This window comes from Oceanobacter antarcticus (genome assembly GCF_044962685.1).
In the GTDB taxonomy this organism is placed as follows: Bacteria; Pseudomonadota; Gammaproteobacteria; order Pseudomonadales; family Oceanobacteraceae; genus Oceanobacter; species Oceanobacter antarcticus.
Genome location: NZ_JBBKTX010000003.1, coordinates 1 through 57671, shown reverse-complemented (window position 1 = coordinate 57671; position 57671 = coordinate 1). Strand labels below are relative to the sequence as shown.

Genomic DNA, 57671 nt, shown 5'->3' with positions numbered 1-57671 from the left:
CTTCATCAAGGAACAGGGTGCCGCCTTCTGCCGCTTTGAAAAAACCATCCTTGTCAGCACTGGCACCGGTAAAGGAGCCACGTTTGTGGCCAAAAAATTCGCTTTCCATCAGGTCTTTTGGAATGGCGCCACAGTTAACCGGAATAAAAGGGTCATCGGCACGAGAGCTCTGATGGTGGATCAGTCGTGCGACCAGTTCTTTGCCGGTGCCGGATTCGCCGTGGATAAATACCGGTGCCTGGGTTCGGGCGACTTTCTGGATCTTGTCCTTGAGCGCCATCATGGCGCCAGAACGCCCTAGCAGGGCATCGCTGGAAGGCAGGGATTCCAGATGTACCGGTACACGGGTCAATTGTAATGCCGCTGCAACCAGCTCACGCAAACGGGCAATATCCAGCGGTTTGGCAACCACGTCAAAAGCACCGGCTTTTAACGCCTCAACCGCCATATCCATGCTGCCATAGGCGGTGATCATGGCGACTGGCATATCAGCGTAGCGAGCATGGCACAGCTGGATAATCTCCAGGCCGTTGCCATCCGGCAGTTTCATATCGGTGACGCAAAAGTGGTAAGGCCGTTCGGCGAGCAAGGCTAATGCCTCACTGACGTTGGCGGCCTGGTAACACTCCATGTCCATGCGACTCAGGGTCAGAGCGATCAGCTGGCGTATATCCGGCTCGTCGTCGATGATCAGGGCGGAGTATTTTTTCATAGGATAATGTCCGTTCTTAATGTCAAGCGGAAACAGGAACCCGACCGGGTGCGATGATACTGGATGTTGGCCTGGTTGGCTTCGCACAACTCGCGACAGAGGTAGAGTCCCAGACCGGTGCCATTGTGTTCTGTGGTAAAAAAGGGTTCGAACAGCTGTTCGATTTGTTCATCAGCAATCCCCGTGCCGTTATCCAGCACATCAAGTAGAAGCCGGTTATGTTCCTGGGCTTGTGCCGAGAGAACCAGGCGGGCGTTGTCAGGTTGTTGCCTGATCGCATAACGCAGGCCATTGGCGCACAAATTGTGCAATATTTGCTGCAAGTGATCCGGGTCAAACGCCACTTGCTGGTGTTCATGACAGCGAATCACCAGCTGAAACGATTGGCCTTTTTGCATGGCCATAAACTGTTCACGAAAGTGCTCGAGCCAGGGCTTTAGCCGTAATACTTCTATGGCTGGTTGGCGCTTGCGGCTGAGTTGCAGGATGTCTTCCACCGTACGGTTGATACGCATGCAGTGCTGCTCGATGACCTGGCTGAGATACAGTTCTTCTTCCTTGAGATACGGGGTTTCTGCCAACAACTGGCTGGCCTGGCGCAAGGCACTGAGTGGATTACGTATTTCGTGGGCGATACTGGCGGTCAGACGTCCGAGTGAGGCCAGCTTGAGTTGTTGCGCTGTCGCGGCAATGCGAGACTGGTCTTCCATAAACACCAGATAGTCGCCTGGCATGGAATCCGGCAGTGGCATCCTGCTGACCAGCAGGGATTCACCGTATATCTTGAGTGCGTGCTTGCGGCCTGGCTCCGTCAGGGCAATGAGCAGGGGTTGGGGCAGGGTTGCTTCATCACTGATACCAAGCCAGCGTTGCGCCTGCTGGTTAAAAAACAGAATACGGTTATCGCGGTCGCAGGCAATAATGCCATTGGGCAAGTCCGCCAGTGCCTGCCAGCTGATCTTGCTGAGACGGCGTAATCGTAATGACTGGTCTCTGGCCAGTTCCAGTGCGCTGTTCAGGCGACGGGACAGCGCCTGGGTCAGGGCCGCGAGTAAAAAACATAAAAAACCGTAAACACCGGAATTAACCAGTTCGCCTGCCTGATAGTGTTCTGGCCAGAAATGCTGGATTACCAAAATGGCCAGGGTGGTCCAGGCGGCGACTGCAAACCCGAGCACTCCGGGTGCCAGCAGGTTGGCGATCACTACACAGATAAGAATCAGACTGGAAAAACCAGTATCAAGCCCGCCGGAGGCAAACATCAGTACCGAGAGGATCGCCGTTTCGAGAAAGAAATAACTGGTTGCTAGTTGAACATGGGGGCCGAGGCTGGCAATGGCAACAAAGCTGGCCGCGACCATGACATAAAGTACCGTCGCAAGCAGACTGGCATGAGGCGCGTCGTGGCCAATCAGAGCGGTACCACCGGTGGCGTGTACCGCCATGATCAGCAAGGCAAGGAGCAGAGAGTAATAGCTGTAAATTTTTAGCAGGCGCTTGCCGTTGACAACCAGATCGCTCACGTTAGACGACATGTTAAATATCCTTTCGGCTACTGGCGTTCACCTGGCCAGGCGCTAATGTGTTTGCCTAACCGGCGGAATTTCCAGACAATACTGCGGAAAAATAGCAGAAGGTAACGCGACAGCATGACAGAGTCACTTCTCATCGCCATGGCGCAATGCAATTTTCTGGTTGGCGATATTGCCGGCAACTGTGATTTGATGCTCAGCGAAGTGGACGCAGCACGTAACCGTGGCGTCGATCTTATCCTGTTTTCCGAGCTGGCGCTGACCGGTTACCCACCAGAAGACCTGTTGTTGCGACCAAGTTTGCAACTTCGTGTTGAAACCGCCATAAAACGGCTGGCGGCTGCCAGTCACGACATTGCTATTGTGGCCGGCTTTCCCTGGCGTGAGGACGAGCGTCTCTATAACTGTGCTGGTGTCTGGTATCAGGGCGAATCACTGGGGCGTTACGCCAAACAATGTTTGCCAAACTATCAGGTGTTCGATGAAAAGCGTTATTTCAGCGTTGGCGACCAGCCCCTCGTTGTTAATATCGCTGGCGTGCATCTGGGTTTAACCATTTGTGAAGATATCTGGTACACAGGGCCGGCAGAACAGTCCGTGGCCGCTGGTGCCGAGCTGATTCTTAACCTGAACGCCTCGCCCTTTCATCTTGGCAAGCAAACCGAGCGCCTGACCGTCTTGCGTGAGCATATTGGTCGCCTGGGAGTGCCGATTGTGTACGTCAATCAGGTGGGTGGGCAGGATGAATTGGTCTTCGATGGTGCCTCGTTTGCTCTGGATGCCACTGGCCTCTGCGTTGCCCAACTACCGGAATACCAGGCAGCAACGGCTGACGTCCGGTTTTCAGCCAGTGTTTTGCAGGCTGCGAATGCGGCACCGGTGGTGGAAGCCCACGAACATGAACTGGCCAGTCTCTACAACGCGCTGGTGTTGGGAGTGCGTGACTACGTCAATAAAAACCATTTCAAGGGCGTTATTCTGGGGCTGTCAGGCGGTATCGATTCAGCGCTGACACTGGCCATTGCCGTGGATGCTCTGGGGGCTGATCGGGTTCAGGCTGTGATGATGCCATTTGCCTATACCTCGGATATGAGCAAAGAAGACGCCGCGCAGCAGGCGCAGGTTATGGGAGTACGTTATCAGTCGATTTCGATTGCTCCGATGTACGAGCAATTTATGGGTGCTCTGGCGCAGGAGTTTGCCGGTTTACCCGTTGATGCCACGGAAGAAAACCTGCAGTCCCGCTGTCGAGGTGTGTTGTTGATGGCGATCTCGAACAAGACGGGCTATATGGTACTGACCACCGGCAACAAAAGCGAAATGGCGGTGGGTTATGCAACCCTGTATGGCGATATGGCGGGTGGTTACGGGGCGCTGAAGGATGTCTACAAAACACGGGTATTCGCACTGGCACAATATCGTAATTCGATCGGTGAGGGTGAGGTAATACCGCAGCGAGTGATTGATCGTCCGCCATCGGCGGAACTGGCGCCCGATCAGGTGGACGAAGACAGCTTGCCGCCTTACCCGGTGTTGGACACCATACTGGAAAATTATATTGAGCAGGACATGAGTGCCGAGGCGATTATTGCCAGTGGCTTCGACCGCGATGATGTGATGCGGGTGCTGCGTCTGGTTGACGTAAACGAATACAAACGCCGTCAGGCACCGGTTGGCGTCCGAGTAACTCGGCGTGGTTTTGGTCGTGATCGGCGCTATCCGATCACCAGTGGTTGGCGGGCTGGTATCTGAAATCTGTCAGATGAAGTGAATAACCCGGCCCCGGATGTTGGTTGGACGTGTATTCCGGGGCCGGTTGTGTTCAGTTGCTTGTATTTCGGCCATCGTTACAAAAGTGGCCTGAAAATGTGGTCTGGTATCGAGTTATTTACTCAAGCCAAAGGAGAGGATTTCCAGCCAGCTGCGCCGATCTGTTTGTGCCAGACCGCTGTTCTTGAACTCACCATTCCGTAGTTGTGGGTGCTGTGGGAAGTTATATTTCAGCAGTGCCAAAGCGTCATTAGCTTCTGCTGTCATCGATAGCTCCTGATAGGCTTCCGTCATCATCACCAGGCCATCGGCAACCGCAGCGGTACCTGGATACTCAGATACCACCTTGTTGGCCCGGTTGGCAGCTGCCATAAAGGCGTGACGTTTCATATAGTAGCGCGCCACGCCAATCTCGTAACTGGCCAGGCGTTCACGCAGATAGAGCATACGTGCGCGGGAGTCGGCGGTATAAGGGCTGTCCGGGAAGCGGGTCAATAATTCTGAAAAATACTGGAAGGCATCGCGCAGCGGTGTTGGGTCACGCTTGGCAACATCATCGGAAAAACGCCGTTCCACCATGGAAAATCCCATTTCGTAGGTGGTCAGCGCGCGAATGTAGTAGGCGTAGTCGATTTGTTCATGCAGCGGATGCAGGCGGATAAAGCGTTCGCTGGCTTCCAGGGCGGTTTCCAGATCGCTGGTTTTGAAATAGGCGTAAATCAGCTCCAGTTGAGCCTGTTCGGCGTATTCCCCAAAAGGGTACTGGGACTCCAGCGCCTTGAGCTTTTCAATGGCAATAACGTTGCTGTTTTTATCCAGCGCGGTTCTGGCTTCTTTATATAATTGTTGCTCGGTTTGTTCTTTGGGTTTGTCCGGATTTCCGGAGCAGGCGACCATCAAGACAGACAATAAAATCAACAGCCAGCGGCACGTCATGGAGCGGATTCCTAATTGTGGATATACTTCGCTAAAGCGCGGTATTAAAACACAGTCACAGCACAGTCCCAACCGATTGGCGGTTCTGACGTCTGGTATCGCATCGACCCTCCCCGATTTGGCAGACTATGACCAATCAGATCTCTAGCAGTATTCAGGTTCCCTTTGATCAGGGCAACAAACGACTCGACCAGGTAGCAGCGCAACTGTTCCCTGACTATTCACGCTCACGGTTGCAACAATGGATCAAAGAGGGACAGCTTACGGTTGATGGCAAGGCCTGGCGCGGGCGTGACAAACTCACCGGCGGTGAGACGTTGGTACTGGAAGCGGAGCTGGCCCCCGAAGGTGACTGGCAGCCAGAGGCCATCGACCTCGATATCGTCTACGAAGACGATCATATTCTGGTGCTCAACAAGCAGGCTGATCTGGTGGTGCATCCGGCGGCTGGCAATCGTGAAGGCACCTTGCTAAATGGCTTGCTGCATCATTGTCCGGCGCTGGCCAATATTCCCCGTGCCGGTATCGTACATCGGCTCGACAAGGACACCACCGGACTGATGGTGGTGGCCAAAACCCTGCAAGCCCAGGCGCATCTGGTCGCACAACTGCAGGATCGCACCATGGGACGTGAGTACGAAGCGGTGGTTCAGGGGCACATGACCGGCGGCGGCAAAGTAGATGAACCGATCGGTCGTCATGGTACCCAGCGCACCCGTATGGCGGTCAATCCTATGGGTAAAGACGCGGTGACCCATTACCGGGTATTACACAAGTTTCCTACCCATACCCATATTCGCTGCAAACTGGAAACTGGCCGTACTCACCAGATCCGCGTGCATATGACGCACATTGGCCATCCGCTGGTGGGTGATGCCACCTACGCTGCCCGTACTCGCCTGACCAAGGGTATTGGCCCTTCCTTGCGTACCATGCTGCAAAACTTTCCACGTCAAGCGCTGCATGCCAAGGCGTTGGGATTATTGCACCCGGTTGAGCAGGAATGGATGGAGTGGGAAGTGGACTTGCCAACCGACATGATCGAACTGCTTGAGATGCTGGAGGCTGACCGGCGTGGTGCGCACGACATTTGAACTGATCCGGCCAGACTGGCCCTTGCCTGCCGGGGTACAGGTGGCATTCAGTACGCGCCGGTTACTGAGTGGGCCGGTTTCTGCGGTGCCCTGGGATGGTGCCAATCTCGGGCTGCATGTCGGTGATAATGCACAGCAAGTACGGCAGCACCGTATCCGCTTGCAACAGCAGTTACCCGCTGTGCGTGCCATTCAATGGCTTGATCAGGTGCACGGCACTGAATGTCGGCACGCTTGTGGGAACGAGATTGTGTTGCCAGCAGATGCCTGCTGGACAGCAGAGCCAGGCCTGGCCTGTGCCGTCATGACGGCAGATTGTTTGCCGGTGTTGCTGGTCAGTGCAAATGGCCAACAGCTTGCAGCGATACACGCCGGATGGCGTGGTCTGGCTGCCGGTGTGCTGGAACAGGCCCTGACCTGTTTTAGTGGTAGCGTCATGGCCATGCTGGGTCCCGCCATTGGCCCGGCAGCGTTTGAAGTCGGGCCAGAGGTCAGGGCAAGCTTCGCCGGGGCGCCGGCAAGTTGCTTTTATCGCGGTCACGGCGATCGTTATCATGCCAACCTGCATGCGCTGGCGCGCTGGCGGTTGGAACAGGCGGGCGTCGAGCGGATATTCGGGGAGGAATGGTGTACTTATCGGGAAGCGACGCGGTTTTATTCCTTTCGTCGGGATGGCCAAACCGGTCGGCAGGCCAGCCTGATTTGGCGCGAGTAGCTCAGGCGGTTATTGTTTTTTGCAATAGGTGTCCATTATCTTGCGGGCTTTCTGTTGTTCGCGCTCCCGTTCAGCGTCCGTCAACGGACGGTATTCACCGGTCTCCTGGTCTTTGAAGCGACGGCTGTAATTACTGCTGAGCTTGCCCATATAGGTCTGGCCCTGCTGGCAATACTTGTCGGCTTCTTCGCTGGACACTGCGGGTTCGTCGGAGTCTGGCTGTTTTTCCTCAGCCTTTTTCGGATTGGCAATGTCCACCAGGGATCTGCCTGTGGCGGGCGGTGTGGCAGGGCGCGAAACCTGCACATCATAGGTTTCTGCTGTCGCCTGTTGCTCATGGGGAGGCTGTGAACCAAAGTGAATCTGGCCACTTTCATCTGTCCAGCGGTATACCTGTGCTTGCACCGGGCTGGTTACCAAGGCTGGCCATAGCAGTAGCGCCACTGCTGTCGAGAGCAAACATTTCATAATCACCTGTGATATCAACAGAACCGGGATGTTGCGAACACTATGGCAACGAGCTGATAAGTCAAGGAAATAGCCGTTATTCTGGCATCCCGCAGGCCGCGTGTTCTCTGGACAAACAGCGCTATGGTGCTAAAATTGCACAGCTTTTGCCGGATTGAGCAGCCAACACCCCCGTGCTGATCTCTGGCAGCCATGGCCTCTGGACCAGGGTTATCCTCCGATCCAGTTCCAACCCGCAGTTTATGACCAGACTCCGGGACTCTGATGAGCAACTACAAGTTATTCATCCTCACCGGGATCCATCCGCTTTCAGGGCGTGATGACGCTGATCCCGCAATTTTTATTTCACTCATGCTCTGACAAGAGCTTGTGCAAGAGGATAAGTACGGTGGAATTACTTTCCGGCGGAGAAATGTTGGTTCGTGCTTTGCACGAGTCAGGCGTTGAATACATCTATGGCTACCCGGGCGGCTCATTGCTGCACATTTACGATGCCGTCTATAGACAAAGTGCCGTCAAACACGTTCTGGTCCGTCACGAGCAGGCCGCAGCCCATATGGCTGATGGCTATGCCCGCGCGACCGGTAAAGCCGGTGTTGTGATGGTGACTTCCGGCCCTGGAGCGACCAATACCATTACCGGTATTGCTACTGCGTTTACGGATTCTATTCCAATGGTTGTCATTTCTGGTCAGGTGATGAGCCATTTGGTCGGCGATGATGCCTTCCAGGAAACGGACATGCTGGGGGTTTCTCGCCCAGTGGTGAAACACAGTTTCAGCGTTCGCCGCCCGGAAGAAATTCCAGAGCTGGTGGCGAAAGCGTTTTATATCGCCAGCACCGGTCGTCCCGGCCCGGTACTGATTGATATACCGAAAGATATGACCATGCCGAATGAGCGTTTTGAATACGTTTATCCGAAAAAGGTCAAACTGCGCTCTTACACACCGCCTCAGCGTGGCCACTCCGGCCAAATCAAGAAGGCGGTTGAATTGCTGTTGAGCGCCAAGCGTCCGGTTATCTACAGCGGCGGTGGTGTGATCATCGACGGCAGTTCAGATAAGCTGCGGGCATTGGTGGATCGCCTGAACTTCCCATGCACCAGCACATTGATGGGGCTGGGGGCTTATCCCGGCACGGCGGATCGTTTCCTTGGTATGTTAGGGATGCACGGCACCTACGAAGCGAACGTGGTGATGCACCACGCCGATGTGGTGCTGGCGGTAGGCGCTCGCTTTGATGACCGTGTGACCAATGCCACGACCAAGTTTTGCCCGGACGCCAAGATCATTCATATCGATATTGATCCATCGTCTATTTCCAAAACCATCACCGCCGATGTGCCCATTGTCGGGCCAGTGGGTACGGTGCTGGACGAAATGATGGCATTGCTGGATGAAGCTGGTGAAACACCGGATGCCGATGCGATAACCTCCTGGTGGAAACAGATCAACGAGTGGCGTCCGCGTCATGGTATGCGTTACGAAAAAAATGAAAACGGCCTGATGAAACCACAGGAAGTTATCGAAGCGCTGTGGACTGCTACTCAGGGAGATGCCTACGTCACCTCCGATGTTGGCCAGCATCAGATGTTTGCCGCTCAGTACTACAAGTTTGACAAGCCCAACCGCTGGATCAACTCCGGTGGCCTGGGCACCATGGGTTTTGGTTTTCCGGCCGCGATGGGGGTGAAGATGAACTTCCCCGATCACGAAGTGGTGTGTGTCACGGGTGAAGGTTCGATCCAGATGAACATTCAGGAAATGTCGACCTGCTTGCAGTACGGTATTCCGGTAAAAATCGTCTGTCTGAACAATGGTTCGCTGGGTATGGTACGTCAGTGGCAGGACATGAACTACGAAGGGCGACATTCCCATTCCTATATGGAATCACTGCCCGACTTCGTTAAGTTGGCCGAGGCCTATGGCCATGTGGGTATTCAGGTGAAAAGCCGCGATGAATTGCCGCAAGCGCTGGACGATGCCTTGAATAAATACAAGGATCGCCTGGTATTCCTCGATGTAGCCGTTGACCCGGAAGAACACGTTTATCCAATGCAGGTGCCTTTGGGCTCCATGCGCGACATGTGGCTGAGCAAGACGGAGCGTACCTGATATGATGCGACATATTATTTCTATCCTGCTGGAAAACGAACCGGGTGCCTTGTCGCGTGTAGTCGGACTGTTTGCCCAGCGTGGCTATAACATTGAAACCCTGACGGTTGCGCCTACCGAAGACCCGACCTTGTCGCGTCTGACCATGACCACCCATTGCGATGATCGCAAGATCGAACAGATCACCAAACAGCTCAATAAGCTGATCGAGGTGGTCAAGCTGGTGGATCTGTCTGAGGGTCAACATATCGAGCGCGAACTGATGCTGATCAAGGTGAAAGCCGTGGGAGCCCAGCGTGCTGAAATCAAACGGACGGCAGATATCTTCCGTGGCCAGATCGTCGATGTGTCACCCAGTGTGTACACCATCCAATTGACTGGCGCGACCGATAAACTGGAAGCCTTTATTGAGGCGATTGGTTCGACTGCAGTGCTGGAAACCGTGCGCAGTGGTGTGTCGGGTATTTCTCGTGGTGAGAAAGTCCTGAGCCTGTAGCCTTCGCTCTTTGCCCTTCGCGTCAGTCTGGCCATAAAAAAACCCCGTTGAATGACTTGCGCTTCAACGGGGTTTTTTTATGGGGTTAACCAGTGATTGGGCTTAAACCCGATACGTTGCACTGGTCATGACCTTGGAAATAGCAGTCATGGCCATTTTTACCGGCAATGGAAATTTCTGGCCACCAGCATCCAGTGCGGTAGTGGCGTGTTTGGCCTCGTCTTCCAGCATTTGCAACAGCACCGCCTTGCTGCGTTCATCCTGAACGGGCAATGCACTGATATGGGAGGTCAGATGCTTGCACACCTGTTGTTCTGTTGCGGCAACAAATCCCAGGCTGACCTTGTCACCAATTTTACCCGCTGCGGCACCGATACCCAGAGATAATCCATAAAACAGCGGATTCAGCAGGCTGGTACGGCCGTCCAGCTCCTTGATGCGAGCTTCACACCAGGCCAGGTGATCAATTTCTTCTGCGGCGGCTTCTTCCATGGCACCACGCACATCCGGCAATCTGGCTGTTAACGCCTGCCCCTGATACAAGGCCTGGGCACAGACCTCACCGGTATGATTAATGCGCATCAGAGCGGCGGCATGTTGGCGCTCGGCGTCGCTCATCTCATGTTGCTCGCGCTGGAGGGCTGGGGAGGGGCGAGCTGCTGAGGCAACGCCGGGAACGAGGGTGCGAAGGGCTTGGTCGGCGCTGCCAATCAGGCGATCTAACAGGGAAAACTGGCGGGTATCTTGCTGGCTCATAACGGGTCTCTCCGCAACGCGGGCATGGCAGGCCATACCCGGAAAACTGAATCGGCTGACAGTTTACGTTTTTCTGCGTTCTGATGCATGATCCGTATCATCGCTATTCAGCCATAACCATAACACTCCTGGCGTCAGCCAGTCTGACAGAGAGAGCCAATAGAATGCAGGATGTACACGACCTGGCACTGATGCTGGAGCGCCATACGCCGATTCTGGTGATTGAAACTCACGAAGAACCCCGAGCGCTGGACTTGCTGACTCGTCTGGCCATCAAACGCGGGGCAGCATTGCAACAATGGACTCTGACCGACGGCTTGCGGCGGCTGGGTTTTGGTGAAGAACCGGGACTGGAGCAAAGTGAGGTGCCCGAACGGGCGTTACTGCATATCAAGCAGCAACAACAGGGCGGTATTTTTGTCTTTTGCGATTTGCATCCGTTTATCGCAGAACCACAGATAGTACGGCTGCTCAAGGATATTGCCTTGCAACATATGCATGCCGGAAAAACCCTCGTGTTACTCAGCCACCGCCTTGAGGTACCTGATGAACTGATGCGCCTGAGTGCCCGTTTTCAGCTGCAACTGCCGAATGAACAACAATTGATGACCCTGGTACAGGAAGAGGCACGTCGTTACGCTGCCCATAGCGGTACACGGGTAAAAACCGATGAACCAACACTCAAGCGCCTGGTGGCCAACCTTCGTGGTTTGACGTATTCCGATGCCCGCCGACTGATTCGTGGTGCGATAGTCGATGATGGTGCGATCACGGCAGAAGATGTACCGGAAGTCAGTCGGGCCAAACTCCAGTTGATGGATATGGACGGCGTGATGGGATTTGAGTACGACACCGCCCGTTTTGGCGATGTGGCTGGTCTGGATAGCATGAAGCAGTGGCTGCAACAGCGCCAGCAGGCGTTCCTCGAAGCCGATACCGATCTGCGACCCAAGGGCATGTTGCTGTTTGGTGTGCAAGGCAGTGGTAAAAGCCTGGCGGCAAAGGCGGTGGCTGGCAGTTGGGGAGTACCCTTGTTGCGTCTGGATATGGGTGCCTTGTACAACAAGTTTTTTGGTGAGACAGAACGTAACTTGCGGGAAGCGTTGCAGCTTGCCGAACTGATGTCACCCTGTGTCGTGTGGATCGATGAAATCGAAAAGGCGCTGGCTGGAGACAGCCAGGACAGTGGCGTCAGCCAGCGTTTGTTGGGTACCTTGCTGACCTGGTTGGCCGAGCGCAAACAGCCGGTGTTTGTGGTGGCGACCGCCAACAATATTCATGCCTTGCCACCGGAACTGATGCGCAAGGGTCGTCTGGACGAAATCTTTTTTGTTGATTTACCCGATGCCAGTGTACGGGAAGCAATTTTCCGCATCCACCTGGGCAAGCGCGGTCATGATGCCGACGCAGTCGATCTGGGGGTACTGGCAGCCGCGACGGAGGGATTTTCCGGCGCAGAAATAGAACAAGTGGTGGTTGCTGCCTGGTATGCCAGTGCCGAAGCCGGCAAGACAATGACCACTGAGCCGTTACTGACGACCCAACAACTGGTCGCGGCAGCCAATGCAACGCAGCCGCTGTCGGTCACTATGGCTGAGCAGTTACAGCGCCTTCGGCTATGGGCCGCCGGGCGTGCGGTGTCCGCGAATTAGCAGGTTACGTCAGTGGGTACTGGACGGTCGTTGCGGACGATACTTGAGTTCCAGCAGTGCTCGCTTCAGGCGTTCGCCACTGGCAGGTTTGGCTAACAGGTGATAGATACCAACCGCATGGGCCTGTTCTCTGACCGAGCTGATGCTGAGACCCGTGAGCATTAATACGTTGGGCTTGGGGCTGATCGAGGCGTCATCCTGAATGCGTTGCATCAGTTCAAGCCCGTTCATGACCGGCATATCCTGGTCAATGATGGCACCATCAAACGCGTGTCCGGTAGCGGCCTGATTACGCAGCATGGCCAGGGCTTCCTTGCCGCTGTAGGTGCTTTCAACACGCACTCCCCAACGTCGGATCTGCTTTTCAATCACTTTCCTGAGCGAGGCGTTATCGTCAACGATCAGGATGTGCATACCAATCAGACTATCATCGTGACCCGGTTGTATTGATGTTTCTGCGCTTTCAGGCTCCAGTGGCAGGTACAGGGTAAGAGAACCCGCCTGGGTCGTCAGGCTTTCCATTTCCAGCGATGCCTTCATAAAGCGGATCAGATGACGGCTGACGGTCAGATTCCAGGGCGTTTCGCCGTTTGATTGATGGGTGCTGCAGAGCAGATCCAGCATGATTCTCAAATCGTCGCGATTGGTGATGGTGCCATGTAACTGAATCTGGATCGACACACCATGAACTTGGCCCCGGTTGCTACGCAGAGGACTTAAATGCGTGCTGATTTCACCTTGCTCGGTGTAGGCCAGTAGTCGGGCGTAGAGGTTATGCAACAGGGTTTGCAGCCGATTACGGTCACCCACCAGCCGTGCGGGCAGGTCTTCTTCCTGGTCAACCATCAGTTCAACCTGTTTACGGTTGGCTTCCAGTTGAAAGTGCACCAGTACCTGGTTGGTCAGGGAAACCAGATCAAAGGCACGGGTGTCCAGCTCCAGATGATCATCCTGAATCTTGGCCAGCACCGAAATTTCGTTGGCGACGTGCAGCATTTCCCGCCCGGCCTGAGCAATGGTTTCGGTGAAATCACGCTGGCCATCGGTCAGTGGAGTATCCGACAATAATTCATTCATGCCCAATACGCCGTTAATGGGAGTGCGCAGTTCGTGGCTGATTTGTGACAGAATCGCCGGGTTGATCGCAACGCCCCGGTTGGGTGATTCCAGAAACTGGTCACTCTTGCGGGTCAGGCGCAAAACGGCCATGACCATACAGGCGGTCATAACGGACGGTAACAACAATGCCATCCAGCTATTGATGGAATCAAACTCCAACAGGTTATTACTGATGAACAGGATCAGTAATACACCGCCAAGATTTGCCATGGTGCCAGTCAGGAACCAACGCTGCGCTGATGGGTGGCGACTGCTGCCAATACCGAGCAAGATCGACAGGACTAATTGCATCAGCATCACCAAAACAGGTGCCAGAGTTTCGCTATAGCTGCCGGGCAAGGACGTTAGCAGTATGGTGCCGAGGATTGATAAGCCGGTACAGCCCAGTAATATCTGACGGAACAACCGGGCGTGCTGGCCTTTCCAGCCAAGGAAGTAGACCGCCAGAGATTGACAAGCCATGGTCAGGCCGGTGGCCAGCTCGGTAACAATTTCCGAATGCTCGAGGTCAAGATTCAGTAACAAACCCAACTGGCCCAGCCAGCTAACCATAAATACCGTTGATGCCAGACAGTAGCCCGATGCACACCAGGCTAGCCAGGAGCGGCGCGTTAAGGCCAGATTGATAAAGTAGGCTGCGGTTGCCATTAGCCAGCCAGCGACCAAGCCAATCAAAATGGATTGACACTGTTCGTTTTGCAGAAAACGTTGTGGTGTCATCAGCCGCACATCGGTATTGATCAGGCCGCCGCTCGACAACGACAGCAGATAACTTTGTGTTGTCATTGCCGGTAATGTTAACAAGAACGGATGGGCCTGCTGATAACTGCCTGAAGGTGCAGTAAAGCCGTTGACAACTGCGATGGCATCACCGTGACTGATATCAAACATCGACACAGACGGGATATGGTTATTGGACAGCGCCAGTATGACCTGCTTATCTATCGGAAACGGATTATAAAGACTGATGCGTAGCCAGAAGGTGGAATGGCTGACCCCAAAATGGAGGTTCTCGGAATGGCTTGGAGTAAAGCGCAATTGGACTTGCTGGGTCAGTATATCGTCAATGGATAACGACGATTCCGGGTCTTCCAGGATCGAGACGTAGCTACTGATCGAATGATTAAAATCACTTTCCGGAATCAGCACCGGACTGCTGGCCCAGCTACTGTTGCTTAGGCATAGTAGCCAGAGCAGCCAGAGCAGTCCCGCTAACCATGATGAATCAAATAGCCTTTTTGCCTGATCTGCCATGGGAATCCCTTGCGAGTCTGACAGGGCAGCAATAAAAATCTGCCCTGCCACGCGTTGTGGTACAGAATTGTGGTACCGGATGGGTTGTATTGGATTATAGTACCGTGTTGTTACTGTTTTCCCGTGTAATGGCACGATAGCCAATGTCGGTACGATAAAACATATCTTGCCAGCTAACCCGCTGCGCCAGCTCATAAGCGGCCTGTTGGGCCTCACCGACGGTGTTACCCAGTGCGGTGGCACAGAGTACACGTCCGCCTGCGGTCAATACATCGCCATTGTCCGCAGTTTGGGTTCCGGCATGGAATATCTTGCGATTGGTGCCGTCGTCGTCGGGCAGTGAGATAACATCGCCCTTGCGGTAGTCGGCCGGATAACCACCGGCAGCCAGTACTACGCCCAGTGCCGGGCGGTCATCCCAATCGGCTGTTTCGCTATCCAGCTGGCCTTCCAGCGCAGCCAGGCAATGAGCCACCAGGTCGGATTTCATCCGCAGCATGATTGGCTGGGTTTCCGGATCACCAAACCGGCAGTTATATTCAATCACCTTGGGCGTGCCGGTGGCATCAATCATCAGGCCAGCATAGAGGAAGCCGGTGTAATCGTTGCCTTCTGCGGCCATGCCCTGAACGGTCGGGTAGATGACTTCTTGCATAATGCGATCGTGAATGGCTGTCGTCACAACCGGGGCCGGGGAATAGGCACCCATACCGCCAGTGTTGGGGCCAGTATCGCCATTGCCAACCCGTTTGTGATCCTGGCTGGTGGCCATGGTCAGTACATTCTTGCCATCAACCATGACAATAAATGAAGCCTCTTCACCACTGAGGAATTCTTCAATCACCACCCGGCAACCGGCATCACCAAAGGCATTGCCGGACAGCATGTCCTGTACGGCCGCTTCGGCCTGAGCCAGGGTTTCTGCGACGATCACGCCTTTGCCGGCCGCCAGGCCATCCGCCTTGACCACAATCGGTGCGCCCTTTTCACGCAGATACGCCAGCGCTGGTTCAAGCTCGGTGAAGTTCTGGTAGTCTGCGGTGGGGATCTGCTGCCGAGCCAGGAAGTCCTTGGTGAAAGCCTTGGAACCTTCCAGCTGGGCTGCTCCGGCAGAGGGGCCAAAGATTTTCAGGCCTGCTGCCTGAAACTGGTTAACCACTCCGCCAACCAAAGGCGCTTCAGGGCCAACGATGGTGAGGCCGATATTGTTGGTTTGCGCAAACTGCTGTAAGCCATCGAAATCCATCACGTCAATGGCGACGTTTTCCATATTGGCTTCGCGTGCGGTACCGGCGTTACCCGGCGCCACGAAAACTTTTGTTACCTGCGGCGATTGCAGGACTTTCCAGGCTAACGCATGTTCGCGGCCACCCGAACCTATGATCAATACTTGCATATTGGTACTCCGAACAGCCAGTCGTCGGAAATCCGACGGCTGGCACAATGATGTATTCTGATATTTGCCGCTGATGTCTGACATCCGGCTATTTATCAATGACGGAAGTGGCGCATCCCGGTAAATACCATGGCGATGCCTGCTTCGTCGGCAGCCGCAATGACTTCGTCATCACGGATCGAACCTCCGGGCTGGATGATGGCTTTGATGCCATTGGCCGCAGCATTGTCGATGCCGTCGCGGAACGGGAAGAATGCGTCCGATGCCATGACTGCCCCTTCGACCGGCAGACCGGCATGTTCAGCCTTGATGGCCGCGATACGGGCAGAATTTACCCGGCTCATCTGGCCAGCACCCACCCCGACCGTCTGGCGGTTTTTAGCGTAGACAATGGCATTGGATTTAACAAACTTGGCCACTTTCCAGGCAAACACCAGGTCGTTCAGTTCTGCTTCGGTTGGGGCGCGTTTGGTGACTACTTTGAGGTCATCGACGTTGATCATGCCATGGTCGCGCTGTTGCACCAGCAAGCCACCGTTCACCCGTTTGAAGTCCAATGCCTGGACGCGTTCGGTTGACCACTGGCCGCACTCCAGCAGGCGGACGTTTTTCTTGGCTTCGATGATGGCTGCGGCTTCGGCACTGACCGATGGCGCGATGATCACTTCGACAAACTGACGCTCGACAATGGCTTTGGCGGTGTCGGCATCCAGTGCGCGGTTAAAGGCAATAATGCCACCAAAGGCCGATTCGGTATCCGTAGCAAATGCCAGATCGTAGGCTTTACGAATACCACCGTCGTCTTCCGGCACAACCGCTACCCCACAAGGGTTGGCGTGCTTGACGATCACACAGGCGGGTTTGGTAAACGACTTGACGCATTCCAGGGCGGCATCGGTATCGGCAACATTGTTATACGACAGCTCTTTCCCCTGCAGCTGTTTGGCGGTAGCGATAGACGCTTCTTGTGGATTGGCTTCCACGTAGAAGGCCGCTTGCTGGTGCGGGTTTTCACCGTAACGCATGTCCTGCGCCTTGATGAACTGGCTGTTGAAGGTCTGCGGGAAGTGCAGGCGGTTTGCGACGCTAAGTGTTTCTTCGGACTGGTTGATGGTGCCGAGGTAGTTAGCAATCATGCCATCGTAGGCTGCGGTGTGTTCAAACGCTTTTAATGCCAGTGCGAAACGGGTCTTGTAACACAGGCCTCCGGACGTGAGTTCGTCCAGTACACTGCGGTAATCCGTTGCGTTCACCAGAATAGCGACGTGTGCGTGATTTTTGGCGGCAGAACGCACCATGGTCGGGCCGCCGATATCAATATTTTCAATCGCCAGCGGCAGGTCGCAATCCGGGCGGGCGACGGTCGCGGCGAACGGATACAGGTTGACTACCACCATATCAATGGCATTGATGCCATGCTCAGTCATAACGGCATCGTCCTGTCCGCGTCGAGCCAGGATGCCGCCGTGTACTTTCGGGTGCAGGGTCTTGACGCGACCATCCATCATTTCCGGGAAGCCGGTGTAGTCAGAGACTTCCACTGCCGCTACCTGGTTGTCACACAGCAGTTTGTAAGTACCACCGGTGGAGAGAATTTCGACTCCCAGCGCGACCAGGGACTGGGCAAATTCAACAATGCCGGTTTTATCGGATACGCTGATCAGGGCGCGGCGAACAGGCGTGTTGCCTGGCTGGGACGGTGCGGTTGGAGTGCTGTGGCTCATGGTATTCCTGGCAACGGGTTGGAAGACATTCGTCGAAGTCTGAAAAACAAAAAGCGGCCTTGCAGCCGCTATTATCTGTACGTACGGGTGTTAGAGCATGCCGTACTGCTTGAGTTTCTTGCGCAACGTGCCACGGTTCAGACCAAGCACAACAGAGGCCTTGGTTTGATTGTCGCGAGTGTATTTCATGACGGTTTCGAGTAGTGGCACTTCCACCTCCGACAGTACCATGTCGTAGATACCGGCCACTTCCTGGCCATCAAGCTGGTCGAAATAGTTCTGTAACGCTTTTTCGACACTGTCACGCAGGGTCTGGTTTGACGCCACGGGTGTTTCCAATCGGATGTGCTGTTCTGCTGGTTCGGTCACCGTATCAACCTTCTTGATATATGCTTGGGTGTTCATGCTGCAATCTCCCTCGAGTTCCTGATCCCCAGGAAAAACTGACGAACGGCGTGTCCTTGTTCGTCGATGGAATTCAACTGATTGAACTGGCGGCGAAACTGTTCACCACCGGGTTGGCTGGCGAGATACCAGCCAACGTGCTTGCGGGCAATACGTAGCCCAAGGTAGTCGCCGTAAAAGGCGTACAAAGCCAGCAGGTGATCCTGCAGGGTGTTGTAAATCTCATCTGGCCGAGGCGCTTGCGGCTCTGCTCCGGTGGCCAAAAAATGATTGATTTGCCGAAAAATCCAGGGATTTCCCTGGGCTGCACGACCGATCAAGACGCCATCGGCACCGGTATAGTCCATGACCTCAACCGCTTTCTGTGGAGAGGTAATGTCACCGTTGGCGAACACCGGAATGGACACCGACTGCTTGATTGCACGAATGGTGTCGTACTCGACGGTGTTCTTGTAGCCACAGGCACGGGTACGGCCATGAATCGCCAACGACTGGATACCGAGTTCTTCCGCCAGCGTTGCGATCACGTCTGCATTACGATGTTCAGGTTCCCAGCCGGTACGCATTTTCAGCGTTACCGGGACATCAACGGCTTCGACAACGGCTTGTAATATGTCTCGCACCAGACCTTCATCTTTCATCAGTGCCGAGCCAGCGGCCTTGTTACACACTTTTTTGGCCGGACAGCCCATGTTGATATCGACAATATGGGCTCCGTGCGCCACGGAGTAACGGGCACATTCTGCCAGTGATTCCGGATCCCCCCCGGCAATCTGGATAGCAACCGGCTCTGGTTCGCCGCTGTGATCCAGCCGTTGCCGTGACTTGCGGGTCGCGCGCAGGTCGGGGTTGGCAGCAACCATTTCGCCAACAACAAGGCCAGCGCCGAGATGTCGACACAGGCGACGAAACGGAAGGTCAGTCACCCCCGCCATCGGTGCCAGCACGGCCGGGCTGGTTAGCGTGTATTTACCAATTGTGGGCATGAATAACTACGAGTTGGTCAAAAAGTGTGCGGAAAAAAGTGGCGCTATCATACTCGGATGAATCGGTTGAATAAAGACCACTTTGCCAACAAATATGTCATTTTTCTTACGGTTTGCTACCCGTCTACCGGTTATTGATTATCCACCAGTTGCACGGCATAGCTGACAGCGTTTTGTCCAGGGTCAAGAATTTCGAGCGCGACGTGTACTGGCGTTTTGCTGGGCATGCTGCTTTGACCGGCAACTTCTCCGGCGAGGTATTCCGCCGGTGTAAACTGGCGGCTGGCAATAACATTTTCGTTCAAATCCCTGAATATCAATGCCAGGTCAGGAAATGGCTGGTCAAATTCAGAGTTGTTCAATATCAGTGTATCGACCACCAAAGCATTGGCAATGGCCGGGTGGGAGCGCACCACCAGGTTGCGGGTCGACATGGAACGCACATCCTGAACATGTGGCAAACGGCAACCAAACACGGAACAAAGCGACTGGTACACCGGACGCCAGCTCGGAGTTCTTGCCCACTGGTCAAAATTGAAATACAGCACCTGACCGGCCAGCAACACCAGCAAGGCTACGGTGGCGACCAACCAACCGGTTTTGGCCCGTTTTTGCTTTTCAGCATCCAGTTGCAGCGGGGTTGCCTGAATGTTACCTGTCAGCTGCTGGTGACGAGGTGGTTGTCCAAAGCCGGGAGGCAAGCCATTGTCAGCGCGGTAATCGGTATTGCTCTGGTCTTCTGGTTGCTCGTCAGCCAGGGCGAAGCGGATGGGTGTTTTGTTGGCGGAAGGAGGTTCGTCGTCTGCTTCCGTATTTTCTGGTATGGCGACGGTGGCGGCGGGGCGTTTGAATTGTGCTTCCTCGCTGCGAGTGGTAACCAGACCAAGCTCACGGGTAATTTCTTCCGGTGGTGAGTCGTCATCAAGCAGCGCTCTGGCCCAGGCTTCGTCGTCATCTTCCTCTTCCTCGATGTTTTCCAGTTTGCTGACGTCGTAACTGAGCGGATGGTTATCCATGGAATCGAGGTTGATCAGCGAATCGTCAATTTCAAGACCGGATCCGGGGGCGGGGCGATCAAGGTGTTCGGGAGCACGTAACCCCAGATCCGCAAACGGATCGTCTGAGATGCTCTCGTCGCCATCGTGTGGTTCGCCGATGCTGTCCATTTCGTCGTGGATCAGCAGGTCGTCGTCATCAAGCTGGCTGTCTTCCGCTTCCGGGGGGCTGGTGTCGTCGCCATTCAGACTGTCGAAGATAGCCTTGTCGAGAAAACCACTGTTGTTATCGTCCAGATTATCATCGTCGGCACTGCCAAACAGGTTATCGAACAGCTCGTCGGAGGATACTTCCTGCTGGGATTCAAGATTGACGGAATCAAAATCATCGTGAACCTCGGCTGGTATGGCTGTGGCGGGTGGTGGGGTGCTTGTATCTGCCGGTGTACTTGTCGCTGTTGAGGACGTCGGAGCCTGAGCGGTGGGCTTGGGACTGGCTGGTTTGGCAGCACTTGCCGGTTCGGCTGGCGTCGGTTTGTGCGTCGGAGCCGCTGTCTTTGTCGACCCTGCAGAATGGCTGTCAGCGGCTGTTTTTGACGCCTCTGCAACCGGGTTCACAAGGTGATTTCGTGCATTAAATACTTGCAGGCAAGAGCCACAGCGGACATTCCCCTTCGCAATCGTGAGGTGTTCGTCGCGGACGCGAAAGCTGGTCTGGCAATGTGGGCAGCGAGTCACATGCGTGGCCATGATGAATCCTCAGAATTATCCAGGTTGCTCAAAAAGAGTCTGTCGTGCTTGGGACTGTGCTACTGCGGAAAAGCTGAATTTGGCTCTCTTGTGTGCGCAATTCTGTGTTAAATAGAACCATTATTTGCCTCAAGTTTGCGTAAAAATCGCTCAAACCAGTCCTTCCCTAGCGACGGGTTCCAGAGATAATAACCCAATCTTCCTGTTGCTTTGGTGTATCCATCACAAACCACTCGTTATAACGCTGAATAACGTCGTCTGCCTGGTGGGAGAGCAACCCGGAAAGGGCCAGCTTGCCACCGGAGCGTGTCAGTTGGGCCAGCTGAGGGGCCAGTTCGTTGAGTGGCCCAGCCAGAATATTGGCGACCGTTATATCGGCCTGAACCGCAGGTGTGTGTTGTGGTAAATACACCTCGAAACGGTCACGACGGATGTCGTTACGTTGGGCATTGTCGCGGGTGGCGGTCAGTGCCTGGGGATCGATGTCGATACCTGTCATCGTACGGGCCCCCAGTAACAGCGCTGCCATACCAAGAATGCCGCTGCCGCAACCAAAATCGACAACCTCTTCACCACCTTTTATATGCTCATCCAAATAGCGCAAACACAGCGCGGTGGTCGGGTGCGTACCGGTGCCAAAAGCCAGGCCAGGGTCAAGCAGCAGGTTGACGGCATCCGGTTGTGGTGGCTGACACCAACTTGGGCACACCCACAAGCGCGGGCCAAACTGCATGGGCTTGTAAGTGTCCATCCAGGCTCTGACCCAGTCCTTGTCTTCGACCTGTTCCCATAACAAATCGACGCTTCCAACACCGCCTTCAGCGGCAAACATCAAGGGAAACTGCTCCACGATTGCAGCGGTATGAGTGTCGGCATCAAACAGGCCAATGATCTGGGTATCATCCCAGAGGGGGGTGGTGCCTAGTTCAGGCTCCAGAATTGGCTGGTCGGCATTGTCTTGCAGGGTAACGGACAAGGCACCCAGAGCCAGCAGGGCGTTTTCACAAGCATCTACTTGCGCTGCTTTGGCTTGAATTCGTAATTGAACCCATTGGCTCATGATATGTCTCCGATGCTCTGGTAGTGAATGGTCTGGCTGCGATGATCTGGTAGTGCAGGCGTGCCGCAAAGCGCGGAGTTTGCCGAAAATATCAACAAGCGTCCAGTTGACTGATAAGACGGCGCGTACAGTGGCCAGAGTCTCACGGGATCTCTCCTGATACACCCTGCGGCATTTAGCCGCTGTACGGCGGCTATCAGCAGCTGCGACAATCCCGTACATACTTTTTGATCCGCCAATAGATTCAGCCAAGGATAGTGTTATGAGCCGTCGCGACTTGATTCGCCCGTTATCGACCCGAAGTCAGCCAGTACCTTTCGTCCGTTGTGGTTTTTATTGGTTACGGTTAGTCAGCCTGGTGTTGGGGGCGGCACTGGGTACTGTGAGCGCATATGGACAGACTGAGACCGGTAGTGGGACTGGCAACACTGGATCCGTCAGCACTATGGAAATCAGCGATGCCATTGTGCGTGCCCCGATTCCTGGACGTAGCATAAGTGCAGCGTTTCTGACCTTGAAAAACAGCGGCTCTGGGCAGGATCGCTTGCTGTCGGCCAAGGCTGACTGGGCGGATCATATTGAAATTCACACGCATACTCACGCTAACGGTGTGATGAAAATGCGTCAGATCGACGGCCTGGATGTGCCTGCAGGGCAAACCGTCACCTTGCAACCGGGTGGCCTGCATCTGATGTTGTTCGGCTTGCAGCAACCCTTGCCTGCGGTCATCGGCAAGGAGCTGCCGCTGACGCTGTGTTTTGTACACAGTGGTTGTTTGTTAACCACAGCCACTCTGGTGGATATGCGCCAATAAAGCCGAACGGCTTGGGTTGATGGGGAGTGCCAGCTGCCATGCTGGCCTTAACATTGGCTATCAGCCTCGCGTAGTGATCGCAGCTATTAGCGGGCGCAGCGGCCCGCCTTCCCGAATGTTTGGGAGTGCCAGCTGCCACGCTGGCCTTAACGTTGGCTATCAGCCTCGCGTAGTGATCGCAGCCATTAGCGGGCGCAGCGGCCCGCCTTCCCGGATGCCTGGGAGTGCTAGCAGCCATTAGCGGGCGCAGCGGCCCACCTTCCCGGATGTTTGGGAGTGCCAGCTGCCACGCTGGCCTTAACGTTGGCTTCGCGTAGTGATCGCAGCCATTAGCGGGCGCAGCGGCCCACCTTCCCGAATGTTTGGGAGTGCCAGCTGCCATGCTGGCCTTAACGTTGGCTTCGCGTAGTGATCGCAGCCATTAGCGGGCGCAGCGGCCCGCCTTCCCGGATGTTTGGGAGTGCCAGCTGCCATGCTGGCCTTCACGTTGGCTTCGCGTAGTGATCGCAGCCATTAGCGGGCGCAGCGGCCCACCTTCCCGGATGCCTGGGAGTGCCAGCTGCCATGCTGGCCTTAGCGTTGGCTATCAGCCTCGCGTAGTGATCGCAGCCATTAGCGGGCGCAGCGGCCCACCTTCCCGAATGTTTGGGAGTGCCAGCTGCCACGCTGGCCTTGTTCGTCATCAGTACTGCGCGTCTTCTGACATTAGGTCATTGTCGTCATCACTACCGGCAATGCGGTGCGATTCGCTGGCCCATTCGCCCAGATCGATCAGTTTGCAGCGCTCACAACAAAATGGCCGAAACAGACTGGCGGATGTCCAGGACACGGATTTCTGACAGGTGGGGCAGTTGACTGCGAGTACCGCATCGTTGGCGGCCGACTGGCCTTTGGTGGTGATATGGGATTCACTCATGCTGGATCGCCTTTCATAACAAATAATTTAAACGGTTAACAGGCAGAGCGAGTACGTTCTGCTATTTTGGGCTTGGGCTTGGGCTTGTTTGTGCTGCCAGCGCCAGATACTGCTGGTGTAAAGCGTCGAGTTGTTGCTGCAGGTTAGCCAGTGAGCCAGCGTTGTTTACCACATCATCTGCCTGTTGCAGCCGTTCTTCGCGGCTGATCTGAGCGCTCATGATACGACGAATCTGCGCTTCAGAATTACCATCCCTCTGGCTGGCGCGTTGTAATTGCAGCGATTCTGGCAAATCAATTACCAAAGTGCGTTGCACTAACGCCTGTTGACCGCTTTCAAACAACAATGGTGAGGCCAGAATGGCGTACGGGCTACTGGCCTGGGCCAATTGCTGTTGAGTTTGTTGGCGAATAGCGGGGTGAGTTTGCTGTTCGAGCCAGAGACGTTCTTCCGGCTGTTCGAATACTCGGGTGCGCAACCAGCTACGATTCAGCTGTTGATTCGGCAGCAGTACCTGATGGGCACCAAAATGATCGACAATCGCTCGCCAGGCTGGTTGGCCAGGTTCGACAACCTGTCTGGCGATCTGATCAGAATCGACCACGATAATACCTTTCGCCGCCAGGTAATCTGACGCTGCGGTTTTACCGCAACCAATACCGCCGGTAATACCCACGACCCAAGTCATTTAACCACTCTCGCAGTGCGTCGATTCTGATAAGCCCATTGCGGTAAAAAATCTCTTGGCGTGGATTGAGTGAGTTCGACAGGCCCCAGCCCGAAAGCTGACATACCACAGTGACATGCCACAGTTACATACCACAGTTACATACCACCCAAATACCAATGGATCAGCTCATCACCCCATAGCGCCGCAATCCATCCGGCCATGGCGAGGTAAGGGCCAAACGGGATTGGCAAATTTTTGTCGCGCCCGAGTATGATCACACCGGCAATACCCACTACCGCACCAACGGCAGACGACAACAGGATAATCAACAGAATACTCTGATAACCCAGCCAGGCACCGAGGGCGGCGAGTAATTTAAAGTCGCCAAAACCCATACCTTCTTTGCCGGTGACCAATTTGAACAGCCAGAACACCGACCAGAGACTCAGGTAACCGGCCGCAGCGCCCCATACCGCCGAATACAAATCGGTAAATAACCCCTGGGAATTAACCAGCAGTCCCAACCACAACAGTCCCAGCGTCAAGGTGTCCGGCAGAATCTGGTGGTCGATATCGATCACCGACATAGTGATCAGCAACCAGGTGAACACCAGCATGGCGGCCAGTTGCCATCCCCAGGGAAAGGCAACGATCAGGGTCAGGCTGAACAGCGCCGTTACCAGCTCGACAATGGGATAACGCCAGCCAATGGGGCTATCGCAGCCTGCGCAGCGGCCTTTTAATAATAAAAAACTGACCAGCGGAATATTCTGCCAGGCTTTGACCGGGGCCTGACATTTGGGGCAGTGAGAATGGGGGGTGACCAGATTATAGGGCTGACTCAGGTCGTCCAGCGCCGGGTGGGGTGGCAGTTGGTCGATATCCTGACATTCCAGCTTCCAGGCCCGGAACATCATTACCGGCAGCCGCAGAATCACCACATTCATAAAGCTGCCAAGTAACAGGCCCAGCAGGCCAATAAACATCACCTGCAACAACCAGTGGCTGCCAATCAGGGTAAATAATTGCGATAAGCCTTCCATGGTTACATTACCGATCCCATCTGGAAAATCGGCAAGTACATGGCGATGATCAAGCCACCAATGACGACCCCGAGAAACGCCATAATCAAGGGCTCCATCATGGCGGTAAGGCCATCCACCGATTCATCCACCTCGGTTTCGTAATAACTGGCAGCCTTGTCGAGCATGGTGTCCAGCGCGCCGGATTCTTCGCCGATACTGGTCATCTGTACCACCATGTTGGGGAATACGCCGGTAGCTCGCATGGCAAAATGCATCTGCTGGCCAGTTGCTACTTCCTGACGCACGTTTAATACCGCATCCCGGTACAATTTGTTACCGACAGCGCCAGCCACGGATTCCAGCGCTTCGACCAGAGGCACGCCAGCGGCAAAGGTGGTCGATAATACCCGCGCAAAACGGGCTACCGCCGCCTTATGCATAATATTGCCAAACACAGGTAGTTTTAGTACCAGGTAATCCATCTGATCGCGGAATTTTTGCGAGGTTTTCATCAATTGTTTAAATACCGCCACCGCAACCACCACCACTGCCAGTGCGTACATCCAGTTTGCCTGCATTGCGGCAGACAGATCGACCACAAACTGGGTCGGCGCCGGCAACTCGGCACCAAAGCTTTTGAACATACCATCGAAGGTAGGCACCACCTTGATCAGCAGGATGGCCGAGACGATGGCGGCCACCACCAGTACGGTAATCGGGTAGCCCATGGCTTTTTTGATTTTGGATTTGAGCGCTTCCGACTTTTCCTTATAAATCGCGACTTTATCGAGCATGGTTTCCAGAGCGCCGGATTGTTCGCCGGATTCCACCAGGTTACAGGTCAGCTCATCAAAGTGCTGTGGATGCTCTTTCAGTGCCGAAGCAAAATCATTACCGGCGGACACCGTATCGCGCAGTTGATAAATCAGATCTTTCATACTGGGGTTATCAACCCCATCGGCGACAATCTCGAACGACTGTACCAACGGTACCCCAGCCTTGATCATAGTGGCCATCTGGCGGGTAAAAAAGCTGATGTCGGCGGGTTTGATTTTTTTGCCTTTCGACGCTCCCCCCAGACCAAACATCGGCTGAGATGCCCGTTTTACCTTGTCGGGCTGAATCCCCTGTTTGCGCAGTTGGGCCTTGACCATGGCCATATTCTGGCCAGACAGGGAGCCGTTCATTTTCTGGCCGCGTTTGTTGACGCCTTCCCAGACAAAATCAATATTCTTTGCTTGCTTGGCCATAACTGCTGGAACGCCTCTGCAAAATCATTGGCCACAAGGTAGCCGCCGCTGGTTAATCGGTGGTAACTCGATTGGCTTCTTCGAGGCTGGTAACGCCCTGAGCAACTTTTTGTAATGCTGAGGTACGCAAGTCGTTGAAGCCTTCTTGACGAGCAACATCGGCAATTTCAATCGAGTTGCCGCCCTGCATGATAATACGAGACAGGGCATCGGTTATTTTAACCACTTCGTAAATACCAACACGACCTTTATAACCCTGTTTACAATGTTCGCAGCCGACTGGCTGATAGATTTCAGCGGTTTCAAGCATTTCCTCGGTAAAGCCGGTCTCGAGTAAGGCTTCCTTGGGGATGTCTGTCGGGATTTTGCAGGATTTACACAAACGGCGGGCCAGTCGCTGGGCAATAATCAAGGATACCGAAGTGGCAATGTTAAACGAGGGTATACCCATATTAGCCAGGCGGGTAATGGTTTCCGGAGCGTTGTTGGTGTGTAAAGTGGACAACACCAAGTGACCGGTCTGGGCAGCCTTGATGGCAATTTGGGCGGTTTCGAGATCGCGGATTTCCCCTACCATGATGACATCCGGATCCTGACGCAGGAAAGAACGTAACGCTGCGGCAAAATCGAGGCCGACGCGGGCGTTGACGTTACACTGGTTAACCCCTTCGAGATTGATTTCGGCCGGGTCTTCAGCGGTAGAAATATTGGTGCCTTCGACATTAAGAATATTCAGGCCAGTATAAAGCGATACGGTTTTGCCGGAACCGGTGGGGCCGGTCACCAGAATCATCCCCTGTGGCTTCGACAGGGCGTGCATATACAGCTCTTTTTGTTGCGGTTCGTAACCCAGCATATCGATACCCAACTGGGCCGACGACGGGTCAAGAATTCGCAAGACAATTTTTTCGCCAAACAGGGTTGGCAGAGTATTGACACGGAAGTCGATGGCCTTGCTTTTGGAAAGCCGCATCTTGATACGGCCATCCTGGGGCATACGGCGCTCGGAAATATCCATTTGCGACATCACCTTGAGCCGGGCGGCAATCTTGCCGGTCAGCGACACTGGTGGGCTGGTGACCTCATGCAAGATACCATCGGTACGATAACGCACCCGATAGCGTTTTTCGTAAGGTTCGAAGTGAATATCGGACGAGCCCAGTTTAATGGCATCCAACAGCATTTTATTAACAAAACGCACGATCGGAGCGTCGTCTTCTGCTGCGGTTGCTGTTTTTTCCTGGGCCTTGTCGGCGGCGTCCGGGTCTTCCAGATCAACGTCTTCCAGCTCACTGTCGAGATCGCCCATGCTGGTATCGTTGGCGGCCAGCATTTTATCCACCAACGCCTGCAGCTTGTTGTACTCAACAATCACCGGCTCAATGGTCATACCGGTACTGAATTTAAACTCATCAATCGCCTGTATCTGGGATGGGTCACTCTGGGCTACAAACAGGCGGTTGCCTCGTACCATTAACGGCAGGGTGCGGTGTTTTTCCAATTGTTCATTGCTGATCAGGTCACCAGGAATCAGATCAATATCAAAGGCTTCCAGATCCAGTAGTGGCAAGCCAAATTCTTCGGCTGCAGCGGTAGCGATTTGTGCTGGTGTGATTTTGCCAGATTCTGCTGCCACCTGGATAAAGGGCTGTTTTTTGTCGCGGGCCAGAGTCAGCAATTCCTGCAATAGAGCAGGTGCGATGCCGGATTCTGAAAGACGTTTTGAAATACCGTTAAGCGAGATCATGATTCACCTGAGACAAATCCATATTCAGAGAGCAACATAGCAAAATTGGTTGGGGTCGGCATCTGTGGTTTGGGCGAGACATAAAAAAGCCCCGCAATGGCGGGGCTTTTTTATGTCTTTTCAGTGTTACATTTGTGGCTGATAAGCGGTATCTAGGTCGGTAGCGCTTACAGTCCAGTCCAGAGTCAAGGCATCACCATTGATAGTACCAGACACTGTGTAATATTTACCATTGATCAAGCCACTAGCATTATTATCAAAGGTGATAGTAGCCGTTACAGCATCTCCATCAGTACTGGTCGCAGCCGTAGGCCAAGCCAGAGTGACGTCGTAATTGTCAAATGTAATATAAGCGGCTTCTGTTAGATCAGTACCATTATAATCCGCGATTGGACCCGCTGTTGCTGGCAGTATGCCGTAGCGGGCGAAGTAATCTTCAGTTGCATTCTGGATGCCTGTCAGGCTGGCTAAAGAAGTCTGTACTTCAGAGCGAGCAATGTAGGACTGATACTGAGGAATCGCCACAGCGGCCAAAATACCGATGATCGCAATTACGATCATCAATTCAATCAGGGTAAAACCTTTTTGCATCGTTTTCATGGAAGTCTCCACTCTCAAATTTTAGGGTTGTGCAACGTTTCAAGTGTCCTGCGAACGCAGTTTGAGGTGTCTTGACGACACCTCAGTCAAAGCACCGGGTAAACCCTGGAAGTCGAAGAGGGGGTGGCTTCCTGGAATTTGACCATCTGCTTCTTGCTCATAAACTATTAAGCGAATAGCGTGCCAGGTGTTGATTTTCGTGGAATGAGCGGGTTTATGTGACCCGGTTCTCGTTTCTTTTGCCCGGTTGTTGGTTGCTTAACCCGTTTTCAAAAGAGCGGGTTACCGGATCGGATATAAACTGACAAATATTGTCACTCAGGTGCGTGATTGTCAGGTATATCTGGCCATGTCTGTGGTTGTGACTTTTGCGGTTTTTATGGGCACGGACGGAGCCGGTTGGGCACGGACGGAGCCGGTTGGGCACGGACGGAGCCGGTTGGACACGGACGGAGCCGGTTGGACACGGACGGAGCCGGTTGGACACGGACGGAGCCGGTTGGACACGGACGGAGCCGGTTGGGCACGGACGGAGCCGGTTGGACACGGACGGAGCCGGTCCCTACAGGGGTGGGGTGCCGGGCAGGGCCGGTTGGGAACGGATGGAGCCGGTTGGACACGGGCGGAGGGGTGGGGCGCCGGGCAGAGCCGGTCCCCACGGGATGGGTGATGTGGGCGGGGTTATTGCGCGGTCAGTTCGTCAGTCAGGAAGACGATGGTATCAGGTACCAGGTCGAGGCTGATGACGTCGCCGTTTTGGCTGTTGGTGTCGGTATCCAGTACCAGCAGGCCGGGTTGGGTGGCGTTGGTGATAGCAATCCACAGGCGCTGGTTGTTGTCGATGGTGATGTCGCCGAGGCTGTAGCTGTCTTCCGGATTGCTGACGCTGTTGGTCATCAGGCTGTTAATGTCGATGGCGTTGGCTGTGGTTGTGATGGTGGCCTTGTCGCTACCGGGATTGATCTCATAGAGGTAGCTGGCGACACTGCTCCATCCGGCTTCGACGCTGATGTTGACATAGGCTTGCTGGTCGCTGACCACGGCGATGTCTTTGACATGGTAATACTGCGGTGTTGCGGCGCTGGTGTCGTTCAGATCGGCGAAGGTGGTGCCGTCGATCAGGTTGCTAACGGCATAGGTGGTGGTGTCGATTACATCCAAGCCACCGCTGTTGCTGCCGTAGTCACCACGGGCGGCAATGTACAGTTGGCCATTGAGCAGCTCCAGCGTGCCAGGGTTGGTAACGGTGAGAGGAATGCCCTTGAGGCCGTCGGTCTGGGTATCAGTATCGATTTCTGTCAGGGTATCGAGATCGTATACCACCACGTAAGCAGTGTTATTGCCGTCAATGCCATAGCGCTGGGTCAGAATAAACAGCTGGTTGTTGTCGATGGCGGCATCGACCATGTTGGGTTCGGTGCTGTAGCCATCCAGCGCTACCCGGTAGTCGGAGAGGTCGATTTCAGCCACTTTGAAGTCAGCTTCACTGCTGGCGGTGGTATCTACTTTCCAGGCGCTGTTGGCACCGTAACGAAGCAGCCAGCCGTATTGGTCATCCTGATGTACCAGAGTATAGGTATTGGCGCTGCTGTCACCATCGTCGTTGGTGGTGTAGGTCCATTCCGGGGTGCTGAGACTGCTAGTGGCGTCGTAGCGGCTGATGGTGTCGATACCATATTGGCCAATACGATAAAGCCAGTTGGCGTCGCTGGCGAGGGTGTAGCTGGTGCTGGTGGCACTGAAGAGCTGTTGTTGTACCGAGCGGTCGCCGGTGATATTGCCGATGGCGACCTGGCTGCTGCTGTAGTCGGAAGCATGGGTTTGCACCGCGTAGGCACCTTCAACAATCGCTTGTCCATTACTGTTGTTGTCATCGCTCATACAGCCGCTCAGGGCCAGAGTGAGAGTACTGGCGAGCACCAGGTTAGTGCTGCTAATAACGTGTGTCAGGGGGGTCGGGTGGTTGGGCTGTTGGGTGAACATGGTGGATTTCCTTAGGGGTGATCTTATGGGGTTACTTGCAATAATCAGTGAGCATCAGAGCGAATAGCTCAGGTACAGCGTCCATTCCCGGCCGCGTGCCGGGCGACCGCTGAAGTCGCTAAAGGCGTTGTTAAACAGGTTGTGAATCCGTAGACCGGCGTTTGCCGGAGCCATTAATGGCTTGGATGCGTTTGAGTTGGCTGGCCACTGGTAGCGATAGTTGATGTTCCAGAGGCGGCGCTGGTCGCCGGGGACGCTGTTGTAGCGATCGAGATACAGATCGTCGGCCAGTTCTGCATGGAGGTCGACACTGTGATGCCGGGCTGCCATTGAGGACTGCCAGAGCAGTCCGGCGGTCAGCCGCAAGTGATAGATGCCGGGCAGGTATTTATGATCGAAGCCGACAATATCGCTGCGGGTCTGGCTATGGTAGTGGCTGCCTGCCAGCTGCAGCTGCCAGTAGCCTATGGTTGGTTCGAAACGGGCTGGTTCGACATTTGCTGGTGCGGAAGTGGTTGGTGCGGAAGTGGTCGGTGTGGCTGTATGGCTGGTGTCTCGGCCCAACTGACTCTGCAGTTGCCACTCCAGCCCGGTTATGCTGGCAGTAGTGGTATTTTCATAACGACCGGCACCGGTTGCCGGGTCGTATACAGGCACGATGGCGTTTTCCAGCTGGCGCTGAAACAGAGTCAAGCTGAACTGTTGTGAGCGCTGCTGCCAGCGTCCGTTCCAGCTGCCAGTCAACGTGGTGGTGCGGCTTTGTTCTGCTTGCAGCTCGTCGTTGCCTCGGGTCAGTCCGCGATTACCAAAACGTTCGTACAGACTGGGGATTCTTAACGCCTGCTTCCAGCTCAGTTGCAATTGGCCGCTGCTGTTATCGCCAATCCAGTATTGTTTGGCGCTGATCAGCCCGGATGGCCAGGATTGCTGCTGGTGGGAGCTGTCGCTGCTGTTATCAGCACTGTCGCTAGTCGAACGATCGACTGTTTTTAACCGGCTGTCTTGCTGGTGATGACTGCCGCTGAGGGTGACTTGACGGGTGCTGGCGCTGTTTTGCCATTGTGCCCGGCCACTCAGTTGCCTATGTCGCAACCAGGAGTACTGGTTGCAGTTGCTGCTGAGGGAATCGCAAGCGCTGGCTTCGCTGTCATTCAGGTAACGGCTTTGATAGTGCTGCTGGCTGATATTGATACTGCTGCCGAAATCCCAGGACTGCCATTGAACCTGACTGCCCAGCCTGGCTTCGCTGTGCTGGTAACGATAACGATTGTTACTGTCGACATAGCCAAACACGGCAGTGGGGTCGTAAAACCCCTGGCGGTCGAGTGAATGCCAGAGTTGCCAGTGTTGCCGAAAGCGTTGTCCCCAATTCCCCGACAATTGCATCCCCAGTTGCTTGCTGTCCAGGCGGGCACTGTTAATAGAAGAATTACGTGAATATTGAGGCAGTTGTTTGTGTTCGTCTTGCCAGTAAAGGCTGGCAAACAGATCTGGTTGTTGATACTTCAGCGTCAGTCGATCACGGCGATAAGCGGCGTTATTGAGCGCTTGTTGCTGTCCGGACGGTTGACGGGTGTCTTGCGGACTGGTCACCGGGTAGCGGTAGTTGTTATCGCTTTGCTGGTGGTCGAGTAACAGGTCGGCGGTGCGGTTGTTGGTGCGATGATTGCTGGTGCGATGATTGTTGGTGCGGTTTGATAATGACGAGAATAACAACGGCTGTTGCAGGCTCAGGGTGGCCGTGCCGTAGCTGCCTGCAGCGGCAAATATTTTGGTGGCGTTGGCTTGGTGGCTGCCGCTATGGCGAGTGATGATGTTAATCGTACCACCAATGGCTTCGTCGCCGATCAAACCGCTGTCGTCGGCATCGCTGCTGCTGGTGAGTATATCGACCCGTTGAATCGCAGCCAGTGGTACGGCATTCAGATCGTACTGACCGTACTGTCCATTGTTCACTGCGATACCGTCCACCAGCAAGCGGGTCTGCTTGGCGTCGGCCCCTTGCATCGATACCAGCACCGGATCTCCCAGGCCGCCCAGCGACTGGATTTGCAGACCGTTGATACGCCCCAAAAATTCACCGAGATTCTGATAGCCAGCCGCGAGTGCCTGTTGGTCATAGAGCTGGTAGCTGGCGTCGTCAGCGGGTTCTGTTTGGCCATAGACGACCAATTCGTCGTCTGCGGTAACGGTGTTTTCGGCGTATCCATGCAGGGAGAAAAACAGCAAAATCAGGGCCAGGCTCAACGGCCACGTCGTGATCCGCCACTGCCAGAGACGATGGCTGATGCCGCTGCGGACGACATAGTTACAGCGGACGGCATAGTTGCTGCGGACATAGTTGCAGGAAGGCAAAATCAATGTCATGGGAGTCCTGAATGCCGGGTCTAAATAAGACGGCAAGAGCAGGCAGGAGCAGACCGGGCAATAAACAACTCCGCTGAAAGCGGAAGACACCGTAGTGGTACAGCGGTTACGGATTTGCGCAAATCCCTCCCGCTGCCCTCCGCAACGTCGGTTGATTGGAACAGGCCGGTATCCGGGCTGACGACCTGAGCATCCTGTGCTCGTCAATAACGCCTTCCCACCCATGCAATCGGTATTGCGCGGCAGTGGCTGGTTTCCTGCTGTGGGCGGAAACCGGTTATTGAGTGGGTCGATCACCGTTGCGGGGGCAGCGCCGGTTTTTGCGTAAACGCATCACCGGTCTTCCCGTTTAACCCGAGGCTGAATGATTCAGCGGGCGGGCACCTGATTCTGAGCGCAGAGTAGCGGCGAGGGTCGCAGGCGTCAAGAAGAGAAACAACGGGCTCCCACGCTTCGTGTGGGAGCCGATCCGGGGGTTCCGCTCTGCGCCGTATTTTGACGTTGGAGCACAGGTGCACAGGCATGAGAGCTCAAGAAGAGAGCAATGGACGGGTTTTACAACGGCAGTTTGATCACAAAACAGGCACCATGGGGATCAGCGGGACGGTAATACATATCGCCCTGATGGTGAGTGGTGACAATAAAATAGGACACCGACAACCCGAGGCCAGTGCCAGTGCCGACTTCCTTGGTGGTGAAAAACGGTTCAAAAATGCGGCCGATCTGGTCGGCATCAACACCAGAGCCGTTGTCTTCGACAGAGATGCAGAGGAAATCGCCTTCACGCCAGGCATTCAAGCGGATGGTCGGTTGCCAGTTCGCTTCGGCAGTGGCTGGTTGCGCCAGCGACTGTTGCGCATTTTTGATCAGATTGACCAGTACCTGCTCAATTTCTCCAGGAATACAGGAGACATCCGGCAAGTGCTCCAGGGAGGCGGTTGATATATCAATATGATGTAGGCCAAGGTCGTTGCGGGCGACGGTCAGGGCATTATTAACCAGTTGGCTGACCGGCGTTTTTTCTTTGTGTTCATGGTTGCGGCGGGAGAAATTCAGCATGGTAGCGATAATCGCCGCCGCTCGTTCCCCGGCTTCACGCATGTGCTCCATCAGTTTGAAAACTTCCCGTTCTTCCAGGTACTCCTCCACCGCCCGGAGGTCGAGACTAAGCTTGGTGGCGGCCTCGTGGTTGGCTTTTAACCCGCTACCCAGACGGCGTTTGATATTTTGCAGGTTTTGCAGGATGGCAGCGAGCGGGTTGTTGATCTCATGGGCCATGCCCGCAGCCATACCTCCGACGGTGAGCATTTTTTCCGAGTGCACCATCATTTCTTCCAACTGCAGCCGCTGGCGAATGTCATCAATGCGCACAACAGCAACTGCAGCTTGTTGCTGATCCAGCGCGTACACCAGTGAGTCGGTGACCAATCCGGCTTCCAGGCTATCGAGTGACAACCGGCGCTGCAGGATTGGCGTATCCAGATCATCTCCCGAGGTCAGCCGCTGTCTGGCCCGTTTGAGCAGTGGTGCCAGTTCCGGGATCAGTTCATTTAATAAAAACCCGGCCAGTTCCTGACGACGCTTACCAAGCCAGATTTCGGCCTGGCGATTACACAATAACAAGCGGCCTTGCTGATCGAGGGCAAACAAGGCGGATGGCATGGCGTTGATAATGGCATCCATCAAGGCTTTGGTTTGTGCCAGCTGGCGCTCCATCGCGCTGCGAACGGTAATTTCATGTTCCAGGTCGCTGTTGATACGAGCGCTGTCACGCGCCAGTGTGGTGGCCCGATGGCGAGCACTTTCCGCCTGTTTATGGGCTCGTTCCAGGTCGGCATGGCGTCGATGCAGGTGCCAGTGGAGATCATTGAGGCTGTTGACCAAGGGTTGTAAATCCGGATCCTGACATTGGAACGGCGTGGTCGGGTCGTGATCGTGCTGTTGCGCAGTTTTGATTTGATCGCGCAGATCGGTGTAGGGCTGCTGTTGCCAACGTCGAATCAGCACGTACATGGCAAAAATCAATAGTGCGCTCAGAGCTGCGACAATCAGGCTGGTGCTGATGGTATCAGCCAAGTAATAGCCGGGTAAGAAGACACCATTGATGATACGAATCTCGAAATCGCCGTTAATGGTGCTTAGCCGTTGCTGATATACGCTGTTTTGGGGTGGCTCCGGGCTGATAGTGCGATCGACTGGTACTTGCATCACCAGCTGACTACTGTCTTGCGTCAGGCGAATGGAATCCACCTGATGATGGTGGGCAAAACTGTCGAGCAGTGCCTTGACGGCCATCAGGTCCAGTGGCTGTCGGTTAAGCTGAATGGTCAGGGTTTCGACCAGCAGTTGATTGATCTCCGGCACCAGATAGTTGCGTCCGATACGATCTGCGGTAGCGACATAGGCAATGGCGGCGAGAAAAAGGATCAAAATGACGGTGGTGATCAGCGCAGCCATGGTTTTCTGGCGCGTGAGCAGGTTAGAACTGTTTTCCGTGTTCTGTTCTGTCATTAACTTGATCCATAAGTGCGCGGGTCAGTGGAAGTTCAATACCTGACGTGTTGGCCTGGGTTAAAAGGTAGCCGGAAATATGACGTAACTCAGTAGCTTTGTTGGCCAATACATCTTGCAAGCTGGATGAACGATTCTGGGCGGTAGACAAGGCAATCTGAATGACGCGATCAAACAAATTTTCTTGCAGGGGCCAGCCTAGCTGCAAGAAAAACTGCTCGACTTCGGTTGCCAGAGCTTGCAGTTGCTGGCGGTACCGGATGTTGCTTGCCAGCTCGCCATTAAGACAACGGTAGTGTGCCGTGAGTGGGTTGATCACCGCATTAATAGCCAGCTTTTCCCGTTGGCGGGCCAATATATCCGTGACGACCTCGGTATGAGGTAAACGACAGGATGTCGGCAAAGTACATAGTCTGGCTGGATTCGAACGATGCTGGCCGACCCAAACATGACCCAAACCAGCATACATCACCCTGGTTTTGTCGAGGCGGTAGGCACCATCGGTCGAGGTTCCGCGCCATAGCTCACAGGGCAGTCCTTGCTTCTTGAGCCAATGGGCCAATTGCTCATGCTGACCCATGCCGTTTTGCAGCAATAAAATACGCTCAACCCGGTGCAACTGACTGGCGTAGGGCAACAGGGCTTCCAGAGTATCACCGGCCTTGGTCGTGACGACCAGCCAGTCAAGACGCTGGTGATTCCATTGCGGTAGCGATAGCGTTAATGCTTCCGGCCATTCCGGGTGCTGGTTCAGAATGGCGGGTCCATAGGTCAGCGAGCGCTTGTGCTTGTATTGGTGTTCGGTGTGTGCGTGCTGTAAGGCGGCAGCACAGCGACCAAGCACAAACACCGTGTGTTGACGCCAGTAGCTGGCCATCACGGTACCGATAGCGCCTAAACCCAGAAGACCGATTGATAATGACATGGCGTGATTATAGGCAGCTCAATAGCCGGACACCACACCTGCATCCGATTCGACGCAGTCTGAATTTTATGTAACCCGACGATTGCAGCGGTATGACAGACAAGAAGACAAACCAAAAGACAGATAAGAAGACAAACAAAGAATAGACAAAAAGACAGGCCAGATAGGCAGAGGGAGACAATGAGAGGAACGAGAGGAACGTTACTCCGCCGGCTTTTGCTTTTCAGTGCTGACAGAGGTATACAGTCCGGCTTTATCACAAGACAAATGCCGTCCTCTATTTGTTGACAGGAGAAACTCGATGCCATCGTTTGATGTCGTTTCCGAAGTGGATAAACACGAAGCCTTGAATGCCGTCGACCAGGCAAACCGCGAGCTGACCACACGTTTTGACTTTAAAGGTGTGGATGCAAGCTTCGAATTGAAAGACTTCGCCGTCACCATGACCGCCAATGAAGAATTCCAGATTGAGCAAATGAAGCCGATGCTGGAAAGCGCGCTGATCAAACGCAAAATCAAGGTCAGCTGTTTGGAATACGGCGATCTTGCCGGAGCCGGCAAACAGGTCAAGGTGATTGCGACCCTGCGTCAGGGTATCGACAAGGATTTGGCCCGCAAAATGGTCAAGATTGTCAAAGAAAGCAAACTAAAAGTTCAGGCGTCGATTCAGGGCGAAATGGTTCGGGTGCAAGGCAAGGCACGGGATGATTTGCAAACCGTGATGACGCTGTATCGCAACGACGACTCCATCACCATGCCGCTGGCGTTCAAGAACTTCAAAGACTGATGACCCACCGCAACGAAGCAGCTCATCCCTCCCGTGATTCCGATGCTGCTTCGACGTCTTTGCTCGGCTGGTGGCAGGATGCCTGGCGTATTTATACCCGCAAGCCCGTGCTGGCGATCGCCTTACTTGGCTTTGGGGCCGGGCTGCCGTTTTTATTGGTGTTTTCGACATTAACCGCCTGGTTACGAGATGCGGAAGTTGAACGTACCACCATCGGTTTTTTTGCCTGGATCGGGATGACTTACTCGATCAAGGTTTTCTGGGCGCCGGTGGTGGATCGATTAAGCATACCCCTGTTGGGGCGTTGGCTGGGGCAACGGCGTAGCTGGATTCTGGCCGGACAACTGGGCATCGCCATCGGCTTGCTGTGGATGGGCATGCTCGATCCGCATACCGACTTGTGGTGGATTACGGTATCGGCGTTGCTGGTGGCGTTTGCATCGTCAACCCAGGATGTGGCGCTGGATGCCTATCGGATTGAAGTGGTAGACGACGAGTATCAGGGAGCCATGTCGGCCAGCTATATCTTCGGATATCGGGTTGCACTGCTGTTTTCCGGCGCCGGTGCCTTGTACCTGGCGGACTGGTACAGCTGGAGCTGGTCTTATATCGGCATGGCATCGCTGATGCTGATTGGTCTTGCCGCTACCCTCTGGTCTGACGAACCAAAACACCTGAACGCCGAGCAGCGTGGCCGCGTGGATGCCGAACTGATTGACCGCTTGATCGGGCGGCCTATGTATCTGATGCAGCGCCCGGCATGGCAGCGCTGGTTACTGGGCGCTGTGATATGTCCGCTGCTGGAGTTTTTTCAGCGTAACGGCTGGTTTGCCTTGTTGATTCTGTGTTTTGTCGCGGTATTCCGCCTGAGCGACATCACCATGGGAGTGATGGCCAACCCGTTTTATCTGGATCTCGGCTACAGCAAGTCGGATATCGCCCGCATCGCCAAAATGTTTGGCTTTATCATGACGGTGGTGGGGTCGGGTGTGTGTGGCGTGCTAGTGGTCAAATGGGGCATGTATCGGCCTTTGTTACTGGGTGCTGTGTTGGTAGCGAGTACTAACTTGCTGTTTGCACTGATGGCCATGACCTGGGACGGCAGTCGTCCACCGTTGAGTTGGCTGGCACTGGTGATCAGCGCAGACAACCTGAGTGGTGGTATTGCCAGTACGGCCTTCATTGCTTACCTCTCCAGTCTCGCCAATAAGAGTTATACCGCCACCCAGTACGCCTTGTTTAGTTCGTTGATGACCTTGCCGGGCAAGTTTATCAGTGGTTTTTCCGGATGGGTGGTGGATGGCTGGGGCTACAGCGACTTCTTTGTGATTGCAGCCTTCCTCGGGCTTCCTGCCATTGTGCTGGTGCTGGTATTAATGAAACAGCAGCCGGAGAAACGTTCGGGCTGAGTCATACTTGCAGGCGGTTTTGCCGTTCTGTGTCTATAGTTAAGTGCAATCTGTCCAGAACTCACCGTCGTGGGTTCATTTACGATGGGATGTGTCTTAACGAATGTATTTGCTGTGTCTGTTCCGGAATTCATTCCCATATCATTGGCTGCTATTGAGTCGCCGTTTGCTGCTCGGTGGCATCCGGAGTGTGGGCATGGTCGGGGTATTGGCGATGTTTGCTGCTCCAGTATATCTGGTGGCCGATCGGGAAGACTGGGTACCCGATGCTTTGATTCAGCAAGCACGAAATGAATACGGTCGACGTGCCATGTATCGGATGGAGCGTTGGCGCGACATGATGCACGATGCGGCAGATCTCAAAGACGAAAAGGATATTCTTGAGGAGGTAAACGATTTTTTTAACAGCGAAATTCCTTTTCGCGATGACCTCAAGCACTGGCAACGAATCGACTATTGGGCAACGCCATATGAGTCGCTGGTCACCGATGGTGGTGATTGCGAGGATTACGTGATTGCCAAGTATTACAGTCTGCTACGGTTGGGAGTCAGTAGTAGCAAACTGCGTATCACCTATGTCAAGGCGCTGGACTACAACCAGGCCCATATGGTGCTGACCTATTTTTCCGCGCCGGGTGTTATTCCTGTTGTACTGGACAACCTCACCTCCAGAATCCGGCCAGCGACCGAGCGAAAAGATCTTAAGCCGGTTTACAGCTTTAATGGCGACGGCATGTGGCTGGCCAAAATGAAGGGCGAGGGTGTGCGCCTTGGCAGCTCGAACCAACTTGACCTCTGGACGGATTTGCGTATTCGCATGGCCCGTATCGGTATGGATCTGTAAGGAATTTAACCATGACGCTTCGACAACAGTTTTCCCTTCTCACCAGCGCCCTTGTGATCGTGCTGCTGGCAGGCAGCTTGCTGCTGACGGTCAAGAATGGCCGAGATGGCTTTCAGCAGCAGTTGAACGCCCGCGCCTACGATGCTGCCACCTCGCTGGCGCTATCGATGTCTGGTGTCGAGGAGTTGGATCCGGTGGAGCTGTCACGTCAAATCGACGCGCTTTTTGATCGGGGCTTTTTTGCCGATATCACCTTTACCGGCGTTGGCGGCAACGAAATCCATCGCCGTGCCCGCCAGGCTTTGTCCGAGGCACCAGCGCCACAATGGTTTATGACCAAAGTGACGTTTGACATGCTTCCCGCAGAAACCGATGTCATGGTCGGTTGGCAGCAGCTGGGCACGGTACGGGTTAGCAGTCACACTGACTTTGCCTATCGGGATATGTGGAACATGGTAAAGGCAGAAGCCATCTGGTTTGCGCTGGTATTGCTGGTCACTCTGGTATTGCTACACATGCTGCTGGGCTGGTTGTTCAAGCCGGTGATACGGGTAGAGCAACAGGCGCTGGCCATTTGTGAGCGCGATTGGCAAATACAGGAAAATATTCCCAGAGCCAGAGAGCTGCGGCGCATGGTGTTGGCGATGAATAAAATGGTCAGCAAATTACATGCACTGTTTACCGAACAGTCAGCCACCACCGAGCGTTTACGGCAGGAGTCATTTCACGATGCCGCCACTGGGTTGCTTAATCGTCGCGGTTTTGATCAGCGGCTGGAACATGTATTACAAGGCACTGATGAGCACAGTGGCGTACTGATGCTGCTGCAAGTCGAACATTTTGCTGAATATAACCAGCGTGAAGGCCGACAGGCCGGAGACGATGTGATCCAGCTGGTGGCGCAATCGCTGCAACAATGGCATCTGGAATATCAGAACAGTGTCTGCGGACGCCATGCCGGTGCCGATTTCGCATTGTATGCGCCTTGTGCCAGCCGTGGCCACGCCGACGAACTGCTTCAAAGCGCCTTTGGTCAGCTGGCAACCACGGCGCTGAATCAGCGAACCGGGCTGAATTTTCACCTTGGAGGGGTATTTTTACAGGGTGATCAGGATGTACTGGGCAGTGCGCTGAGCCGTGCAGATGCCGCCTTGCGACAGGCACAACGTCATTCCCACGCCCGCGCAATTCTCTATCAGGAAGATCGCGCCAGCCAGCCGGAACTGACCGGTGGGCAGTGGTCGGCATTACTCAAATCCGTGTTGCAAAACAACCATCTCAGCTTGCAATTTATGCCAGTGATAAAGGCGCGTGGCGATGCTCGGGAACTGCTGCAACTGGAGGTGTACAGTCGTATTGAGCGGGATGGACAGAGCATGTCTGCAGCCCGGTTCTGGCCGATGGTAGAACAACACCAAATGGCCGCTGCGTTTGATATATCGGTTATCCGCAAGGTCATGCTGATGCTGCAGAATGAACCCTTGAAGTCGAATGCTCGCATTTGTATTAATCTTTCACCGGCATCTGTGATTGATAATGCCTTTCATCAGGATCTGGTTCAGCTGATACGCCAATATCCTCAGCAGGCCCATTTTCTGGCGCTGGAAGTACCGGAATATTGTGTTCGTAATGCAGAAGCCGAGCTGGTGCGATTAGCAGGTATCGTCCGTCCATTTGGTGTTGTACTGGGAATCGATCAGGTTGGTACCGGTACGGTGGCGTTCTCGTACATGAAGCGTCTGCCGCTGGAGTATGTCCGTATTGATGGCAGCCTTAACCGGGGTTTGCATTTGGCTCAGGATCAACGCTTTTTTATTCAGTCGATGATTCAAATCGGCCACAAGCTGGATTTACTGGTGTTGGGTGAAGGGGTTGAAGTTGAAGCCGATGTAGACGAACTCGGACAAAGCGGCATCGATGGCATCAGTGGTTATTATTATTCACGCCCATTTGGCAGCCTTGCCGGGGTAGAACAGTGGCTGGAAGAATCGGATTCCTGAGCACTTATCGTAATCGCAAGGGCAGGAGACATTCAACGTCGTTCTGTGGACAACCTGGCTTATCTTGGTTGTCCGTGATGGTGGAAATATTTGAGTGAAAAGGGTCCATTGAACGGCGTTTTTGATTAGGCAGGCTTACACTAACTCTTTAATAATAAAATTATTTCCAAGATAAGCACCCTGATCAATATAGAGTCTGTTTCCCAGTTGAAGCTCCCCTTCATGAATATTATGCCCATGAACAATAAGATCTATATCCGAAACAACAAAATCATCTTTTTTCTGAAAACTTGAACGAGACCAAATTGCCCGAAAAATTTCTTCTTCTGAAAGGTCGGTAATATCCAGCCAACTGGAGCAAGAGTAATCGGCATGTATAACGCCATATTTCAGGCCGCTTTTGCTGGTTACTTCAATCGCTAACGGCATTTTCTCTATCTGATTGAACCATGCAGCCCAGTCACCGGGATCGGTTGAGACAATCCAGTCTCCACCATTTGAAATCCAGGTGAGTCGATGTTCACTGTTTTTATACTTTAACGCGCTTAACATCAAATATTCGTGATTGCCAAGAACAGAAAAAAACCAATCCTGATTCATTAAATCCAGCGCAAGCGATGACTCTGGGCCTCGGTCAATCAGATCACCTACACAGATTAAGCGATCTCTTGAAAAGTCGAAACTGATTTTTTCCAGTTGGTCAAAAAGTTTTGTAATATGGCCATGAATATCACCAACAGCGAAGTCTCGGCCCAAAGTATTGGTTTTAAGAGATAAAAGCCTGGTGAATTTGTACATGTGCAACTCCCATTGTGAAGTCGGGTAAATTGATCATCAGGGATGTCAGTTCTTACTGCTGGAACCAAACCTGGCAATGTGGGCCAAAGTGAGTATAAAAATAAACATAAATGCATTGGCGGGTATCTGAAGATTAAAATCTGACAGAGCATGTACAGCCATAGCTAATATCCCCATCAGTGCAGCAAAACCCATCCCCCTGTGCAGATCGCTTTTCCTCGATTTCATGGCAATCAATGCATGCCTGAGTGAGTTTATTACTATAAAAACAAGAGCGATAAATGCCGGTAATCCATATTCAGCAAGAAATTGAAGATAATCATTGTGAGCCTGCATAGTTGTTCCCTGTGTTTTATATTCAGGAACCTTGTATTGAGGAAAAACGTAAGCAAAGGAACCTGCGCCGGTTCCCAAGAGAGGATTATCCTTCCACATTGCAAAGCTGCTTTCGTTCATTTCGTCACGATATTCTGTTTCAGAAGATGTATCGGCTATCCGCTGCGCAATTTTATCAAACCCGAAAAAGACACCTACAATAGCGATATCAATAATAATCAGGCTAACAACCAGCTTTACTAACAGGTGAGGACGGGGCTTCATAAGAATCAGTGCAATAAAAGACGCCGCTGTTAATGAGGCCAAGAAAGAGGCATTCCCCATTCTTGATTTTGTCAATACAAGACCAATTGCCAAAGATATCAATACCAATCTTATTAAAAATCGATCGCTTATGATAAAGGCAAGTGTATTTCGTAATGTATGACGCCATCCTCTGCTTTGGCTGTCTCGATAAGACAAAATATATCCAAGTCCGATTGAAATAGACATTGTCAGATAAGATGCCAAATGATTTCTGTTTATAAATGTGCCTGTAGCGACATTGCGATAATGTTCTTTTTCAATAAAAAAACCATATTCAATACCAGATAACACCATGAAACTGCCATAGGCTGCCTGAAAACCAGCAGAAACAATCACAACGTAAACGGAAAGTTTGAGATTTCTAGGGTCTTTGAGAATAATCAGAGAATTTACAAAGAAAACCAGCAGGCTCATGCCCTTGATGAAGGCTACAAAAGAATCCGAAGTGGCTAAGGACATACCAGAAACAATCTGAATCAGAACCCATAGCTGAACCAGGGTAAGCGCAGTGATGGTTGGCATACACCTCTGGAGTAAGAGCGCACATTCAGTTTTCGGAATATGGATGCTGTTGTATCTAGCAGGATTATCCAGCAATTTCCAGAAAATTACAGTATTCAGAAGTGCCAAGAGAGGCCATGCCCACAGGGTATTTCCACCGAAAGGCAAAGGCAGCAATGCTAGTAATAGAAAATATAATACAGGGTGCACTAGACGCAAACCCATTTGATGGACAGGAAATTGAAAAATGGCCCCTCAAATCGTGAGGAGCCATTCAGGAACCAAAGACTGATAAAAATCAGGCAGGGCTTACGTTTCCAGTACCACCGGTTGGGGGATTGTTTCCGGAGTTGCCGTTGCCGTTGCCGTTGCCATTGGCATTACCACCAGCGCCAGTTGCGGCGTTGTTGGTGGCAATGGCGGTACCCGCTGTAACAATTCCAGGAGCAAAACCAACAGATGCCGCAGCTGATGCAACTACCGCAGCAGATTGGCCACTGCTAACAACACCGGCAACCACAGTGACGGCCGGGATGCCGGCAGAGGTCGCTGCCTGCATGACAGCAGCAACTGATACGTTATTGGCAACAGCAGCCTGAGTTACACCGGCAATGGCATCGATAGCGCTGACACCGTCGATTTGCATCACTGCAGCCATCACATCGTTAACGCTGACACCCGCCTCCAGAGCAGCTGCGGTAGCAGTTTCGATAACAGTTACTGGCGAAACACCAGAAGCAATAACGGCAGCAATAATATCAGTGGCACTGTAACCAGCAGCAGCCAGTTCAGCGGCCAGTTCAGCGTCACAAGCACCTCCACAGTCGGCAGAAGCTTGCAAGTACGCATCTCCCAACGACATGGTAGACAGATAGTCGGTGATAGCAGCGGAGGCAGTCATGCTGCTCAGGCCGATGATGGCACCCAGTAGAATTTTGCGCATGGTCGTAATCCCTGTGAATTAAAAAGTCTTGGCAAGTGTACCCAGCAGTAATGCGTGTGAAAAGTGAAGTTACAAAAAATATCTACAATTTGGGTGACAATTGTCCGATTACTTTGTGAATGCTTGGTTTTCTGTGCTGATTGTCTGACTGTTGGGCATGAGCTAAACTGCAAATGTGTTATATGCGCAGCGACTAAGAGCCTGTTGGACTTAGGCGTTCGTCGCTAGGAAGGACTGGTTTGAGCGATTTCGCGCAAAAAAAGAGCCGAATCAATCGGGACATCTTGACACAGAATCAGACGAACATGGGGTTACACAATCTTACACTGGGCTGTAATTTTCTTTATACTGGCGGTCAGATAACGTGTGGCGCTAACCAAGAACGATGATTTGCTGGAGCTGGTAGGTGAAAGTACTTTGCCAGAATTGGGGTGGGTACATGTATGGGAGAAGCAATGCGGTGCAATCAGGTTGTCTGGCAATCCTTCCCGGTAAATAAAAAAACGCGCTCGCAGCTACTTGGCCAGCGTCCTTGCGTGCTTTGGTTTACCGGATTAAGTGGTTCCGGCAAATCGACCATCGCGGGGGCCGTAGAAAGCATGTTGGCCGAACGCTTGCTTCATACCTACCTGATGGATGGAGACAATGTGCGTCACGGCTTGTGTGGTGACCTTGGTTTCAGTGATGCCGACCGAGCAGAAAATATTCGCCGCGTAGGCGAAATAGCAAGCCTGATGATAGATGCCGGGCTTATAGTGCTCACCGCTTTCATTTCGCCATTCTGTAGTAACCGCAACATGGTTCGTGCCAGGTTTGAAGAGGGTGACTTCATTGAAATACATATAGATACCCCTTTGTCGATCTGTGAATCTCGGGATTCAAAAGGGCTTTATAAAAAAGCGCGTGCAGGAGAAATCAGCAACTTCACTGGTATAGACTCACCATACGAAGCCCCGGAAACCCCGGAAATCCACATCCAGAACTACAATATCAGCGTTCAGATGGCCGCAGAACAGGTCATAGACTACTTGAGTCAAAATGGTTACTTCTAATCAAAAAGCAGTGTGCCTGCTCTGTCTGCCGAGCCAGAGTCAAAGCTGTGAGAATTGAACGTTCTTACTACCCATGAGTAAAAAGAATGGTCAGTTGTTACAGTCACTTACAAAAGGTTGGCAGTGGGGGGGGAATGATGCACAATGCCGACTCGTTTTTGAGGGTCAACTTCTGCGGCTGTTGCCACTATGCAGCTTGCATAGGCCGCTCTCAAATCAGGAATACTGCAAACGTTTAGGAACAGTTGGACGTGAACAAACTTGAGGTGCAGTGCACAGGATTTTCTAATACTTCTCTCTATGCGTTGATGGGTGGCGGCCAGCAGCTATTTTCCTGCTCGAGAGCGTTTCCATGTTAAGAATCTTGTTGCTCTTTATCGCCACCCTCTGTTTGATTGGCCTGAACTATTGGTCGTTTACCGGCATTTTTAACGACAGAAACATTGTATTTCGCTATCTGAATTATTTTGGTTATTACATTCCGATACTTGCCTTGTTTATAACCATCGCCGGATTCTGCTTTTCACGTTATCGATCGGTGAGAGCCCTGTTAATCTTGCTGTTGTTGCCAACGGCAACTATCCCTTATTACCTGGCAACGGCAGATTTTGGTGGTAAAGCGCAGTCGAATCTTCCTGATAATAGCCAATCTCTCTCCTCTCTTACTCTGAGTTTTGTAACGTTCAGCAAAATGTCACGTAACAACAATTACTCTGAGATTGCAAAAATCCTCGACTGCCAAAAATACGATGTCATTGTTGTTCAGGAAATTTCAGACCTTGACAAGGTACTGGCGGCAAAACCTGAAATTGCTGAGCATTGTCATTATGCTTACGCCGGTATGCCTGAAAAATTCCTGACAATTTTTAGCAAGTACCCGATCAGTGATGCGAGTGCAGATCAAATAGCCAACGTCAATATGTTCAGGGTTTCTCTGCCAGGACAAAATATTAATGTATTGACAACGCGTCTGGCTAAAACCTTTGATGATAGAGGGCTTGAAACACAACGTCGCCAGGTTGAACAACTAGCCCTGTTAGTCGAAAACCTTTCCGGAGCTACGATTCTGGCGGGTGACTTCAACTCTACTCCTCATAACTATCCGATATTCAAAATAAAGCAGCATATGACTTATGCTTCTCCTGAAGGTTTTTTTATGTCCACGTTTACTTTCCCAGCAGATGGCAGACGTTTGGGTATTCTTGGCGCATTAATTCGTATTGATCATATTTTTTACAAAAACGTGGTGCTAAATTCAGTTGAAGTTATGAAAAATAACTTCGGGTCAGACCATTATCCAGTGCATGCTCTATTTACCATACCGATTATGGCGGCGACCGTTCAGCAATCCAAAGGACTAGGGGAATAAAATGGGTAATAATCCGGAAATAAGCATTATTTTGGTTTCCTATAACACACGTGAATATACCCTGCGTGCGTTAAAAACCGTTTTTGAAGAAACTCATGATACCCGCTTTGAGGTAATTCTGGTTGATAACGACTCCAAAGACGGATCATTGGAAGCCGTTCAAAAAACATATCCACAAGTTCAGGCATACGCTAGTGGCGGTAATCCTGGTTTTGCTGGTGGAGTAAAATTTGGTGTAGATCGCTCCAAAGGCGAGCTGGTTTTACTTTTGAATCCGGATACTCTGGTAACAGAGCGAGCCATTGACCGACTGGTGGATTTTGCTCATAAACATCCGAGTAATGGTATCTGGGGAGGGGTTACCCTCAATAATGACCACACGGTCAATACTCAGCATGCCTGGGCCCGTCATGATTTTCTGTCCCTTCTGTTCAGCGCTATGGGGCTGAGTAAAATTTTCAGAAAAAGCTGTTTTTTCAATAAAAACAACTATGGTTGTTGGGATCGCACAACCGTCAAAGAGGTTGACATTCTATCAGGATGTTTTTTCCTGACCCCACGTAAACTGTGGGATCAGTTGGGTGGTCTGGATCCTTCTTTCTTTATGTATGCCGAAGAAGCCGATTATTGCTTGCGCGCCAAAAAACTGGGCTATCAACCAATTGTCACCCCGGATGCCCGTATCGTGCATCATGGTGGTGTTAGTCATGACAATTTTTCATCCAAGCTGATCAAACTGTTGCGTGGCAAGGTAGAACTGATTTTGCGACATGACTCCGAATTCAAACAGGCTATCTACATCAAACTGCTGTATTTATATGTTGTTAATAAACTGATGGCATCGGCTCTGATGAAGAAAGGCTCTGATGAACATCAGGAATGGCAAAAAGTGTTTAACGAACGCCATGTCTGGATGAAAGGATATCGCTAATCATGTCTGATAAAAAAATTTTGGCCGTATCTTCCAGTGGTGGGCACTGGATTCAGCTCCAGCGTTTGCGGTTTGACTTGCTCGACAAGCACCAAACCTCCTATATGGGTACGGCTATTGGCATGCAAGATCTTGTTGAAGGCAAGCCTTTTTTTGTGGTGCAGGATTGTAATATTAATGAGCCGCTAAATACGCTGCGATGTTTTTTTCAGGTGCTGTCTGTCGTACGCAAGGTTCGACCAGACTTTATTGTATCGACAGGGGCTGCTCCAGGGCTATTGACTCTTCTTGCTGGGAAATTAACTGGAGCAAAAACGATCTGGATCGACAGCTTGGCGAATACAAAAAAATTGTCCGTGTCCGGAAAGTTGGCTGGTTACTTTGTCGATCTATGGCTAACTCAGTGGCCAGAGTTGGGGGCATCAGGCAATGGTAAAAAAGGTCCAGAGTATAAAGGGCAATTGATATGATTTTTGTCACGGTTGGAACACAATTGCCATTCGATCGGCTTCTCGACTGGGTCTCTGAAGCTTTGGCCGCGCTAGGAATTGATGAAGAATGTATTGCCCAGGTTGGCGAAACGGACAAAAACTGGGCTGGTATTCATAAAATATCAAGCGTCAGTACCTCTGAGTTTTCCGAGTTGATCGAAAGAGCTCGCTTGGTCATCGCCCATGCTGGCATGGGCACCATTATCCAGTGCGCCTCAATTGGCAAACCTTTGATCATTGTTCCCAGATTGAGTCGGTTTGGTGAGCATCGAAATGATCACCAAGTGGATACCGCAGAGAAATTTTCATCCTCTCTGATTCAGGTGATTTCCGACAGAGAGCAGTTGATCAAGTGTGTAAATAATATGCTGCAGGATGAGGTTGTTTCAGGAAAAAATGCATTTACAAAAAGCAGTGCATTAGGATGCTTTTTGTCGGATTACATCGACGGCTGTGATGAAAATTCCCGGCAGCCAAACGAATAATAGTTGGTGAACAATGAAGAAGAAAATCTGGTGGTTTATACATGTTGTTTTTCGTGGACTTATTCTGGATGTGCGAATCTGGTATTTTCGAAAGATATTAGGAATGCACATAGGGAAAGGTGTAAAAATATCACTGAATGCCAAATTGGATAAAACCAATCCAAAAGGTGTATATATTGATGATGATACATATGTTGCATTCGATGCGGCTATTCTTGCACATGACATGTCCCGTCTTGTTCACAAGGACGTTAAAATAGGGAAGCGTTGTTTTATTGGCGCCAGATCTATTATTTTGCCAGGTGTGAATATTGGGGATGAGGTGGTTGTTGCTGCGGGGACGGTGGTGACAAAGGATGTCCCTGATAATGTAGTTGTTGCAGGGAATCCGGCGAAAGTTATACGTTCGGTTAAAACTGGAAAGCTTGGTATTATCCGGGAAGTCTGATTTTGATTAATTTAACGTTTGGTATTATATATGCCGGTTTCTAGATTGAAAGTTTTTCTTTTTCTTTTTCTTGTTTTTTCATTTATACCGAATGAAGCTTATTTGTCTATCGGTGGTGTGCGTTTTGAAGCCTATAGAATTCTGTTGATATTCTACTTTTTTGCTGCCGTCGGTGACCTTGCTCGGGAGAAAATGCAGTTTTTTGAAAAAATGCTTTTCTGTTATTGTTTGTGGTGCAGCTTGTCATTTATGTATATATATGGTGTTGGCGGGATTCAAACGTCACTTATACAGTTTCTGGAAATGTATATGGTCTACTTCATGGGAAGGATGTACACTCTGAGAGCTGGTTGGTATGGGTTGATAAAGTTTCTGAAAATTATTGGGGCTTTCTTTATTTTGATGATTCCCCTTGCTGTGTATGAAAGTCAAACAGGGAATCGCATTACCCATTCTGTTGTGGGGGCTATATTTGGGAATTACGCAGCTAGTTTTGCAGGGTATAATTATTTCAGGATGGGCGTTTTTCGTAGTAGTGTTATTTTTGCTCATCCAATTCTTTATTCAGTTATTGCATTTTCAATGTTGCTGCCAGTTTTATATGTTTTCAAAGGTGGACGTAGAAATATATATTTGTTTTCTTATGTTGTTGCTGGTTTTACTGCAATGACCTCTGCAGGATTTTTAATGCTTATTGTTCAGCTCGGGTTTGTTGTTCTTGAGAAAATATCGCTTAAAATTTCTTTATTTAAACGGATTTTTTACTTTTTAGTATTTGCTTTTCTTGTTTATTTGGAAGTATTTTCCAACCGTGGTGCACTGAAGTTTTTGATTATGTCGATTTCACTTGATCCCGTGACTGCTTTTACCCGTTATATTCAATGGGATCAGGCATGGGATGATATTATTGATAATCCTTTTTTTGGTATCGGTTTTGAAGAATGGAGCAGGCCATCATGGCTGGGTTATAGTATCGATAGTTATTGGCTGTTGGCCATGGTTAATAATGGTTTGGTCTCCATTGTATTCCTTAGTGCATTTTGGGTTGGGATGGTTCGTAATGTGTATACAATGTATAAAATGACAAATGATTTTGTATATTACATTTTTTTTGCTGTAGTCATGTCTTTGATATTTGCTGCGTTTACGGTTGATTTGTTCGATAGAGCACAAACGCTTACTTATCTGTATTTTGGTATTATTTCTGGATTGATTACCAATCAAAAAAAATTAAAGCTTCAGGAGGGAAGTGATGGCGACAGGATCCGTTAAACAAGCAGGAATCTGGACATCTGTTCAACAATTTGGCAGCCAGGTTTGCTTTATGCTAGTTACTGTTTTTCTTGCTCGATTGTTATCACCAGAGGACTTTGGGCTGGTGGCAATGGTTACTGTTATTATTGGTTTTATCAGCTATCTGTCTGAGCCTGGTATTATCAATTATATAGTTAAGAATAATTATAGTGACAAGGTTGTTGAAGATACTGCATTCTGGCTTGGTTTGATGTTGGGGGGGGGGGTATATTTTCTGGTATATATACTCTCTCCTGTTATTGCCTGGTTTTTTTCTGAAGCTGAATTGACGGATCTCACACGTGTATTATCTCTCTCCATTATTTTTAATAGTTTTGGCTTTGTGTCCATTGCCATTAGGCAAAAGAATCTAGATTACATGTCTGTTTCTATAATAAGAATAATTTCTATTCTTGTGTCTGGTGCTATCGCGATTTATGCAGCATTTAATGAGTTTGATGCATATGCTATAGCCTTTTATTGGCTTGCATTATCTATTTGTACTGGGTTTGGAAGTTTTTTGTTACTTGGCTGGAGGCCAACTTCTCGTTTTGATAAAAAAGTAGCCACTGATATTCTTGTGTTTGGTAAGTCGATGGTAGTCATGAATATTATTAATAGTCTTTCTGAAAATCTGGACAAAATAATTATAGGTAAATTTGTAGGTTCTATGCAATTGGGAATATATTCAATGGCATACCGTATATCGAAGTATCCTTTGGAAAAATTCAGGCTGGTTGTTTTTAACGTTTTATTGCCAGTTTATTCACAGGTTCAGGGCCATAAGAATAAAGTGGCCATGGTCTGGGGCTCTGCTACTATATTTATTAGTTTGCTGTTTTTTTCATTCTCTGTGTTTTTGTATTATACGTCAGGTTTTTGGATTAGATTGTTACTCGGAGAACAATGGTCAGCTTGTGAACCTATTGTGAAAATTATTTCATTTTTTATTTTTTTCTGGGCTATTTCTTTAACAGATTTGCCTTTGCTCATTGTGTTAGAGAAAGTAGCTTTGTCTAATAAAATACGAACTGTTTTTCTTTTGATTGGTGGAATTGGTAGTTTTATTATTGCGTATTTTTATGGGGAGTTGATCTATGTGGCTTCATTTTACTTTGGCTCTCTGACGGTCGGGCTTATTATTGTTAAAATATATTGCTGGATGCAAATGAAAGATTCATTGACTGATTTTCTGAGTAATATTTCTGTTTCAGTTGTTGTTTTTTTTATAGTGTTGGTTTTGCCATTTAGACTTTATACTGATTTTAAAGTTGTTGTGTTTTCTGATGTCATGATCATTTTCTGTTGTTCATTTTTTCCGTCGATATTTGCTTTGATTATCCAACGATATTATATTTTCAGTTTTTTTCGCTCCGGAAGTTATCATTGAATTTTATAAAGGATTAAAAATGTTTGATTTTTATTTTTCAGTAATTAGCATTTTGTGTTGCTTCTTCGTTTCTTATTTGTTTTTTAATTCTGGTTTTCTTTCTATTCCTGAGTCTAATAATAGATTTAAATCAATAGATGGGCTTAGAGGGTTTTTAGCAATTTTAGTTATGTTGCACCATTTCGTTATCACTTATTATTGGCATTTTAGTGGGCGATGGGGAGATCCGACAGAAATTATTTATAAGAATTTTGGTAAGGTTGGTGTCTCTATGTTTTTTATTATAACTGGATTTCTTTTTATTTCTAAAATTATAAAGGTTGATGGGAAAGTTAACTGGATTCGACTCATGGAGACGAGGTTTTTTAGAATATTCCCTTTGTATTTTCTGATGGTGATTTTGATTTCTTTGGTTGTGTATCTGCGTGGTGGATTTGAATTCTTTAATTTTCATGATGTTTTTTCTGATTATTTATTGTGGCTTGTTTTTTTAGGTGGGGATATAAATTCTTTTTCTGGAACAAACTTGATCATTGCTGGTGTTGACTGGACGTTAAGATATGAATGGTTTTTTTACTTGTTATTACCATTGATATCTTTTTTAATTTATAGGGTTGTAGGAGTTTTTTTATTGTTTTTTGCTTTTCTTATTTTCTTGTTTTTTTCTCCTGTTGTTTTTGGTTTAAATAGCAAATATTTTGTTTTGTTTTATATTGGAGGGGGGGTTGCATTTTTATTCCATAAATTTGGTGATTATATTTCCCGACTAAATTTCTTGAATTCAAAGGCGTTCTCATTGTTCTTAGTATTGATAATTTATCTTGTGTTGACTAATAGGAACTCAATGGGTGTTTTTCAGATGTTTTTGATGGGATTGTTGTTTTTCTTTATAGCAGCAGGCTCTAGTATTTTTGGTGTGTTAAATTCAAGATATTCTATCTTGCTGGGGGAAATTAGTTATAGTATATATCTTTTGCATGGTTTCGTTTTATACTTGTTTTTTGGTTTTTTTGTGAATCCAGAATCTTATACTATATTTCAATACTCACTTTTTATGCCCGTTGTGGCATTGATTGTTGTTTTTTTGTCTGTTTTTTCGTTTAAATATATCGAATCGCCATTTGTGTCCTTGGGGCATAATGGATATTTCTCACGATTTTTGGTTGGTAAGTGAAATATACCTATGTTGATATTATGGCTTATGTTTCTTGGGGGGGCTGATGAATAATAAATTTGATGATGATGTTTTGGTTAGCGTTGTTATTGCTTTGTATAATGAGCAGAAATATATTGCGGAATCAATAGAAAGTATATTGTTGCAAACCTATCGTAATATCGAAATTTTGGTTTGTGATGATGGTAGTACTGATGATTCTGCAAAAATAGTCAAATCATTTTCCGATAATAGATTGTTGTATCTGTACCAGGAAAACCAGGGAAAGTCTGTTGCTCTGAATAATATGATATCAGTTGCCAAGGGGGAATATATCATTATGCAGGATGCTGATGATGTGAGTTTTCCTGATCGTATAGAAAAACTGTTGTCTCTTGCCATTAGGGAGAATGTTGATATTGTGCAGTCTGGTTATAATTTAATATTGGACGGCAAAGAAATAGCAGCTAAAGGAAAAATATTATCGGTTAATGAATGTCGAGCGCTTATCGAAGATTATCGTATTCCTGAGCACGATCCAACAATGTTTGTCAGACGCACAGTTGCACTAGATATAGGTTTTGATCCTGAATTACGTATTTGCCAAGGCATTGACTTTATTCTAAGAGTTGGAGAAAAATATCAGCATATCGTAACTGATTTAATACTTTATAAATATAGAATCCATGCTGGATCCATAACAAAAAGAAATATTACTCGACGTAATTTATTTTTAAAGATGGTAATGGATAAAACAAGAGTTCGGCGGGGGCTGTTGCCATTGACTGAAGAAGAGTTCGGGGCTAGATTTTCCCAGTCGACATCTTCTGATAATAATCTTAGTGGTCATTTTGTTGAAAGTACATATTACCTTTCCTCTAAGAGATATCATGTTTTTGCTATAAAGAATGCTATAGCTGCTTTTTCTTATTTTGGTATTTGTTCGGATGTTGTTAAATGCTGGCTGTATGCACTTACTCCTCCTGTTGTTAACAGGTGGGGGCGAAAAATTGTGGGCAGAGGCAAGTTATGATTTCTGGAGTAACTATGGATGTCAAAAAACAGGTTAGTGAGTATTCGTCTTGCGTCGTAACACCAGTGTTTGTCGATATTGGAAATAGTTTTATATCTGGTTGTTTGTATGACAGGCATGGTCATAAAATAGAAGAATCTGAACGTTTTGGTGGTTTTCATGGAGATCATTTTTTTAGCCAGAATGAAACTTTTATCAAGATTGAAGCTGATATTGAAACAAGGTTTGGCAATAGTATTTATTTGGGGCATTATATGCCGCATTATGGACATTTTATAACAGAAACACTATCTACTTTCTGGTATCTTGTTGAAAATCGGGATGTGAAATTTGATTGGTATGTTTTTCATGAATTTTCAATGGGTAATAAATTGACAGAAGCTTTTCTTGTTTGTCTGGACGTTTTTAGAATTCCCATGGAAAAAGTAGTTATTGTCGGTTCTGAAAATAAGATATTTGTCTGTGACAAGATGATAGTGCCTTCCCGATTGTGGAAACTCAATCATTCAGTTAATATTGCAACTAAAATCACTTATGATTTTATAGCTGAAAATATTCGTAACTGTTCTTCTGAAAGTGAATTGTTATATTCTGGTAAAAAGATTTATCTTTCGCGTCTTCGGCAGAGTATGAAAACTGCTAACCGTATTGTTGCCAATGAATATATTATTGAGCGTATTTTTGAGTCTTACGGGTTTGAGGTTGTATACCCGGAATCTCTTTCTTTCAGAAACCAGGTTTTACTGTATAGCAGTGCCAGCACAATTGCTGGTGCTTCCGGTAGTGCCTTACATAATTGCCTTTTTATGAGAAGTGGTTCAGTTGTGATCGAGTTACTTGATCCGAGATATAATAAACCCGCTCCCAATCAGGATATTTGTTTGCGTGCTTCATCAGCCAATTCACATTTCTATTCCAAATTGGCCATATCTGTTCTTGATTCTGCTATATTCTGGTATGATACAAAAGAAATGAAATGTTTTTTGTCCAGTATTTTTCCGGATGTTAGGCGGACTGGATATGATTTTAATTTTAGGATTTTATCTGGTGAATTAAAATTTGAGACTTTGTTTTTCTTGCGCTTTGTTAGAAAATATCTAGGCAAGTTGATCAAAAAAATAAGAATTTTATAGCAGGTGTTAATATGCTTTACCGATATGATATAAATGCACTTCGGGCTATTGCCGTTTTATCCGTGGTTGTTTTTCATTTTTCTCCAAATCTGTTGCCTGGTGGATTTGCTGGTGTGGATATTTTCTTTGTTATATCCGGTTTTTTAATGACTGGTATTATAATAAATAAGTTTGAGAAAAATCGATTTTCTATTGTCGAGTTTTACTTGGCTCGTGCAAATCGAATAATTCCAGCGCTTATTTTTCTATGTTTGACAGTGTTCTTGATTGGCTGGTTTTTTTTATTGCCCCTAGAATTCAAAAAGTTATCAAAACATATTATTTCCAGTCTTTTGTTCTTTTCCAATTTTTTGTATTTCAATGAGTCAGGTTATTTTGATGCCGTATCTCATGAAAAATGGTTGTTACATACATGGTCTCTTTCTGTAGAATGGCAATTTTATCTTATATATCCTTTGATTTTGGTTTTTATCAATAAATTTTTCGATTCCAAAATTATAAAGTGGATTCTGCTATTTTTTACAGTTATATCATTTGGATTTTCAATAGTGATTACTTATTTGGAACCTTCGGGGGCTTATTATTTGATTTTTTCTAGAGCTTGGGAGATGTTTGTCGGCGGTCTGGCTTTTGTCTTTCCATTTAAAAAATCATGCAAAACCAGAAATGTCATATTCTTGTTTGGTTTTGCTTTTATTATTATATCGGTTTTGTTCTTTTCTGAAAATGTGCCATGGCCAGGATATTTTGCAATTCTGCCCGTCATGGGAGCGTTTTTTATAATTGCTGCTGTTAGTGATTACAAATTTTTGAAATTCGGTATATTCCAGATTTTTGGTAAATGGTCTTATTCTATATATCTATGGCATTGGCCAATTGTGGTGGTAGGATATTTACTCGGATTTTCTGGATTTGGATGGGTTCTTCTGGGGCTTCTACTTTCATCATTTTTTGGCTTTCTAAGTTTCAGGTTTATAGAGAGTTTAAGATTTTCTGATACTTTGGAAATCAAAAAAGTATTATTTTCTCCTTTAATATTTTTATACTTTTTTATTATTTCTCTTGCTTTTTTTGCTTGGTTGAGTGGTGGGGAGTATGCTAGGTCATTTGTTGCTACTAATTCAATTGTTAATACAGCATTATCGAGCCCATATAGGAGTCGTTGCCATTCAAATGAGAATCGGCAAATCCTGGGCGGTTCTGTTTGTCAATATGGTGGTGAAAATATAAATTGGGCTATATTGGGTGATAGTCATATGGTTGAAATTTCATATGCATTGTCTGAAAGATTGAAAAAATCAAATGAAGGTGTTAAACACTATACCTTTTCTGCTTGTGTTCCTTCATTTGGCCAAAATCCTGATTTCAGCTCCTGTTCTAAATGGACTGATGCGGCAATATCAGATATTATAAATGATGATTCTATAACTGAAGTCTTCTTGGGGTACCATTACTCTGCTGCTCTTTTTGGTGATCACTTATCAGATTATCCAAATATTCCTGATGGCTCGTTTGCTTCTGATGACTATCGTTCTAAAGTTCTCAGTTCATTGTCTTTAACAATAGAAACTCTTTCTCGTTCGAAAAAATCCGTATATGTCTTATTGCCAATTCCTGAGCTTCCGGCCAGTGTTTCTGCGCTCATAAATAAATCTTATATTTTGGGTGCTGATGTCGGCAATGTGCAAGGTGCAAGTCTGTATTATTATAATAAGAGAAATGAAAAAATTCTGGAATTTTTTAAATCAGGTTCATATCTATCTAATGTACATTTCATTAATCCACTTGATGATTTTTGTTATGGTGATTCCTGTTGGGCTGTATATGGAAATGTTTCATACTATTTTGATGATGATCACCCATCTATAGCTGGTGGTGATAAAATTGTCCGAACTATGCTTGAAAAGTGACATGTAACTTAGCAACCCCTCGTCCCGCTGCTTGAGCGTAATTGTCCGTAAACGCTCAAACAACCGGAACGTGTCAACGTCATTTGAGCCAGTTTTTTAGTAAGCGCTCAATAAACCCCATCTAAAATCACTACTCAATTCATTCTAAGCTGTCTTCAAATTCTTCAAATTCTTCAAATTCTTCAAATTCTTCAAATTCTTCAAATTCTTCAACGAGACAGCTCATGACTAAATCCGAACAATGGCAGCAGCACATCAACCTTTGGCGTACCAGTGGTTTATCCCAGGTCGCCTTTTGCAAACAACACAACCTTGCTA

General features: G+C 50.2%; 49 protein-coding genes, 1 pseudogene and 1 riboswitch (1 of these 51 running past the window's edge). Of the genes and pseudogenes, 24 read left to right on the top strand and 26 right to left on the bottom strand.

What is annotated here, in order from left to right; all coding sequences use genetic code 11:
* Both WG929_RS03105 and WG929_RS03100 read right to left on the bottom strand, forming a co-directional pair.
* A protein-coding gene (locus WG929_RS03105) for a sigma-54-dependent transcriptional regulator (RefSeq protein WP_416204852.1) crosses the window boundary here: on the bottom strand, positions 1-712 show its 5' portion. Its footprint begins 653 nt before the window's first position; the window shows 712 of its 1365 coding nt (coding positions 1-712); it begins with the start codon at positions 710-712; the stop codon falls past the left edge of the window.
* Positions 709-2247 carry a sensor histidine kinase gene (locus tag WG929_RS03100; protein WP_416204851.1) on the bottom strand — a complete coding sequence of 513 codons (1539 nt, stop codon included), beginning with the start codon at positions 2245-2247 and terminating at the stop codon, positions 709-711. Before WG929_RS03100 ends, WG929_RS03105 begins: the two co-directional genes overlap by 4 nt.
* Positions 2248-2361: 114 nt before the next feature.
* On the opposite strand from WG929_RS03100, the gene WG929_RS03095 reads away from it, so the two are divergent.
* Positions 2362-3996: an NAD+ synthase gene (locus WG929_RS03095; RefSeq protein WP_416204850.1), complete on the top strand. Its 1635-nt coding sequence runs from the start codon at positions 2362-2364 to the stop codon at positions 3994-3996.
* A gap of 132 nt (positions 3997-4128) precedes the next feature.
* On the opposite strand, the gene WG929_RS03090 is transcribed toward WG929_RS03095, so the two are convergent.
* Positions 4129-4950, bottom strand: coding sequence for an outer membrane protein assembly factor BamD (locus WG929_RS03090; protein ID WP_416204849.1), 822 nt, complete (start codon positions 4948-4950; stop codon positions 4129-4131).
* 128 nt (positions 4951-5078) lie between these two features.
* Between WG929_RS03090 and rluD the strand changes: the two genes are divergently transcribed.
* Positions 5079-6044, top strand: a complete 966-nt coding sequence (gene rluD / locus WG929_RS03085) for a 23S rRNA pseudouridine(1911/1915/1917) synthase RluD (protein ID WP_369855171.1) — start codon at positions 5079-5081, stop codon at positions 6042-6044.
* Positions 6025-6759, top strand: a complete 735-nt coding sequence (pgeF, locus tag WG929_RS03080; RefSeq protein ID WP_416204848.1) for a peptidoglycan editing factor PgeF — start codon at positions 6025-6027, stop codon at positions 6757-6759. The genes rluD and pgeF overlap by 20 nt, the downstream gene beginning before the upstream one ends.
* 9 nt (positions 6760-6768) lie before the next feature.
* Here the strand turns inward: pgeF and WG929_RS03075 are convergent, their stop codons facing one another.
* Positions 6769-7227 (bottom strand): DUF4124 domain-containing protein, encoded by a 459-nt coding sequence (locus WG929_RS03075; protein WP_416204847.1) that lies wholly within the window; start codon positions 7225-7227, stop codon positions 6769-6771.
* A 388-nt stretch (positions 7228-7615) separates the two neighbouring features.
* On the opposite strand from WG929_RS03075, the gene WG929_RS03070 reads away from it, so the two are divergent.
* Complete coding sequence (locus WG929_RS03070; RefSeq protein WP_416204846.1) at positions 7616-9340, top strand: acetolactate synthase 3 large subunit; 1725 nt, start codon at positions 7616-7618, stop codon at positions 9338-9340.
* Between the two features lie 4 nt (positions 9341-9344).
* Positions 9345-9836 carry an acetolactate synthase small subunit gene (ilvN, locus tag WG929_RS03065; protein WP_369858076.1) on the top strand — a complete coding sequence of 164 codons (492 nt, stop codon included), beginning with the start codon at positions 9345-9347 and terminating at the stop codon, positions 9834-9836.
* A gap of 102 nt (positions 9837-9938) precedes the next feature.
* Here ilvN and coq7 read toward each other — a convergent pair whose 3' ends face one another.
* Positions 9939-10592 carry a 2-polyprenyl-3-methyl-6-methoxy-1,4-benzoquinone monooxygenase gene (gene coq7 / locus WG929_RS03060; RefSeq protein ID WP_416204845.1) on the bottom strand — a complete coding sequence of 218 codons (654 nt, stop codon included), beginning with the start codon at positions 10590-10592 and terminating at the stop codon, positions 9939-9941.
* Between the two features lie 164 nt (positions 10593-10756).
* On the opposite strand from coq7, the gene WG929_RS03055 reads away from it, so the two are divergent.
* Entirely contained in the window at positions 10757-12244 is a 1488-nt protein-coding gene (locus WG929_RS03055) for an AAA family ATPase (RefSeq protein WP_416204844.1), read from the top strand.
* Between the two features lie 9 nt (positions 12245-12253).
* Here the strand turns inward: WG929_RS03055 and WG929_RS03050 are convergent, their stop codons facing one another.
* The 7 genes from WG929_RS03050 to prmA form a co-directional block, all read right to left on the bottom strand.
* Positions 12254-14617: a 7TM-DISM domain-containing protein gene (locus tag WG929_RS03050; RefSeq protein ID WP_416204843.1), complete on the bottom strand. Its 2364-nt coding sequence runs from the start codon at positions 14615-14617 to the stop codon at positions 12254-12256.
* 94 nt (positions 14618-14711) lie between these two features.
* Positions 14712-16013: a phosphoribosylamine--glycine ligase gene (gene purD, locus WG929_RS03045; protein WP_416204842.1), complete on the bottom strand. Its 1302-nt coding sequence runs from the start codon at positions 16011-16013 to the stop codon at positions 14712-14714.
* Positions 16014-16108: 95 nt separating this feature from the next.
* The gene (gene purH / locus WG929_RS03040) at positions 16109-17737 is read right to left on the bottom strand and encodes a bifunctional phosphoribosylaminoimidazolecarboxamide formyltransferase/IMP cyclohydrolase (RefSeq protein ID WP_416204841.1); all 1629 of its coding nucleotides are present in this window, start codon (positions 17735-17737) and stop codon (positions 16109-16111) included.
* Positions 17738-17827: 90 nt separating this feature from the next.
* Positions 17828-18142 (bottom strand): DNA-binding transcriptional regulator Fis, encoded by a 315-nt coding sequence (fis, locus tag WG929_RS03035; RefSeq protein ID WP_369855162.1) that lies wholly within the window; start codon positions 18140-18142, stop codon positions 17828-17830.
* Entirely contained in the window at positions 18139-19128 is a 990-nt protein-coding gene (gene dusB / locus WG929_RS03030; RefSeq protein WP_416204840.1) for a tRNA dihydrouridine synthase DusB, read from the bottom strand. Before dusB ends, fis begins: the two co-directional genes overlap by 4 nt.
* A gap of 131 nt (positions 19129-19259) precedes the next feature.
* Positions 19260-20873, bottom strand: coding sequence for a DUF3426 domain-containing protein (locus tag WG929_RS03025; RefSeq protein WP_416204839.1), 1614 nt, complete (start codon positions 20871-20873; stop codon positions 19260-19262).
* A gap of 166 nt (positions 20874-21039) precedes the next feature.
* Positions 21040-21933 carry a 50S ribosomal protein L11 methyltransferase gene (prmA, locus tag WG929_RS03020; RefSeq protein WP_416204838.1) on the bottom strand — a complete coding sequence of 298 codons (894 nt, stop codon included), beginning with the start codon at positions 21931-21933 and terminating at the stop codon, positions 21040-21042.
* Between the two features lie 262 nt (positions 21934-22195).
* Between prmA and WG929_RS03015 the strand changes: the two genes are divergently transcribed.
* The gene (locus WG929_RS03015) at positions 22196-22747 is read left to right on the top strand and encodes a copper chaperone PCu(A)C (RefSeq protein ID WP_416204837.1); all 552 of its coding nucleotides are present in this window, start codon (positions 22196-22198) and stop codon (positions 22745-22747) included.
* A 682-nt stretch (positions 22748-23429) separates the two neighbouring features.
* Here WG929_RS03015 and yacG read toward each other — a convergent pair.
* The 11 genes and pseudogenes from yacG to WG929_RS02965 form a co-directional block, all read right to left on the bottom strand.
* The gene (gene yacG / locus WG929_RS03010) at positions 23430-23663 is read right to left on the bottom strand and encodes a DNA gyrase inhibitor YacG (RefSeq protein ID WP_416204836.1); all 234 of its coding nucleotides are present in this window, start codon (positions 23661-23663) and stop codon (positions 23430-23432) included.
* Positions 23664-23724: 61 nt separating this feature from the next.
* Positions 23725-24351 (bottom strand): dephospho-CoA kinase, encoded by a 627-nt coding sequence (coaE, locus tag WG929_RS03005; RefSeq protein WP_416204835.1) that lies wholly within the window; start codon positions 24349-24351, stop codon positions 23725-23727.
* 137 nt (positions 24352-24488) lie between these two features.
* Positions 24489-25376, bottom strand: a complete 888-nt coding sequence (locus tag WG929_RS03000; RefSeq protein ID WP_369855155.1) for a prepilin peptidase — start codon at positions 25374-25376, stop codon at positions 24489-24491.
* Between the two features lie 2 nt (positions 25377-25378).
* Positions 25379-26608, bottom strand: a complete 1230-nt coding sequence (locus tag WG929_RS02995; protein ID WP_416204834.1) for a type II secretion system F family protein — start codon at positions 26606-26608, stop codon at positions 25379-25381.
* 52 nt (positions 26609-26660) lie between these two features.
* Positions 26661-28355 (bottom strand): type IV-A pilus assembly ATPase PilB, encoded by a 1695-nt coding sequence (gene pilB / locus WG929_RS02990; protein WP_416204833.1) that lies wholly within the window; start codon positions 28353-28355, stop codon positions 26661-26663.
* 126 nt (positions 28356-28481) lie between these two features.
* The gene (locus tag WG929_RS02985) at positions 28482-28955 is read right to left on the bottom strand and encodes a pilin (RefSeq protein WP_416204832.1); all 474 of its coding nucleotides are present in this window, start codon (positions 28953-28955) and stop codon (positions 28482-28484) included.
* A 333-nt stretch (positions 28956-29288) separates the two neighbouring features.
* A pseudogene (locus tag WG929_RS21400) lies at positions 29289-29540 on the bottom strand (hypothetical protein); the annotation flags it as partial.
* A gap of 96 nt (positions 29541-29636) precedes the next feature.
* Complete coding sequence (locus WG929_RS02980; protein WP_416204831.1) at positions 29637-30938, bottom strand: hypothetical protein; 1302 nt, start codon at positions 30936-30938, stop codon at positions 29637-29639.
* Between the two features lie 54 nt (positions 30939-30992).
* On the bottom strand, positions 30993-33305 hold the full coding sequence (locus WG929_RS02975; RefSeq protein WP_416204830.1) for a TonB-dependent receptor plug domain-containing protein: 2313 nt from the start codon (positions 33303-33305) through the stop codon (positions 30993-30995).
* 146 nt (positions 33306-33451) lie between these two features.
* A riboswitch (cobalamin riboswitch) is annotated at positions 33452-33709 on the bottom strand.
* A gap of 151 nt (positions 33710-33860) precedes the next feature.
* Positions 33861-35816, bottom strand: a complete 1956-nt coding sequence (locus tag WG929_RS02970; RefSeq protein WP_416204829.1) for a two-component system sensor histidine kinase NtrB — start codon at positions 35814-35816, stop codon at positions 33861-33863.
* Positions 35785-36741, bottom strand: a complete 957-nt coding sequence (locus WG929_RS02965) for a ketopantoate reductase family protein (protein WP_416204828.1) — start codon at positions 36739-36741, stop codon at positions 35785-35787. Before WG929_RS02965 ends, WG929_RS02970 begins: the two co-directional genes overlap by 32 nt.
* A 301-nt stretch (positions 36742-37042) precedes the next feature.
* Between WG929_RS02965 and WG929_RS02960 the strand changes: the two genes are divergently transcribed.
* The 4 genes from WG929_RS02960 (at position 37043) to WG929_RS02945 (ending at position 41781) form a co-directional block, all read left to right on the top strand.
* Entirely contained in the window at positions 37043-37528 is a 486-nt protein-coding gene (locus tag WG929_RS02960; RefSeq protein ID WP_369855148.1) for a YajQ family cyclic di-GMP-binding protein, read from the top strand.
* The gene (locus WG929_RS02955) at positions 37528-38937 is read left to right on the top strand and encodes an AmpG family muropeptide MFS transporter (protein WP_416204827.1); all 1410 of its coding nucleotides are present in this window, start codon (positions 37528-37530) and stop codon (positions 38935-38937) included. Before WG929_RS02960 ends, WG929_RS02955 begins: the two co-directional genes overlap by 1 nt.
* 196 nt (positions 38938-39133) lie before the next feature.
* On the top strand, positions 39134-39781 hold the full coding sequence (locus tag WG929_RS02950) for a transglutaminase-like cysteine peptidase (RefSeq protein WP_369855146.1): 648 nt from the start codon (positions 39134-39136) through the stop codon (positions 39779-39781).
* 11 nt (positions 39782-39792) lie between these two features.
* Positions 39793-41781: a bifunctional diguanylate cyclase/phosphodiesterase gene (locus WG929_RS02945; RefSeq protein WP_416204826.1), complete on the top strand. Its 1989-nt coding sequence runs from the start codon at positions 39793-39795 to the stop codon at positions 41779-41781.
* Between the two features lie 135 nt (positions 41782-41916).
* Here WG929_RS02945 and WG929_RS02940 read toward each other — a convergent pair whose 3' ends face one another.
* From WG929_RS02940 to WG929_RS02930, 3 genes are all read right to left on the bottom strand, one after another.
* A complete protein-coding gene (locus WG929_RS02940; RefSeq protein ID WP_416204825.1) occupies positions 41917-42579 on the bottom strand; it encodes a metallophosphoesterase in 663 nt (220 codons plus the stop codon).
* A 45-nt stretch (positions 42580-42624) separates the two neighbouring features.
* Positions 42625-43743: an O-antigen ligase family protein gene (locus tag WG929_RS02935; protein ID WP_416204824.1), complete on the bottom strand. Its 1119-nt coding sequence runs from the start codon at positions 43741-43743 to the stop codon at positions 42625-42627.
* Between the two features lie 277 nt (positions 43744-44020).
* A complete protein-coding gene (locus tag WG929_RS02930) occupies positions 44021-44665 on the bottom strand; it encodes a hypothetical protein (RefSeq protein ID WP_416204823.1) in 645 nt (214 codons plus the stop codon).
* Between the two features lie 443 nt (positions 44666-45108).
* On the opposite strand from WG929_RS02930, the gene cysC reads away from it, so the two are divergent.
* The 13 genes from cysC to tnpA all read left to right on the top strand — a co-directional run.
* Positions 45109-45717, top strand: coding sequence for an adenylyl-sulfate kinase (cysC, locus tag WG929_RS02925; protein WP_416204822.1), 609 nt, complete (start codon positions 45109-45111; stop codon positions 45715-45717).
* A 352-nt stretch (positions 45718-46069) separates the two neighbouring features.
* Positions 46070-47086 carry an endonuclease/exonuclease/phosphatase family protein gene (locus tag WG929_RS02920; protein WP_416204821.1) on the top strand — a complete coding sequence of 339 codons (1017 nt, stop codon included), beginning with the start codon at positions 46070-46072 and terminating at the stop codon, positions 47084-47086.
* Between the two features lies 1 nt (position 47087).
* Complete coding sequence (locus WG929_RS02915; protein ID WP_416204820.1) at positions 47088-48017, top strand: glycosyltransferase family 2 protein; 930 nt, start codon at positions 47088-47090, stop codon at positions 48015-48017.
* Between the two features lie 2 nt (positions 48018-48019).
* Positions 48020-48487 (top strand): UDP-N-acetylglucosamine--LPS N-acetylglucosamine transferase, encoded by a 468-nt coding sequence (locus tag WG929_RS02910; protein WP_416204819.1) that lies wholly within the window; start codon positions 48020-48022, stop codon positions 48485-48487.
* Complete coding sequence (locus tag WG929_RS02905; protein ID WP_416204818.1) at positions 48484-48993, top strand: glycosyltransferase; 510 nt, start codon at positions 48484-48486, stop codon at positions 48991-48993. The genes WG929_RS02910 and WG929_RS02905 overlap by 4 nt, the downstream gene beginning before the upstream one ends.
* 13 nt (positions 48994-49006) lie before the next feature.
* The gene (locus WG929_RS02900) at positions 49007-49441 is read left to right on the top strand and encodes an acyltransferase (protein ID WP_416204817.1); all 435 of its coding nucleotides are present in this window, start codon (positions 49007-49009) and stop codon (positions 49439-49441) included.
* A 45-nt stretch (positions 49442-49486) separates the two neighbouring features.
* Positions 49487-50713 carry an O-antigen ligase family protein gene (locus WG929_RS02895; protein ID WP_416204816.1) on the top strand — a complete coding sequence of 409 codons (1227 nt, stop codon included), beginning with the start codon at positions 49487-49489 and terminating at the stop codon, positions 50711-50713.
* Entirely contained in the window at positions 50694-52124 is a 1431-nt protein-coding gene (locus WG929_RS02890) for an oligosaccharide flippase family protein (RefSeq protein ID WP_416204815.1), read from the top strand. Before WG929_RS02895 ends, WG929_RS02890 begins: the two co-directional genes overlap by 20 nt.
* 19 nt (positions 52125-52143) lie before the next feature.
* Complete coding sequence (locus WG929_RS02885; RefSeq protein WP_416204814.1) at positions 52144-53298, top strand: acyltransferase family protein; 1155 nt, start codon at positions 52144-52146, stop codon at positions 53296-53298.
* A 46-nt stretch (positions 53299-53344) separates the two neighbouring features.
* Entirely contained in the window at positions 53345-54310 is a 966-nt protein-coding gene (locus tag WG929_RS02880; protein ID WP_416204813.1) for a glycosyltransferase family 2 protein, read from the top strand.
* Between the two features lie 14 nt (positions 54311-54324).
* Entirely contained in the window at positions 54325-55443 is a 1119-nt protein-coding gene (locus WG929_RS02875; RefSeq protein WP_416204812.1) for a glycosyltransferase family 61 protein, read from the top strand.
* 11 nt (positions 55444-55454) lie between these two features.
* Positions 55455-57353, top strand: coding sequence for an acyltransferase family protein (locus tag WG929_RS02870; RefSeq protein ID WP_416204811.1), 1899 nt, complete (start codon positions 55455-55457; stop codon positions 57351-57353).
* 224 nt (positions 57354-57577) lie between these two features.
* A partial coding sequence (gene tnpA, locus WG929_RS02865) for an IS66 family insertion sequence element accessory protein TnpA (protein ID WP_416205009.1) occupies positions 57578-57671 on the top strand: 94 nt, incomplete at its 3' end.

What these genes read in the sequence shown, in the direction of transcription:
- WG929_RS03100 (WP_416204851.1), bottom strand. Translation starts at nt 2,247, where the DNA reads ATGTCGTCTAACGTGAGCGATCTGGTTGTCAACGGCAAGCGCCTGCTA.
- WG929_RS03095 (WP_416204850.1), top strand. Translation starts at nt 2,362, where the DNA reads ATGACAGAGTCACTTCTCATCGCCATGGCGCAATGCAATTTTCTGGTT.
- WG929_RS03090 (WP_416204849.1), bottom strand. Translation starts at nt 4,950, where the DNA reads ATGACGTGCCGCTGGCTGTTGATTTTATTGTCTGTCTTGATGGTCGCC.
- rluD (WP_369855171.1), top strand. Translation starts at nt 5,079, where the DNA reads ATGACCAATCAGATCTCTAGCAGTATTCAGGTTCCCTTTGATCAGGGC.
- WG929_RS03075 (WP_416204847.1), bottom strand. Translation starts at nt 7,227, where the DNA reads ATGAAATGTTTGCTCTCGACAGCAGTGGCGCTACTGCTATGGCCAGCC.
- ilvN (WP_369858076.1), top strand. Translation starts at nt 9,345, where the DNA reads ATGCGACATATTATTTCTATCCTGCTGGAAAACGAACCGGGTGCCTTG.
- coq7 (WP_416204845.1), bottom strand. Translation starts at nt 10,592, where the DNA reads ATGAGCCAGCAAGATACCCGCCAGTTTTCCCTGTTAGATCGCCTGATT.
- WG929_RS03055 (WP_416204844.1), top strand. Translation starts at nt 10,757, where the DNA reads ATGCAGGATGTACACGACCTGGCACTGATGCTGGAGCGCCATACGCCG.
- WG929_RS03050 (WP_416204843.1), bottom strand. Translation starts at nt 14,617, where the DNA reads ATGGCAGATCAGGCAAAAAGGCTATTTGATTCATCATGGTTAGCGGGA.
- purD (WP_416204842.1), bottom strand. Translation starts at nt 16,013, where the DNA reads ATGCAAGTATTGATCATAGGTTCGGGTGGCCGCGAACATGCGTTAGCC.
- purH (WP_416204841.1), bottom strand. Translation starts at nt 17,737, where the DNA reads ATGAGCCACAGCACTCCAACCGCACCGTCCCAGCCAGGCAACACGCCT.
- fis (WP_369855162.1), bottom strand. Translation starts at nt 18,142, where the DNA reads ATGAACACCCAAGCATATATCAAGAAGGTTGATACGGTGACCGAACCA.
- dusB (WP_416204840.1), bottom strand. Translation starts at nt 19,128, where the DNA reads ATGCCCACAATTGGTAAATACACGCTAACCAGCCCGGCCGTGCTGGCA.
- WG929_RS03025 (WP_416204839.1), bottom strand. Translation starts at nt 20,873, where the DNA reads ATGGCCACGCATGTGACTCGCTGCCCACATTGCCAGACCAGCTTTCGC.
- prmA (WP_416204838.1), bottom strand. Translation starts at nt 21,933, where the DNA reads ATGAGCCAATGGGTTCAATTACGAATTCAAGCCAAAGCAGCGCAAGTA.
- WG929_RS03015 (WP_416204837.1), top strand. Translation starts at nt 22,196, where the DNA reads ATGAGCCGTCGCGACTTGATTCGCCCGTTATCGACCCGAAGTCAGCCA.
- yacG (WP_416204836.1), bottom strand. Translation starts at nt 23,663, where the DNA reads ATGAGTGAATCCCATATCACCACCAAAGGCCAGTCGGCCGCCAACGAT.
- coaE (WP_416204835.1), bottom strand. Translation starts at nt 24,351, where the DNA reads ATGACTTGGGTCGTGGGTATTACCGGCGGTATTGGTTGCGGTAAAACC.
- WG929_RS03000 (WP_369855155.1), bottom strand. Translation starts at nt 25,376, where the DNA reads ATGGAAGGCTTATCGCAATTATTTACCCTGATTGGCAGCCACTGGTTG.
- WG929_RS02995 (WP_416204834.1), bottom strand. Translation starts at nt 26,608, where the DNA reads ATGGCCAAGCAAGCAAAGAATATTGATTTTGTCTGGGAAGGCGTCAAC.
- pilB (WP_416204833.1), bottom strand. Translation starts at nt 28,355, where the DNA reads ATGATCTCGCTTAACGGTATTTCAAAACGTCTTTCAGAATCCGGCATC.
- WG929_RS02985 (WP_416204832.1), bottom strand. Translation starts at nt 28,955, where the DNA reads ATGAAAACGATGCAAAAAGGTTTTACCCTGATTGAATTGATGATCGTA.
- WG929_RS02980 (WP_416204831.1), bottom strand. Translation starts at nt 30,938, where the DNA reads ATGTTCACCCAACAGCCCAACCACCCGACCCCCCTGACACACGTTATT.
- WG929_RS02975 (WP_416204830.1), bottom strand. Translation starts at nt 33,305, where the DNA reads ATGACATTGATTTTGCCTTCCTGCAACTATGTCCGCAGCAACTATGCC.
- WG929_RS02970 (WP_416204829.1), bottom strand. Translation starts at nt 35,816, where the DNA reads ATGACAGAACAGAACACGGAAAACAGTTCTAACCTGCTCACGCGCCAG.
- WG929_RS02965 (WP_416204828.1), bottom strand. Translation starts at nt 36,741, where the DNA reads ATGTCATTATCAATCGGTCTTCTGGGTTTAGGCGCTATCGGTACCGTG.
- WG929_RS02960 (WP_369855148.1), top strand. Translation starts at nt 37,043, where the DNA reads ATGCCATCGTTTGATGTCGTTTCCGAAGTGGATAAACACGAAGCCTTG.
- WG929_RS02955 (WP_416204827.1), top strand. Translation starts at nt 37,528, where the DNA reads ATGACCCACCGCAACGAAGCAGCTCATCCCTCCCGTGATTCCGATGCT.
- WG929_RS02950 (WP_369855146.1), top strand. Translation starts at nt 39,134, where the DNA reads ATGGTCGGGGTATTGGCGATGTTTGCTGCTCCAGTATATCTGGTGGCC.
- WG929_RS02945 (WP_416204826.1), top strand. Translation starts at nt 39,793, where the DNA reads ATGACGCTTCGACAACAGTTTTCCCTTCTCACCAGCGCCCTTGTGATC.
- WG929_RS02940 (WP_416204825.1), bottom strand. Translation starts at nt 42,579, where the DNA reads ATGTACAAATTCACCAGGCTTTTATCTCTTAAAACCAATACTTTGGGC.
- WG929_RS02935 (WP_416204824.1), bottom strand. Translation starts at nt 43,743, where the DNA reads ATGCCAACCATCACTGCGCTTACCCTGGTTCAGCTATGGGTTCTGATT.
- WG929_RS02930 (WP_416204823.1), bottom strand. Translation starts at nt 44,665, where the DNA reads ATGCGCAAAATTCTACTGGGTGCCATCATCGGCCTGAGCAGCATGACT.
- cysC (WP_416204822.1), top strand. Translation starts at nt 45,109, where the DNA reads ATGGGAGAAGCAATGCGGTGCAATCAGGTTGTCTGGCAATCCTTCCCG.
- WG929_RS02920 (WP_416204821.1), top strand. Translation starts at nt 46,070, where the DNA reads ATGTTAAGAATCTTGTTGCTCTTTATCGCCACCCTCTGTTTGATTGGC.
- WG929_RS02915 (WP_416204820.1), top strand. Translation starts at nt 47,088, where the DNA reads ATGGGTAATAATCCGGAAATAAGCATTATTTTGGTTTCCTATAACACA.
- WG929_RS02910 (WP_416204819.1), top strand. Translation starts at nt 48,020, where the DNA reads ATGTCTGATAAAAAAATTTTGGCCGTATCTTCCAGTGGTGGGCACTGG.
- WG929_RS02905 (WP_416204818.1), top strand. Translation starts at nt 48,484, where the DNA reads ATGATTTTTGTCACGGTTGGAACACAATTGCCATTCGATCGGCTTCTC.
- WG929_RS02900 (WP_416204817.1), top strand. Translation starts at nt 49,007, where the DNA reads ATGAAGAAGAAAATCTGGTGGTTTATACATGTTGTTTTTCGTGGACTT.
- WG929_RS02890 (WP_416204815.1), top strand. Translation starts at nt 50,694, where the DNA reads ATGGCGACAGGATCCGTTAAACAAGCAGGAATCTGGACATCTGTTCAA.
- WG929_RS02885 (WP_416204814.1), top strand. Translation starts at nt 52,144, where the DNA reads ATGTTTGATTTTTATTTTTCAGTAATTAGCATTTTGTGTTGCTTCTTC.
- WG929_RS02880 (WP_416204813.1), top strand. Translation starts at nt 53,345, where the DNA reads ATGAATAATAAATTTGATGATGATGTTTTGGTTAGCGTTGTTATTGCT.
- WG929_RS02875 (WP_416204812.1), top strand. Translation starts at nt 54,325, where the DNA reads ATGGATGTCAAAAAACAGGTTAGTGAGTATTCGTCTTGCGTCGTAACA.
- WG929_RS02870 (WP_416204811.1), top strand. Translation starts at nt 55,455, where the DNA reads ATGCTTTACCGATATGATATAAATGCACTTCGGGCTATTGCCGTTTTA.